Source organism: Kitasatospora sp. NPDC001683 (assembly GCF_053596495.1).
In genome coordinates this window covers 1-53,585 of the sequence record NZ_JBSFGK010000055.1, presented here as the reverse complement: position 1 = coordinate 53,585, position 53,585 = coordinate 1, and the positions used below count along the sequence as shown (strand labels likewise).

Sequence of the window (53,585 nt, the reverse complement as noted above, 5' to 3'; positions counted from 1 at the left end):
TTCCCCACCCGCCGCTCTCCCGAGCGCCCCCCCGGGCGATCGACGCGGCCCGGGCGGACGTCCGCCAGGGCCTGGCCGGTGCCGTCCCACCGCACCTGCGGGACGCCCACTACGGCGGGGCGGGCAAGCTCGGCCACGGCCGGGGCTACCAGTACCCGCACGACCTGCCGGAGGGCATCGCGGCCCAGCAGTACGCGCCGGACTCGGTGCACGGTCGGGAGTACTACCAGCCGAACCGGCGCGGCGGCGAGGTCCGGTACGCGGACACCGTGGAGTGGACGCGTGGGCGGCTGCGGGGGGAGCGCAGGGCGGAGCAGAAGGCCGAGAAGAAGGCCGAGAAGAAGGCCGGGCAGCCCGGGGAAAACGGCGAGTGATCCGCGGGTATACTCGATCGGAGTGCCAAGTCCCGGGACGGCGGCGGGGGAGACCCCACCGACCGGCCGCACCAGCGGGACACCGGCCGTAGGCCTCCCCCGGGAGGCCCGCACCAGGAGCGTCGCGCACCGTTTCGGTGTCGCGGACGGCCCGGTTTCCGGGCCCTTCGTGTGACCAGCACTTCTCGTGCCCGGCTCCGGAGAGCGGCTGATCCCTTCGCGCAGGCGTCGGGGTTTTCTCCGGGTCGCGACATGCGACCTCCGTCAACACCTGGTGAAAGCCGTATTCGTAAGCAAGGAAGGTTTGGTTCATGGCGAACCAGAAGCGTCCCAAGGTCAAGATCGCGCGTGCGCTCGGCGTGCCGCTGACCCCGAAGTCCGTCAAGTACTTCGAGGCCCGCCCGTACCCGCCCGGCCAGCACGGCCGTGGCCGCAAGCAGAACTCGGACTACAAGGTCCGTCTGCTCGAGAAGCAGCGTCTTCGCGCCCAGTACGACCTGAGCGAGAAGCAGCTGTCGCGCGCGTTCGACCGCGCGAAGAAGGCCGAGGGCAAGACCGGTGAGGCGCTCGTCGCCGAGCTGGAGACCCGTCTGGACTCGCTGGTGCTGCGTTCGGGCATCGCCCGCACCATCTACCAGGCCCGCCAGATGGTCGTCCACGGCCACATCGAGGTCAACGGCGGCAAGGTCAACAAGCCGTCGTTCCAGATGAAGCCGGGCTACGTGGTCACCGTCCGCGAGCGCAGCAAGGAGAAGGTCCCCTTCCAGGTCGCCCGTGAGGGTGGCTACGCGGGTGAGGGCCAGACCCCGAAGTACCTCGAGGTCAACCTGAAGGCCCTGGCCTTCCGCCTGGACCGTGCGCCGCAGCGCAAGGAAGTCCCGGTGATCTGTGACGAGCAGCTGGTCGTCGAGTACTACTCGCGCTGACCCGAGCTCGGTTCCGCAGACCGCGAAACCACAGCGAGCCCCCGTCGCCCCTCGAGGCGGCGGGGGCTCGCTGCTTGCCTATCGGAGGTCCGAGCCGGTCATCGCGGCGGCCAGCCGCAGGTGCGGGCGGGCCTCCTCGGCGCGGCCCTGGCGCTCCAGGGTGCGGCCGAGCATCAGCCGGGCGTAGTCCTCGGCCGGGTCGAGGTCGAGGATCCGGCGCAGCTCGGCCTCGGCGCGGCCGAGCTGGGCGGAGTGGAAGTAGCTGCGGGCCAGCAGCAGCCGGACGGAGAGGTTGGCCGGCTCCTCGGCCAGCACGCCCTCGAGCATGCGGGCGGCGTCGGTGTACGCCTTGGACTCGAAGTAGAAGTTCGCGAGGCGGTACTCGTCGTGGATGGCCATGGTGTTCCTTCCGGGCGGATCCTTGCCTCCTCAAACAATCCGCAAGCTTCAGCTGTTCCGGACCGGGGCCGGCGCCGGCGCGGGCGGCACCGGGCAGGGGCCGGGGCCGGCCTCCGGGCCGTCCGAGGAGCCCCCGTCGCCGAGCGCCCGGCCCACCGCCGCGTCCAGGTCCAGCCGGCCGCCCGCCCGGTAGCAGTCCTCGTACTCCTGCTCGGAGAGCCCGGCCCGGGCCCGCTCGGCGCACTCCTGGTGGGTGCCGAAGAAGGAGCGCGAGCCCAGGAACGGATTGCCGACCGTGCGCCAGATCCGGTGCGCCGCGCCCTGCAGCACCCGGGCCTCGCGCAGGTCCGCCGGTTCGCCCGGTCCGGCCGGCTCGGTCTCCAGCAGCGCCAGCAGGTCGATCCCCAGCACGATGCCGAGCAGATCGTGGAAGTGGTGGTTGAGCCGGACGCACTCGCGGGCCAGGGCGCGGGCCGACTGGACGGCGCCGTCCAGGTAGTGCGAGTACGCCGTCGCGTACAGCACGTAGGCGTACGCCCACTGCTCGCCGTGTTCCTCGCACACCTCGCGGGCCTGCCCGAACCAGAGCTCGCCGCTGTCCCGGTCGCCCTGGAAGAGGTAGGCGAGGCCCAGCTCGATCATGGCCATCACCACGTTGCTGTTGAGCTCGCCGATGGTCCGGTAGTGCCAGAGCGCCTCCTCGAACAGCTCGGCGGCGCGCTCCGGGTCGTCGCCGATCAGGGCGGCGCAGCCCTGGCGGTGGACGGCGTAGGCGAGGGCGCGGTCGTCGCCGGTGTCCAGGGCCTGGCGGCGGCACTCCTCCAGCGCGGGCCGGGCGGTGCCGAGGTCGCCCTGCAGGGTGGCCATGTAGCCGGTCACCCACAGGGCCTTGGCCCGGGCCTCGGTGGGTTCGCGGCCCAGGGCGAGCGCGCGGTCCAGCCAGTGCCGGCCCTCGCCGAGGTGTCCGCAGCCGACCCAGTAGAACCAGAGGGTGCCGGCCAGCAGCAGGGCGATCTGCTCCTCGCCGGGCTCGGCCAGGCAGAACTCCAGCGCGGCGCGCAGGTTGGCGTGGTCGAGCCGGGTGCGCTCGGCGGTCTCGGGCTGTCGGGGGCCAAACCACTCGACCTCGCCCCAGGTGGCGACGCCCAGGTACCAGTCCCGGTGGCGGCGCAGCAGCCGCGGCTCCGCGCCGGCGGCGCGCAGCCAGTGGCCGCCGTACTCGCGCAGGGTGTCCAGCAGCCGGAAACGGACGCCGAAGGCGCTCTCCTCGCGCAGCACCACGGACTTGGCGACGAGTTCGTCGAGCAGGTCGAGCACGTCCTCGGGCTCGATGCCCTCGCCGGCGCAGACGTACTCGGCGGCCTCCAGGCCGAAACTGCCGGCGAAGACCGACAGGCGGGCCCAGAGTAAACGTTCCTGCGCCGTGCAGAGCTCATGGCTCCAGCCGATCGTGGTGCGCATCGTCTGGTGTCTCGGCAGGGCCGTCCGGGAGCCGCCGACGAGCAGCCGGAAGCGGTCGTCCAGCCGGGTCGTGATCTGCTCCACGGACAGCGCCCGCAGCCGCCCGGCGGCCAGCTCCACGGCCAGCGGGATGCCGTCCAGCCGGTGGCAGAGCAGCCCGACCGCCGCCGCGTTCGCCTCGGTCACCTCGAAGGACGGCACCACGGCCCGCGCCCGGTCGGCGAACAGCCGCACCGCGTCCGGCAGCACGCCCGGGCCCACCCGCTGGCCCGGCAGCGGGCCGACCGGCAACGGGGCCAGCGTCAGCAGGTGCTCGCCCGAGGCGCGCAGGGCGGCGCGGCTGGTGGCCAGCACCCGCAGTCCGGGCAGCGCGCGCAGCAGCGCGTCGGTCAGCTCGGCGCAGGCCTCCACCAGGTGCTCGCAGCCGTCCAGCACCAGCAGCAGGCGCCGCCCCGCCAGGTGCTCGGCCAGGACGTCCAGCGGCGGCCGGGCGGTGCCGTCGGTCAGCCGCAGGGCCTCCAGCACGGCGTGACCGAGCAGCAGCGGGTCCTGCACCGGAGCCACGTCCACCAGCCAGGTGCCGTCCGGGAAGGCCCCGGCCGCCCGGGCCGCTGCCCGCAGCGCGAGTCGGCTCTTGCCCACCCCGCCCGGCCCGGTCACCGTCACCAGCCGGGCGGCGGCGAGCAGGCCCGCCAGCTCGGCGAGTTCCGGCCGACGCCCGACGAAGCCGGTCACCTCGGCCGGCAGCCGGCCCGGCTCCGGCTCGCCCGGCCACCCCGCGGGCTGTGCTGTCCAGTCGCCGGCCAAGCCCTGCTCCCCGTCGTTCCGTGCCCGGACCGCGGCGGCCCGGACGTGCGTCGGGCCGTACGGCCGACGGCCCGCTTGGCAGAACGAGGTGACCGACCGGTAGGTTACGCGCGCGGTTCGCACACCCGGGCGAGGCCGCGGCCGTGACCCGGTCCGGAAACCGGGCGTGGGCGCGATAGGGTTCCGTCTGTAACCAGCAAGGCGAGGGAGCGCGCAGAAGTGTCCGTGGGAGAGCTGGCCGGATTGCTCGTCGCCGTGTTCTGGGCGGTCCTGGTCACCCTGCTCGCGGTGGTGCTGGTCCGACTCTCCCGGGTGCTGAAGGAGGCCGCCGTCCTGGTCTCCGCGGTCACCGAGCAGGCCGTACCCCTGCTGACCGAGGCGGGCGCCGCAGTGCGCAGCGCCAACGAGCAGCTGGACCGGGTGGACGAGATCACCGCCAACGTGCAGGACGCCGCCGCCAACGCGAAGGCGCTGTCCTCCACCGCCGCCGCCACCCTGGGCGGACCGCTGATGAAGGTCGCCGCCTTCAGCTACGGCGTCCGCAAGGCCGTCGCCAAGCAGCAGGGCGCCCTGCCGAACGTGCCGCTGCAGGCCGGCGAGCGCGACGAGCTGGCGCGGCTGATCCGGGCCGAGGTGCGCGCCGCGACCGCGCCCAGGAACGGCCTGCTCTCCCGGGTCCGGCGAGCGGTGAGGGGCTGACGGCATGGCACGGATCTTCTGGATGGCGGTCGGCGCCGGCGCCGCCGTGTGGGCCATGAACAAGGCCAACGGCGCGGTGCAGCGACTCACCCCGGACAGCCTCTCCGGCACCGCCGCGCGCGGCGCGCTGCACCTGGGCGACCTGGCCAAGCAGTTCGCCCAGGACGTGCGCTCCGGCATGGCCGAGCGCGAGGAGCAGCTGAAGGACGACCTCGGCCTGCACGGCACCGCCGTGGTGGAGCCCCGGAGCACCCGCCGTCCCCACCCGTCGCCCGCCACCACCCTTCTTGGGAAACGCTCCGCGTTGCCCCCCACACGCGAGCCGCAGTACCGAGCTATCTCGGCGGCGCCCGGTCGCCCGGCCGCCGCCCTGCCTCCCGCCCGCGCCCTGCCCGACGGTGGGGGCCGAACCATCCCGCAGACCATTGAAGAAACGCCCCGCCGAGCCCTGCCGCGGAGCGGAACGAACCGGAAGGACCACTAATGGAGTCGGCTGAGATCCGCCGCCGCTGGCTGCGCTTCTTCGAGGAGCGCGGCCACACCGTCGTTCCGTCGGCGTCCCTGGTCGCCGACGACCCCACCCTGCTGCTCGTCAACGCCGGCATGGTGCCGTTCAAGCCCTACTTCCTGGGCGAGGTCAAGCCGCAGTTCTCGCGCGCCACCAGCGTCCAGAAGTGCGTGCGCACCCTGGACATCGAGGAGGTCGGGAAGACCACCCGGCACGGCTCCTTCTTCCAGATGTGCGGCAACTTCTCCTTCGGTGACTACTTCAAGGAAGGAGCCATCAAGTTCGCCTGGGAGCTGCTCACCACTCCCGTCGCGGAGGGTGGCTACGGCCTGGAGAAGGAGAAGCTCTGGATCACCGTCTACAAGGACGACGACGAGGCCGAGCAGATCTGGCGCGACGTCATCGGCGTGCCGGCCGAGCGCATCCAGCGCCTCGGCATGAAGGACAACTTCTGGTCGATGGGCGTGCCCGGCCCGTGCGGCCCGTGCTCGGAGATCAACTACGACCGCGGCCCCGCCTACGGCGAGGAGGGCGGCCCGGCCGTCAACGGCGAGCGCTACCTGGAGATCTGGAACCTGGTCTTCATGCAGTACGAGCGCGGCCACGGCGACGGCAAGGACGGCTTCGAGATCCTCGGCGACCTGCCGAGCAAGAACATCGACACCGGTCTCGGCCTCGAGCGCCTCGCCGCCATCCTGCAGGGCGTCGACAACCTCTTCGAGATCGACACCAGCCGGATGATCCTCGACCGCGCCGCCGAGCTCACCGGCCACACCTACGGCGCCGACCACAAGTCGGACGTCTCGCTGCGCGTGGTCACCGACCACATCCGCACCGCGCTGATGCTGGTCGGCGACGGCGTCACCCCCGGCAACGAGGGCCGCGGCTACGTGCTGCGCCGCATCCTGCGCCGCGCCATCCGCAACATGCGCCTGCTGGGCGCCACCGAGCCGGTGGCCAAGGAGCTCACCGACATCGCCATCAAGGCGATGGCCCCGCAGTACCCGGAGCTGGAGACCGACCGCAAGCGCATCGAGACGGTCATCGTCGCCGAGGAGTCGGCCTTCCTGCAGACCCTGAAGGCGGGCACCAACCTGCTGGACGCCGCGGTCACCGACACCAAGCAGTCCGGCGGCGTGGTGCTCTCCGGCGAGCAGGCGTTCAAGCTGCACGACACCTACGGCTTCCCGATCGACCTCACCCTGGAGATGGCCGAGGAGCAGGGCCTCCAGGTGGACGAGGCCGGCTTCCGCCGCCTGATGCAGGAGCAGCGGGACCGCGCCAAGGCGGACGCCAAGGCCAAGAAGATGGGCCACGCCGACGTCGCCGCGTACCGCGAGGTCGCCGACAAGTCCGGCGCGAGCGTCTTCACCGGTTACACCCTGACCGAGGGCGAGGCCACCGTGGTCGGCCTGCTGGTGGACGGCGTTCCGTCGCCGGCCGCCTCCGAGGGCGACGAGGTCGAGCTCATCCTCGACCGCACCCCGTTCTACGCCGAGGGCGGCGGCCAGCTCGCCGACCACGGCCGGATCCGGCTGGAGTCCGGCGCGGTGGTGGAGATCCGCGACGTGCAGCAGCCCGTCCCGGGCGTCATCGTGCACTCCGGCGGCGTGCTGTTCGGCGAGGTCGTGCTCGGCGCCTCGGCGTACGCCACGATCGACACCGAGCGCCGCCGGGCGATCGCCCGCGCCCACTCGGCCACCCACCTGACCCACCAGGCGCTGCGCGACGCGCTCGGCCCGACGGCCGCCCAGGCCGGCTCCGAGAACGCCCCGGGCCGCTTCCGCTTCGACTTCGGCTCGCCCGCCGCCGTTCCGGGCAGCGTGCTGGTGGACGTCGAGCAGAAGATCAACGACGTGCTGGGCCGCGAGCTCGACGTCACCGCCGAGGTCATGACGATGGACCAGGCCCGCAAGGCCGGCGCCATCGCGATGTTCGGCGAGAAGTACGGCGACGAGGTGCGGGTCGTCACCATCGGCGACTTCTCCAAGGAGCTGTGCGGTGGCACCCACGTCGGCAACACCGCCCAGCTGGGCCTGGTGAAGCTGCTCGGCGAGTCCTCGATCGGCTCCGGCGTGCGCCGGGTGGAGGCGCTGGTCGGCGTCGACGCGTACAAGTTCCTGGCCCGCGAGCACACCGTGGTGGCCCAGCTGACCGAGCTGGTCAAGGGCCGCCCGGAGGAGCTGCCGGAGAAGATCTCGGGCATGCTCACCAAGCTCAAGGACGCCGAGAAGGAGATCGAGCGCTTCCGCGCCGAGAAGGTGCTGGCCGCCGCGGCGGGCCTGGCCGACTCGGCCGAGGACGTGCACGGCATCGCCGTGGTCGCCGCGCAGGTCGCCGACGGCGTGGGTGCGGACGAGCTGCGCAAGCTGGTCCTGGACGTGCGCGGCCGGCTGGGCTCGCGCCCGGCCGTGGTCGCCGCGTTCGCCGTGGCGAACGACCGCCCGCTGACCGTGATCGCCACCAATGAGGACGCCCGCGGCCGCGGCATCAAGGCCGGTGAGCTGGTCCGCACCGCCGCCAAGACCCTCGGCGGCGGCGGTGGCGGCAAGGACGACGTCGCCCAGGGCGGCGGCTCCAACCCGGCCGCGGTCGGCGAGGCCATCGCCGCGGTGCGCGGCCTGGTCGCGGAGCGCGCCTCCTGATGACCGAACCGGAGCCGAAGCCCTTCCGGCGTGGCCGGCGGATCGCCGTCGACGTCGGCGACGCCCGGATCGGGGTCGCGTCCTGCGACCCCGACGGGGTGCTCGCCACGCCGGTGGAGACCGTCCCGGCCGGGGTGAAGTCGCAGGCCCGGATCGCCGCGATCGTCGAGGAGTACGACGCGATCGAGGTGATCGTCGGGCTGCCGCGCTCGCTCAGCGGCAAGGAGGGCCCGGCGGCGGAGAAGGTCCGGGCGTACGCGGCGCGGCTGGCCAACCGGCTCTACCCGGTGCCGGTGCGGCTGGTGGACGAGCGGATGTCGACCGTCACCGCGACCCACGGGCTGCGCGCCTCGGGGGTCAAGGCGAAGAAGGGCCGCTCGGTGGTCGACCAGGCCGCCGCGGTGGTGATCCTGCAGACCGCCCTTGAGTCCGAACGGGTGAGCGGACGCCCACCCGGTGAGAGCGTCGAGGCGGTCGGCTGACCGGCCTGCTCTAACGTCCCGATGAGGGGTCCGTGCGGACGCGTTCGCACGGACCCCTTTTCGCTCGCTCCGGTGTCCGTTTCGGATTGATCTGGGACGATCTGGATCTATCTGTACCGATATGAGTCGTATCGGGGCGATTCGCAGCGATTTCGGGACAGCCGAGGGGGCCGCGAGCCATGATCGACCAGGACTTCCAACCGGGCCTCACGCCGGGCCACCTCGGTGCGCCGGTGCTGGAGCCGGAGGGCCGTCCGCCGGGTGCGCCCCGGCCGCGCTCCGATGCGCCGGATCCGCACCGACGGCGTAACGGACTGGCCTGCGCGCTCACCGCCTTCGCGCTGGTCGCGGTCTTCGGCGGGATCGGGCTCACCGGCTACACCTGGTTGCAGCGGCAGCGCAAAGCCCCGGCGGCCGCCGACTACGCGGGGCAGGGCGACGGCAGGGTGCAGGTCTCGGTGCCCGAGGGCGCGGGCCTGTCCCAGATCGCCTCCGCGCTGGTCCGCAACGGGGTGGTGGCCAGCTCGCTCGCCTTCACCCGGGCAGCGAAGGGCAGCGCGGCCGCCGGGCGGATCCAGCCCGGGACGTACACGCTCAAGCAGAAGATGTCGGCCGCCGCCGCGCTGTCCATCCTGATCGACCCGGCCAACGCCAACGGGCTCACCATCCCCGAGGGCTGGCGCGGCTACCAGATCTACGCGGCGATCGACAAGAAGCTGAACCTCCCCGAGGGCACCACCCAGAAGGCCGCCAAGGAGCAGGGCGCCGAGCTCGGCCTGCCGGACTTCGCCAACGGCAGCCCGGAGGGCTACCTGTTCCCCGCCAGGTACGCCGTCACCGACAGCACCACCCCGCTGGACCTGCTGAAGCAGATGGTCGACCGGGCCGGCAAGGAGTTCAGCCAGGACGACGCGAAAGTCGTCGCACAGAACCTCGGGCAGAGCCTGTACGGGCTGGTCACCGTCGCCAGCATGGTCCAGGGCGAGGCCGACAACACCGAGGACATGGGCAAGGTGGCCCGGGTCATCTACAACCGGCTGGCGAAGGGGATGCCGCTGCAGCTGGACTCCACCATCAACTACGCGCTCGGCCGCTCGACCCTGAACACCACCGTCACCGACACCAACCTGGACTCCCCGTACAACACCTACCTGCACCCGGGCCTGCCGCCGTCGCCGATCTCCAACCCCGGACGGCAGGCGATCATGGCGGCGCTGGACCCGACGCCGGGCGACTGGCTGTACTTCGTGACCGTGAAGCCGGGCGACACGCGCTTCACCGACAGCTTCGAGGTGCACCAGCGCAACGTGGCGGAGTTCAACGCCGCCCGGGCGGCCAAACCGAGGTCCCCGGCCTCCGCCACGCCCTCGACGGCGGGCGCGACGACCCCGTGACGGCCCCGTGCGCCACGGGTGAGGTCGCTCACTGAGAGCGCGTCCGCCCGGGCGGGGGTACGGCTGCGGTACGGTAACGTCTCCTCCCAGGCGCTGCGCTAGCACGCCGGTTCGAGAATCAGCCGGGACGGCGTCGTCCCGGACGGCCGGTCCGATCCTCCGGTCGTCACCGTCGGTTAAGGGGATCAATGACCGATCTGGGTCGGGGCTACGGCCCCCAGGGCGAGCCGTGGCACCCCGGTGATCCCGGGTACGGCGGCCAGCAGCCGGTCCCCGGCCAGCAGGACGGCCAGTGGCAGCAGCAGTACCCGCAGCACGGCCAGCAGCCGTACGGGGACGTGCAGCAGGCCCACCTCCAGCAGATGGGGGGCGTGCATCAGCAGCAGATGCAGGAGGGATACCCGCAGGGGTACCAGCAGCAGGGTTATCCGCAACAGCAGGGTTTTGAGCAGGGGTATCAGCAGCAGGGCATGACCCAGCAGGGCTACCCCCAGCAACAGATGCCGATGCAGCAGGGGATGCCCCAGCAGGGCTATCCCCAGCAGCAGATGCCGATGCAGCACCAGGGCATGCCGCAGCAGCAGGTCCAGCCGCAGCCCGTTCCGCAGCAGGTCGCCCCGCAGGCGTCCGCGCCCGAGCCCGCCGCCGGTCCCGGCCCGGACGGGATCGACTGGGAGGCCGAGGCCGCCGCGCTGGAGTCCGGCGCCGACCCGGTCGCCGGGGCGCACGAGCGCGAGGCCGAGGAGTGGGACGGCCGGCACGAGGGCGAGCTCCAGGGCGAGGACGGCTACCTCGAGGAGCACGCCGAGGCCGAGGAGGTCGGCTTCCTCGGCGAGCAGGACGAATCCCGCGAGGCGCAGAAGAAGCGCAAGGAGAAGGGCAAGAAGGCGGGCCGCCGCAACGGCGGCGCCTGCCTGGTGGTCGCGCTGGTGCTGGTCGGCCTGCTCGGCGGCGCCGGCTGGTGGGGCTACGGCTTCTACCAGAAGCACTTCGGCCCGCCGCCGGATTTCACCGGGGAGGGCACCGGCTCCGTCCAGGTCGAGGTCAAGCCGGGCGCGGTCGGCGGCCAGATCGGTCTCGCCCTGAAGAACGCCGACGTGGTCAAGAGCGTCGACGCGTTCACCAAGGCCTGCGACGCGGTCGAGCCCAAGTGCGGCACCATCCAGCCGGGCTTCTACACGCTGAAGAAGGAGCTGCCGGCCGCGGCCGCGCTCAAGGAACTGCTCGACCAGGCCGGCGGCGCGGCGATCGTGTTCCCGGAGGGCAAGAACTCCTCCGAGATCTACGCCATGATCGACGCCAAGCTGAAGCTCCAGAAGGGCACCACGGCGAACGTCGCCAAGGCCCAGGTCAACGACCTCGGCCTGCCCGCGTACGCGACCGGCAACATCGAGGGATTCCTCTGGCCGACCCGCTACAACATCTCCGACGGCATGAAGCCCGAGGACCTGCTCAAGCAGATGGTGAAGAACGCCGTCGACAAGTACGCGAACCTGGACGGCCAGGCCGCCTCGGTGGGCCTCAAGAACGGCTACGAGGTGATCACCGAGGCGAGCATCCTGCAGCGCGAGGGTAACAACCCGTCGGACTTCGCCAAGATGGCCAGGACGATCCAGAACCGATTGGCGAGCAACGAGACGCAGCACCGTCTCGGAATGGACACCACGCTGCAGTACTCGCTGGGCCGCAAGGACCTCAACAGAAGCGACATGGACAACGCGTCCAACAAGTACAACACCTACCTGAACCCGGGCCTGCCGCCGACGCCCATCTCCAACCCCGGCGACGAGGCGATCAACGCGGTGCTGCACCCGGCGGACGGCAAGTGGCTGTACTTCATCGCGATGTCCCCGACCGAGACCCGGTTCGCCGAGACGTACGCGGAGCACAAGGCCAACGTCAAGGAGTACTGCACCGCCGCCGGTCAGGGCTTCGACGACGCCCGCGGTCACTGCACCACCCAGAAGTAGCCAGAGCCGGAAGGCAATTGACGGAGAGGCAGCGTTGACCAGCAAGTACCGGGCGGCCGTCCTCGGCTCGCCGATCGCCCACTCGCTCTCGCCGGACCTGCACCGGGCCGCCTTCGCGGCGCTCGGGCTGGACGGCTGGCGCTACGACTGCTTCGAGGTCGACGAGGCCGGCCTGCCCGGCTTCCTCGCCGGGCTGGACGAGGCCGAGTGGGCGGGGCTGTCGCTGACCATGCCGCTGAAGCGGGCGATCATCCCGCTGCTGGACGAGGTCAGTGCGACGGCCCGCTCGGTGGACGCGGTGAACACCGTGGTGTTCACCGCCGACGGGCGGCGCACCGGGGACAACACCGACGTCCCCGGGCTGGTCAACGCGCTGCGCGAGCGCGGCATCACCGAGGTGCCGGCCGCCGCCGTGCTGGGCGCCGGAGCCACCGCCTCCTCGGCGCTGGCGGCGCTCGCCCAGGTCTGCACCGGCGAGGTGACGGTCTACGTGCGCAGCGCCGAGCGGGCCCGGGAGATGGCCGAGCTGGGCGAGCGGCTCGGCGTCGCGGTGCGCACCGCCGACTGGGAGCGCGGCGCCGAGGCGCTGGAGCGGCCGCTGACCGTCTCCACCACGCCGGTCGGCGCGACCGACGTCTTCGCCGGCTCGCTGCCGACGGCCCCCGGCGCGCTGTTCGACGTGCTGTACCACCCCTGGCCGACGGCGCTGGCGGCGGCCTGTGCCGAGCGCGGGTCGACCGTCCTGGGGGGTCTGGACCTGTTGGTGCACCAGGCGGTGCTGCAGAGCGAGGCCTTCACCGGGCGCGCGCCCGGACCGCTGGCGGCGATGCGCGAGGCGGGGGAGAAGGCGCTCGCCGGGCGGTAGGGACTTTTCGGACCTAGATCGTTTCGTTGGGTGACCGGGTGCCGTCCGTCACCCGGACTCTGCCCCCGGGGGCCGCCTGGTCATGAAAGGATTCGGGCAGAAGGCACGCTCGGGCGGGTCGCGGCGGTGCCGTGGACCGGTCCGCTGATGAAGGAGCTCCGTTGGGTACGTTGCGCTGGCTGACGGCGGGGGAGTCGCACGGCCCCGCACTCGTCGCGACGCTGGAAGGCCTTCCCGCCGGTGTACCGGTCACCACCGACGTGGTGGCCGACGCGCTGGCGCGGCGCCGGCTCGGTTACGGCCGCGGGGCGCGGATGAAGTTCGAACAGGACGAGGTGACCTTCCTCGGTGGCGTCCGGCACGGCCTGACCATGGGCAGCCCGGTCGCGATCATGGTCGGCAACACCGAGTGGCCGAAGTGGGAGCAGGTCATGTCGGCCGACCCGGTCGACCCCGAGGTGCTGGCCGGCCTGGCCCGCAACGAGGCGCTGACCCGCCCCCGGCCCGGCCACGCCGACCTGGCCGGCATGCAGAAGTACTCGATCGACGAGGCCCGGCCGATCCTGGAGCGCGCCAGCGCCCGGGAGACGGCCGCCCGGGTCGCGCTGGGCGCCGTCGCCCGCGCGTACCTGCGCGAGGTGGCGGGGATCGAGATCGTCAGCCACGTGGTCGAGCTGGCCGCCGCCAAGGCGCCGGCCGGTGTGGTGCCGCTGCCCTCGGACGAGGCCCGGCTGGACGCCGACCCGGTGCGCTGCCTGGACGCGGACGCCTCGAAGGCGATGGTCGCCGAGATCGACCAGGCCCACAAGGACGGCGACACCCTCGGTGGCGTGGTCGAGGTGCTGGCGTACGGCGTGCCGGTGGGCCTCGGCTCGCACGTGCACTGGGACCGCCGGCTGGACGCCCGGCTGGCCGCCGCCCTGATGGGCATCCAGGCGATCAAGGGCGTCGAGGTCGGCGACGGCTTCGAGCTGGCCCGGGTGCCGGGCTCGAAGGCGCACGACGAGATCGTCCCGACGCCCGAGGGCGTCAAGCGCACCTCCGGCCGCTCCGGCGGCACCGAGGGCGGCCTGACCACCGGTGAGGTGCTGCGGGTGCGCGCCGCGATGAAGCCGATCGCGACCGTGCCGCGGGCGCTGCAGACGCTGGACGTGCGCACCGGCGAGCCGGCCAAGGCGCACCACCAGCGCTCGGACGTCTGCGCGGTGCCGGCCGCCGGCATCGTCGCCGAGGCGATGGTCGCGCTGGTGCTGGCCGACGCGGTCAGCGAGAAGTTCGGTGGCGACAACGTCTCCGAGACCCGTCGCAACGTGCAGGGCTACCTCGACAACCTGATCGTCCGATGACTCAGCCCGTCGTGGTGCTGGTCGGCCCGCCCGGCAGTGGCAAGTCCACCGTCGGGCGGGCCCTGGCCGAGCGCCTGGGCGTCGGCTTCCGGGACACCGACGCCGACATCGAGGCGCTGGCCGGCAAGCCCATCCCGGAGATCTTCATCGACGAGGGCGAGCCGCACTTCCGCGAGCTGGAGGTCCGGGCGGTGCGCGCGGCGGCGGAGGGACACGGCGGAGTGCTGGCGCTCGGCGGCGGCGCGGTGATGGCCGAGGCCACCCGCGAGCTGCTGCGCGAGCTGCCGGTGGTCTTCCTGGAGGTCCCGCTGGGCGACGCGGTCAAGCGGGTCGGCCTGGACGCCCCGCGCCCGCTGCTGGCCGTCAACCCGCGGGCCCGCTGGCGCGAGCTGATGGAGGCCCGCCGCCCCCTCTACCTGGAGGTGGCCACCGCCGTCGTCGACACCGCCGACCGCACCCCGGAGCAGGTCGCGGACGCCGTACTGGAAGCACTGGAGCTGAAGACCCCCCATGACTGACACCACCGTCAGGATCCACGTCGGCGGCAGCGCCGGCCACGACCCGTACGACGTGCTGATCGGGCACCAGTTGCTCGGCGAGCTGGCGCCGCTGGTCGGGCCGCGCGCCAAGCGGGTCGCGATCATCCACCCGGAGGCGCTGGCCGCCACCGCCGACGCCATCCGCGAGGACCTGGCCGGCGAGGGGTACGAGGCGATCGCGCTGCAGGTGCCCAACGCCGAGGAGGCGAAGAGCGCCGAGGTCGCCGCGTACTGCTGGTCGGTGCTCGGGCAGACCGGGTTCACCCGCAGCGACGTCATCGTCGGCCTCGGCGGCGGGGCCACCACCGACCTGGCCGGCTTCGTCGCGGCCACCTGGCTGCGCGGGGTGCGCTGGATCTCCATGCCCACCACGCTGCTCGGCATGGTCGACGCGGCCGTCGGCGGCAAGACCGGCATCAACATCGCCGAGGGCAAGAACATGGTCGGCGCCTTCCACCCGCCGGTGGGCGTGCTGGCCGACCTCGGCACCCTGGAGACCGTGCCCAAGCACGACTACGTCTCCGGCCTCGCCGAGGTCATCAAGTGCGGCTTCATCGCCGACCCGGTCATCCTCGACCTGGTCGAGGCCGACCCGGAGGGCGCGAAGACCCCGGCCGGCCCGCACACCGTCGAGCTGATCCGCCGGGCCATCCAGGTCAAGGCCGACGTGGTCTCCGGGGACCTCAAGGAGTCCGGCCGGCGCGAGATCCTCAACTACGGCCACACCCTGGGCCACGCCATCGAGCGCAACGAGCGCTACAAGTGGCGGCACGGCGCGGCGATCTCCATCGGCATGGTCTTCGCGGCCGAACTCGGCCGGCTGGCCGGGCGGTTGGACGACGAGACGGCCGACCGGCACCGCACCGTACTGGCTTCGGTCGGCCTCCCGCTGACCTACCGGGCGGACGCCTGGCCGAAGCTGCTGGACGCCATGAAGATCGACAAGAAGTCGCGCGGCGACCTGATCCGCTTCATCGTCCTGGACGGCCTCGGCAAGACCTCCGTGCTGGAGGGCCCCGACCCGTCCCTGCTGGTCGCCGCCTACGCGGAGGTCTCGGCGTGACCCGGGTGATGGTGCTCAACGGCCCCAACCTCGGCCGGCTGGGCAGCCGCGAGCCGGACGTCTACGGCGCCACCTCGTACGCCGGGCTGGTCGAGCGCTGCACCGCGCTGGGCAAGGAGTTCGGCTTCGAGGTCGAGGTGCACGAGACCAACTCCGAGCAGCAGATGGTGGAGTGGCTGCACGAGGCGGCCGACGGGAAGGTGCCCGTGGTGATCAACCCGGGCGCGTTCACCCACTACTCGTACGCGATGCGGGACGCCGCGGCGCAGCGCACCGCGCCGCTGATCGAGGTGCACATCTCCAACCCGTACGCGCGGGAGACCTTCCGGCACACCTCGGTGATCGCGGCGGTGGCCTCCGGGACCATCGCGGGGTTCGGGCTCGGGTCGTACGAACTGGCCCTGCGCGCCCTGGCGGAGCAGCTCACCTCGCGCTGACAGCTGGTCAGCGGCCCGGCGGCGGACTGTGCCCGTTGCCGGGCCGCCGTGTAGTGTCCCGCTGAGAGTTGTCGGGAGGTGCCGTGACGCAGTACGCCGCAGGTGGGCAGGTCCCGCCGCGTCCCGCCGCTCCGCCGGTGCCGCCGGGGGGCGGTGCGGGGGCGTCCCCGTCGGGAGCGACGGTTCCGTCGCCCGCTCCGCCGCCGCCGACCGTTCGGCCGGGGGCGGCTCCTGCTTCCGGTCCGGTGCCGGGGCCGGCACCGGCCGTCGCTCCGGCACCTGCTCAGGCACCCCGGCCCGCGCCGGCGCCCGCACCCGCCGGTGCGCCGCGGCCGGTGCCCCCCGCTGCGCCGCGGCCGGTGCCCACCGCGCCCGTACCGGCCGGCGGCACCGGGCACTTCGTGCTGCCCACCGGCACGCCCGTCCAGCTCCCCGCCCACCCGCCGCAGCGGCACGCGCCCGCCGGGCCGATCGCCGTGCTGCTGATCGGCCCCGCCGGGGCGGGCAAGACCACCGTCGCCCGGTACTGGGCCGAGCGCCGGGCCACCCCGACCGCGCACATCAGCCTGGACGACGTCCGGGAGTGGGTGCAGTCCGGCTTCGCCAACCCGCAGTCCGGCTGGAACAACGCCTCCGAGGCCCAGTACCGGCTGGCCCGCCGCACCTGCGGCTTCGCCTGCCGCAACTACCTGGCCAACGGCATCTCCTGCATCATCGACGACGCCGTCTTCCCGGACCGTCCGGCGATCGGCCTCGGCGGCTGGAAGCGGCACATCGGCCCCGGCATGATCCCGGTCGTGCTGCTGCCCAGCCTGGACTCGGTGCTGCGCCGCAACGCCCGCCGCAGCGGGACCAGGCGGCTCGGTGACGAGGAGGTGGCGCGCATCCACGGCCGGATGGCCGGCTGGTACAACTCCGGGCTGCCGATCATCGACAACTCGTACCTGGACGTCGCCGGTACGGCCGCCGAGCTGGACCGGGTCATCCTCGCCCGGCTGATGGGGATGCCGGTCCGCTGACCCGCTGGTCGTGGAGCTGTCGGTGGGGGCTGCGATGATGGAGCGGACCCGCCAGAACCACCCGGGGAGCTGACGCCCGTGCCGGAAGGCCACATCATCCACCGCCTCGCCGGTCAGAACCGCCAGGCCTTCGCCGGCCGCCCGGTGCGGGTCTCCAGCCCGCAGGGCCGCTTCGCCGACGAGGCCAAGGCGATCGACGGGCAACTGCTCACGGGCGCGGAGGCCACCGGCAAGCACCTGTTCCTGGGCTTCGAGGAGGGCGCCTGGGTGCACATCCACCTCGGCCTCTACGGCGGCTTCACCTTCGGCGACGGGCCCGCGCCCGAGCCCGTCGGCCTGGTCCGGCTGCGGCTGGCCAATGACGGCGGCTACGCCGACCTGCGCGGTCCCAACACCTGTGCGCTGGTCACCGACGCCGAGAAGGCCGCCGTCGCCGCCCGCCTCGGCCCCGACCCGCTGCGCGCCGACGCCGACCCGGAGGCCGCCTGGCGCCGGATATCCGGCAGCCGGACGACCGTCGCCGCGCTGCTGATGGACCAGAAGGTGCTGGCCGGGGTCGGCAACGTCTACCGCGCCGAGGTGCTGTTCCGCCACCGCGTCAACCCGCACCGGGCCGGCCGCGACCTCACCCGTCGCGAGTGGGACGCGATCTGGGCCGACCTGGTCGCCCTGATGCGCGAGGGCGTCGCCGCCGGCCGGATCGACACCGTCCGGCCCGAGCACACCCCCGAGGCGATGGGCCGCCCGCCCCGGGTGGACGACCACGGCGGCGAGGTGTACGTCTACCGCCGCGCCGCGATGCCCTGCCTGGTCTGCGGCACGGAGGTGCGGACGGAGGAGCACGCGGCGCGCAACCTGTTCTGGTGCCCGACCTGCCAGACGGCCTGAGGCGGGTCCTGAGGCGGATCCTGAGGCGGATTCAGCCCCGGGGGCGGGCCCACGCCGTAGGCTGGGGCCCGGTCCGGTCGGAGGGAGCGCACGGGTGGACGGCTACGAGGTGTCCAACAGCGTGTCGGGCACGGTGCACGGGGACGTGATCCAGGGGCAGAACGTCACGGTCCACCTGCCGCCTAAGCGCCGGATCCCGTACCAGGTGCGTCCGCCGCGGGCGAGCTTCGTCAACCGTGAGCGTGAACTCGCGGCGCTCACCGCCGCGTTGGCCAGGTCCGAGCAGGGCGGGCCGGCGGTCGTGGCCTTCAGTGGTCTCGGTGGGGTGGGCAAGACCGAGCTGGTGGCGAAGTTCGCCAAGGAGCGGGCGTCGCACTTCCCGGGCGGGGTGCTGTACGCCGACCTGAAGGCGTACCGGCACCGGTCCGCGGTGGACCTCCCCGGGGTGCTGGAGGGCTTCCTGCGGGCTCTCGGGGTCCGCCCTCCGGACGCGGAGGCCGAGCGGTTCGGGGAGTTCCGTACCGTCACCGCCGATCAGCGGTGCCTGATCTTCCTGGACAACGTCGAGCACGCCGCCGAGGTCCGGGCGCTGCTGCCGTCCGGCGGGCTGGTGGTGGCGGCGGGTCGGCGGCGGCTGGACGCGCTGCGGATGGAGGGGGCCGAGGTGCTCGAGCTGGACCGGTTGAGTGCGGCGGCCGGTGCCGCGCTCGTCCGCGGCTGGCTGAGCGCCGGGCGGGGCACCGAGGTGGAGGTGGCGGCGCTGGTGGAGCGGTGCCAGGGGCTGCCGCTCGCGCTGAACGCCGTCGGGAGCCAGCTGCTGGGCCGGGGCCGGCTGTCCGTCGGCCAGGTGGTGGCGGAACTGTCCCACCAGGAAGGCAGGTTGGCCATCCTGAACAACGAGGAGGGGAACCTCCGGGAGACCTACGACCCGGTGTACCAGCGGCTCTCCTCGCCCGGCCGGTCGCTCTACCGGCTGATCGGCGTGCACCCGGGGCCCTTCGTGTCGGCCGAACTGGCGGACGCGGTGGGCGTCGAGCGGGCGGAGGAGGCCCTGGACGAGCTGTGCGCCGTGCACCTGCTGGACGTGGTCGTCGACCAGGGGCCGGGGGAGCGCTTCCAGGCCCATGACGTGGTGCGGACGCACGCCTACGCCTGCGCCCGGGAACTGCCGGACCGGGGCGAGCTGTTGGCGCGGGTGGTGGCGTACTACCGGGGCAGGGCCTCGCTGGCGGACCGGGCGATGGGTGCGCGGCTGCGGCTGCAGGAGCCGAGCGGCGAGGACCTGCCCGGATTCCGCTGCGGGGCGGACGCGTTGGAGTGGCTCCACGCCGAGCGGGCCAATCTGCGCGCGGTGGTGGAGGCGGCGGCCGAGCGGCGGTGGCACGACGAGGTGTGGCGGCTGTGCGAGTCGCTGTGGCCGCTCTACCACGGCCGCAAGCTGTACGCGGACTGGATCGCCACCCACGAGGTCGGCATCGAGTCGGCCCGGTGGGCCAACAATCCGGACGCGGTGGTGCGGATGCACAACCAGCTGGCCCGGGCCCACTACGAGCGGGAGGAATTCGGGCTCGCCGCCGAACAGTTGGCGCTCGGTGCCGAGCAGGTGCCGCTGGTGGCCGACCGCCGGGTGGTGGGCGTGCTGTACGAGACGGACGGCCTGCTGTGCCTGGCCGACGGCCGTCCGGGGGACGCGGTGGAGAGGTTCACGCTGGCCCGGGAGGCCAACGAGGGCGATGCCCACGGCGAGATCGTGCAGAGCTACAACCTGGCGCAGGCGCTGATCGCCGACGGCCGTGCGGACGAGGCGCTGGCCGCGTTGGCCGGGGCCACCGTGCGGGCCGTGGCCACCGCGGACCACGACATGCTGATGAAGCTGCCGCTGGTGCACGCCCGGGCCCACCGGGCGCTCGGGCAGCTCGATCGCGCCGTCGAGCAGGCCGGAACCTGCGTCGAGCGGGCCAGGGCCCGCAAGCAGTACGCCAAGGAGGCCCAGGCCCACACCCTGCTGGTCGCCCTCGCCGAGCAACTGGACGACGCCGAACTGGCCGAGCGCAGCCGGGCGCGGCTGCGGGAGCTGCAGGAGCTGCCGGGCTAGGTTCCAGCGCTGAACGACACCCGGGTGCGGTGTTCGCCGGTGCGGACGGTGAGTCCGTGCTCGGGCAGGCCGGCCGGGTCGCCGCCGTCGGCGAGCCAGCAGGCGAGCGCCGAGCCGAGCAGCAGGGGGTCGAGGCTGGGGTCGGGGCAGCCGAAGTCCCGTTCGGCGCGGGCCTCGAGGAGCAGACCGCCGTGCAGCCGGAGCAGGTGGCGGGCCGGGCCGAGGGCGGCCACCGCGACGGCGAGGCCGGGCAGTTCGAGGGCGGTGTCGGCGAGCCAGCGGACGGCGGGGCGTTCGGCGTGCGGCTCGGTGCGGGCGAGGACCTCGGCGGTGTAGCGCAGGGCGTCGCCGGGGTGGTCGTCGGTGAGGGCGTGGAAGCCGCGCGGGGTGTGGTCGTCCGGGTGGAACGGGTAGCGCCGCAGGCTGACCTCGGTGCCCTCGCTCTTGCCCTCGACGTCGTACGCGGTGGGTCCGTCACCGGTCGGGCGGGGCGCGGGCTTGGGGTAGGGCGGCAGGACCGGTTCGCCCTCGGGTTCGTCCAGGCCGCCGAGGAAGGAGTAGAGCAGCGGGCGCAGCACCCGGGCGGATTCGCCGCGGTGGGCGAGCGAGCGGTCGGTGAGGTCGCTCAGGTCGGCGGGGTCATGGGCGAGGGCGAGTTCGAGCTGGGCGGCGAGGTCGCCGTCGGGGTCCAGCGCTGGTGCGTGCTGGCCGAAGGCGTAGCTGGGGGAGTGCGGGTCGAGTTCGGCGGCGCCGGTGGCGACGAGCAGGGTGCGGCGTTCCAGGGCGGCGCCGTAGACGGAGACCGAGCCGTGGTCGCCGATCAGGCAGTCGGCGGCGACGAGTGCGGCCTGCCAGCCCTGGTGGGGCGGGATGAGGCGCAGGCCCATCCGGCGGGCGTCGTCGAGCAGGGCTTCGGGGTCGTGCCGGCTCCACACGTTGGGGTGGAGCACGACGGCCACCGTGTACTCGTCGGCGGGCAGCCGGCGGACCAGCCGCTGCGGCAGGTCGGGATGGCGGCCGAATAACGAGTGTTCGCTCCAGGTGGAGTTGACGACGACGAGCCGGCGGCCGTCGACGGCGCCGAGCGCGGCGCGGTAGCCGTCGCGGGAGCGTTCGCTGCGCAGGATCCGGTCGAAGCAGGGGTCGCCGACCACCTGGGCGACGTCCAGTGCCTCGGGGCAGGAGACCCGTAGCCGGTCCAGCTGCTCGGGGTGGGAGAGGCCGAGGACGTCGACGAACACCCGTCCGCGGTGGGTGAGTTCATGGCGGGAGAGGCCGGCGGCGCTGACCGTGTCGCCGGTGGACTCGGTGACCAGGCGGTTGTAGCCGGCGCCGTGCGGCAGGACGACCAGGTGGGCGTCCAGACGGTGCATGGAGGCGTGGACGGCGCAGGCGACGGCCAGGTCGAAGCGGCGCTGGACGGCGTCCTCCCAGTCCAGCACGGTGTAGCCGGGCAGGCCGTGGAGGAAGTCGTCCAGGGCGCGGTCGGCGAAGGCGGAGCCGGGGTTGACGGTGAAGTACCGCTCGATGCCGTCCGGGTGCAGCAGGGTGAGGACGTCCAGGACCCGGGTCGCCGAGGTGAGGGTGCGGGCGACGGCCAGCACGCGGGCCTTGACCGGGCGGGTGTTCCAGCGGTCGGCGGGCCAGACGTGGGGGTGGGACGGCACATCGTGATCGTACTCATCCGGCCGCGTCGCGGCGCCGTTTCGCGGGTACCGGTCGGGTCGTCAGCCCGCGGCCGCGGTCGGCTCCTCGTGGTCGGCGGCGGCGCACTCGTCGAGGAGGGGGCGCATGCCGTCGTCCACGAGCCGGTAGCGCACCACGCGTCCGTCCTTGTCGCCGGTGACCAGGCCCGCGGTGCGGAGCAGGCGCAGCGCCTGGGAGACGGCGGGGTCGCGCATGCCGGTGGCGACCGCCAGGTCGCTGACGGCGAGCGGGCCGGCCCGGTGGAGGGCGAGCAGCAGGGCGAGCCGTCCGGGGTCGGCGAGCAGGGAGAACCGCTCGGCCCAGGAGCGGACGTGCTCGGTGTCACCGATGGCGGCGATGGCTTCGCAGACCCGGTGCCCGTCGATGGTGCGGTGGCCCGCGCGGTCGGCCGGTACGAGATGCATGCGGACATTCTGGCAGCTCACGACCTGTGATCCTGGACACCTGCACAGGTGCGCAACCTTGCGAGGGTGCCGTCCTGCCCCTACGGTGTTCCCCGCCGTGGTGCTCGGGAAGACCGGTGACGGACCCTCAACAGGTCCCACTCCGGAGCGGCCCTCGCCACTGTGATCGGGGGAGAGTTGTCCGGACCCACGTGCCACTGGGCGCCTCGTGCGCCTGGGAAGGCGGGTCCGGAAGCCCCGTAAGCCAGGAGACCGGCCACGGCATCTCACGACGTCATTCCACGAGGTGCTGGAGCGTGATCCGCAGATGACCCTGCCCGAAACCGCCACTCCCGCCGAGGCGGTCCCCTCCGTCCTGCCCACCTTCCGGTGGAAGCGCGAGGACACCATCCGTACCGCCGGGCTGATGGGGGTGATCCTGGCCATGCACGTGGTGGCGTTCGGGACCCTCGTCTTCCTGGTCGCCCCGCAGAACTACGCCGTCGGCACCCAGGTCTTCGGGGTCGGCCTCGGCATCACCGCGTACACCCTGGGCATGCGGCACGCCTTCGACGCCGACCACATCGCGGTGATCGACAACACCACCCGCAAGCTGATGGCGGACGGCAAGCGACCGGTGTCGGTGGGCTTCTGGTTCGCGCTCGGCCACTCCTCGATGGTGGTCGTCATGGCCGCCCTGGTCGCGGGCGGCGCCCAGCTGGCGGGCACGCTGATGGACGACGACTCGGCCACCCACAAGTGGCTCGGGATGATCGGCACCACGGCCTCCGGCGCCTTCCTGTACCTGATCGGCGCGCTCAACCTGGCGGCGCTGTTCGGCATCCTGAAGGTGTTCCGCTCGATGCGGGCCGGGCGGTACGACGAGGCGGAGCTGGAGGAGCACCTCGACTCGCGCGGCCTGATGGCCCGGATCCTGAACCGGGCGACCCGCTCGATCACCCGGCCCGGGCAGATGTTCCCGGTCGGCATGGTGCTGGGCCTGGGCTTCGACACCGCGACCGAGGTGACGCTGATGGTGATGGCCGGTTCGGGTGCGGCGGCGGGGCTGCCCTGGTACGCGATCGCGTGCCTGCCGCTGCTGTTCGCGGCCGGGATGAGCCTGTTCGACACCCTGGACGGGACGTTCATGAACTTCGCGTACCAGTGGGCCTTCTCCAACCCGGTGCGCAAGGTGTACTACAACCTGACCATCACCGGGCTGTCGATCGCGGTGGCCTTCATCATCGGCACCATCGAGCTGGTCGGCGTGCTGCACGAGAAGCTCGACCTGACCGATCCGGTGACCGGGTTCATCGCGGACATCTCGCTGGACAACGTCGGCTACGCGATCGCGGGGCTGTTCGTGGTGGTGTGGGCGATCGCGATCGCCTACTGGAAGCTGGCGGGCGTCGAGAAGCGCTGGACGCCTGTGAAGTAGCCCGTCGGTGCAGCCACGTCGGTGTGGCCCCGTCGGTCACGCCGTCGCGAGCAGCAGCGTGCCCGCGACGGCGAGCCCGGCGCCGACCAGCTGGACCGGGCGCAGCCGTTCCTTCAGCACCCCGCGCGCCAGCAGCGCCGTCACCACCGGGTAGAGCGAGGCGAGCACGGCGGCCACCGCCGCCGAGCCGCCGTGCGAGGCCAGGGCGTACGTGGCGTTGCCGGCGACGTCGACCAGCCCGACGCCGGTGAGCAGGGGCAGCCGGGAGCGCAGCTCCGGCAGCAGCCCGGAGGTGTCGGTGCCGCGCAGGCCGATCAGCAGCGCGGCACCGCCGACGAGGACGTTGACGACCCGCTGGACGCACAGCACGAGCAGCAGCCCGCCACCGGCCGAGGCCTGCGAGAGCAGGGACATGTTGGCGCCGAAGCCGAAGGCGGCGGCCAGGCTGAGCAGCAGGGCGGTGCGGGCGGCGGACGGCCCGCCGCGCTCGGGCCCGCCGGCCAGCACCACGCCGGCCACCGCGACCGCGATCCCGGCCAGCTGGCCGAGGCCGGGCCGCTCGCCGAGCGCGAGCCCGACGCCGACCGGCACCGCGACGCCGACGGTGGCCAGCGGGGACACCACGCCCATCGGGCCGAGTGCCAGCGCCCGGTAGAAGGCGAGCATCGCGAAGGGGCCGATCACCCCGGCGGCGACGGCGTACCAGAGGGCGGGGGAGGCGTCGGCCCAGCCGCCGGTGGCCAGCAGGGCGAGGAGCAGGACGACGGTGGCCGCGGTCTGGGAGACGACCACCACGGCGAGCGCGGGCAGCCGGCGGGTGAGGATGCCGCCGCCGAAGTCGCCCAGGCCGGTGAGCAGGCTGGCGGAGAGGGCGAGCAGGACGGTCACTTGAGGGTCCTGGAGTTGTTTGAGGACAGCACAATGCACTCCGAAGTACAGTCGGATGGACTTGTTGCCGGAACGGCAGCGTAGTGCACTGAACTGAACTCGACCGAACAATATTCTGTACGTCTCGTACGGTGGACACCGGAGGACTGCCCGCGTGCCGGACCCCGACCTCGTCTCCCGGGCCCTCGCCCGGAACGTCAAGCGGCTGCGCACCGAGCGCGGCCACACCCTGGACGCCCTCGCCGCCCGCTCCGGAGTGAGCCGCGGCATGATCGTCCAGATCGAGCAGGGCCGCACCAACCCGAGCGTGGCCACCGTGGTCCGGATCGGCGACGCGCTCGGCGTCTCGATCGCCACGCTGCTCGACTACGAGGAGGGCCCGGACGTCCGGATCGTGCCCGGCGACCAGGCCGTCCCGCTCTGGACCGGCCCGGAGGGCGGCACCGGCACCCTGCTGCACGGGATCGAGGCGCCCGGGCCGCTGGAGCTGTGGGACTGGCGGATGGCGCCGGGTGAGGAGTACTCCGCCGAGCCGCACCCGGCCGGGACGGTGGAGATCCTGCGGGTCGACGAGGGCGAGCTGACCCTGGTGCACGGCGAGCGGCTGCACGCGGTGCCGGCCGGCAGCACGGTCTCCTTCGACGCCTCCCACGCGCACGTCTACCGCAACGCGGGGGAGCGGGAGCTGCGGCTGACCATGGTGGTGTCGGTCCCGCCGCCGCGCTGAGCTGTTCTTCGGATGCCGAAGCGGCGCCTCCCCGGCGTGGGGGGCGCCGCTTTCGCGTGCCGTCGCTCCTGCGGGGTGTTCCTCCTGTCGGTCGGCGCTCTTCGCGGAAGTCGACGCGCCCGCCCACGACCGGGTCGTACTTGCGCAGGACCATCCGGTCCCGCAGAACCTCGTCCCGGCCTACCGCCGCGGCCCGATCGACCCGGAGGGGAGGCGACGGCGCGAAGGAGGTGAGGGGATGCCGGGGGGGCTCGCTCGTCGGGGGACGGGACGCGGCGCGAGCCGGTTGTGCTCGGCCGAGCGACTCGGGGTGCGGAGTGCGCCGCGCGGGGCGCCGTCGGCGGGCCGTCGCGAGGGGCGCAGTGGGGCGGTGGGGCATCGGGCGGGGGTGCTCGGCGGGCGGTTCGGGCCGGGGGTTCGTAGGCTCGACGCATGGTGGATGCGTACGCGGGTCGGCGGGAGCGGGTGAGGGAGCACTGCAGTGCGGCCGGGGTCGATGCGGCGCTGATCACCCGGGCGGCGAACGTGCGGTATCTGACGGGCTGCGCGCCGTGTGGGGCGACGCTGTTGCTGACCCGGGAGCGGGCGCTGCTGTCGCTGCCGGACGACCTGCCGCCGGATGACTCGGGGGAGCACCTGATCGCCCCGGACGTCACCCAGGTGCCGGTGTCGGCCGGGGCGGACACCGCGCTGGCGGCGGCGGCCGCGGCCGGGCGGCTGGGGGTGCGGGACCTGGCGGTGGAGGAGCACGACCTGACCGTCACCCGGCACCGGGCGGTGGCCGGCCTGGTGGAGGGGGCCCGGCTGGCGGACCTCGGCCAGGTGGTGGAGCGGCTGCGGGTGGTGAAGGACGAGCACGAGATCGCCGATCTGCGGATCGCCGCCGAGATCGCCGACCAGGCGCTCGGTGAGCTGCTGGAGTCGATCCTGGTCGGCCGGACCGAGCGGCACCTGGCGATGGAGCTGGAGCGCCGGATGATCGACCACGGCGCCGACCGGGCGGCCTTCCCGGTCTCGGTCGGCACCGGCGGCCACTCCGGCCAGCCCGCCCACCAGCCGACCGACCGCCGGGTGGAGGAGGGTGACTTCCTCACCGTGGTGATGGGCGCCCAGTACCGCGGCTACCGCGTCTCGACCGCCCGGACCTTCGTGATCGGCGCCACTCCCGCGCCCTGGCAGGTCGAGCTGCACCGGCTGGTCTTCCGCGCCCAGCGGGCCGGTCGGGAGGCGCTCGGGCCGGGCGTCGAGCAGTGCGTACCCGACCGGGTCGCCCGGCAGGTCCTGGAGGCGGCGGGCCACACCGAGGCCTCGCCGCACCCGGTGGGCCACGGCATCGGGCTGGAGATCAGGGAGGCGCCGCGCCTCGGTCCGTCGGACATGGGTAAACTGGACAGCCGCGTGCCGGTCACCGTCGGCCCAGGGGTCCACCTCCCGGGCAAGGGCGGGGTCCGGATCGAGGACACGCTCGTCGTGCGCCCCCTCGAAGAGGGCGGGCCCGAGCTGCTCACCATCACCACCAAGGAGCTCCTCGCCCTGTGACGGCGGCCCCCGAGGGCCGTCGGCGGCAGGACGCGAACCCTTGGTTCCTTGACAGCTATATCCAGGAGTAAGTGCGCCCGTGGCTTCCACGAACGATCTCAAGAACGGCATGGTCCTCAAGCTGGAGGGCGGCAAGCTCTGGTCCGTCGTCGAGTTCCAGCACGTCAAGCCCGGCAAGGGCCCGGCCTTCGTCCGGACCAAGCTCAAGGAGGTCCTGACGGGCAAGGTCGTCGACAAGACCTTCAACGCCGGCACCAAGGTCGAGACCGCCAACGTCGACAAGCGCGGCATGCAGTTCTCGTACAAGGACGGCGAGAACTTCGTGTTCATGGACATGGACACCTACGACCAGCTGACGGTCGAGCCGGCCGTCGTCGGCGACGCCGCCAAGTACCTGCTGGAGGGCTTCGAGGCCCTGGTCGCCACCAACGAGGGCGCCGTCCTGTACATCGAGCTCCCGGCCGCCGTCGAGCTGACCATCGAGCACACCGAGCCGGGCGTCCAGGGCGACCGCTCCACCGGTGGCACCAAGCCGGCCACCCTGGAGACCGGTGCCGAGATCCAGGTGCCGCTGTTCGTCGTCACCGGCGAGAAGGTCAAGGTCGACACCCGCGACGGCAGCTACCTCGGCCGGGTGAAGTAAGTCCGTGTCGGCCGCACGTAGCAAGGCCCGCACCCGGGCCTTCCAGATCCTCTTCGAGGCCGACCACCGCGGGGTCGACCCGCAGCAGGTCCTCGCCGACTGGGTCGCCCGCGCCCGCGAGCCCAAGCCCGACGAGGGCACCCCGCAGGTCGGCGAGTACACGATGGAGCTGATCGAGGGGTACGTCCAGCACGCCCGTCGCATCGACGACCTCATCGAGCAGTACGCGGTCGGCTGGACGCTCGACCGGATGCCGATCGTGGACCGCAACGTCCTGCGGCTCGGCGCGTACGAGCTGATCTGGGAGGACGGCGTCCCGGACGCGGTCGTCCTGGACGAGGCCGTCGAGATCGCCAAGGAGTTCTCCACGGACGACTCCCCGGCCTTCGTCAACGGCATGCTCGCCCGCTTCCTGGAGCTGAAGCCGAGCATCCGCCGGTAGCGTTGACGCCTTGTGGAACGGCCGTCGGAACCGAGAACCTCGGTTCCGACGGCCGTTCCGCGTTTCCCCCGGCGATCGCAAGGTGCACCCGGCAGGCGTAAGGTGGGGCCCTACTCGTCAGTAACTTGAGCCAGTGACGTGAAGGGCAGGGCACCTCCATGACCACCGCGACCCGCAGCGAGTTCGACCAGGGCATCGCGCTGACCAGACACCCCGAGGAGGCCGGCCGCTACGAGGCCGAGCTCGGCGCCGGCTGGCAGATCGGCGGCGGGGTCAACGGCGGGCTGCTGCTCGCCGTGGCCGGACACGCGCTGTCGCTGGAGCACGGCCAGCACCCGGACCCGGTGTCGATCAGCGGTTACTACCTGTCCGCCTCCACCCCCGGCCCGGCCACCGTCCGCACCGAGGTGCTGCGCACCGGCCGCGGCCTGTCCACCGGCACCGCCTCGCTCAGCCAGGACGGCGTCGAGCGCCTGCGCGTGGTGGCCAGCCACGGCGACCTGGCCACCGTCGAGGGCGAGGTGCGCACCAGTGCCACTGCGCCGCAGCTGCCGCCGCCGGACCAGTGCATCGGCGTCGAGCACGCGCCCAAGCAGCTGATCGAGCAGGCGGCCCTGCTGGAGCGCTTCGACCTGCGGCTCGACCCGGCCACCGTCGGCTGGGCGCTCGGACAGCCCTCCGGCCGGGGCCGGATCCAGGGCTGGTTCCGGCTCGCCGACGGCCGCGAGCCCGACCCGCTGCTGCTCCTGCTGGTCGCCGACGCGCTGCCGCCGGTCACCTTCGACCTCGGCCTGCCCGGCTGGGCCCCGACCATCGAGCTGACCGTCCACCTGCGGGCCAAGCCCGCCCCGGGCTGGCTGCGGGTCGTCCACGCCACCCGCAACCTCGCCGGCGGCTACTTCGAGGAGGACGCCGAGATCTGGGACGAGGCCGGCCGCCTGGTCGCCCAGTCCCGCCAGCTGGCCCGGGCGCCGCGTCCCGCCTGAGGCCAGGCGGTGATCACGGCTCCTATTACCGGTGGTTACATTCCTGTGACACGCCGTACGTGTGTGGCGCGCGGAACTGGGGAGTAACACGGTCAGCGGCGAGCCCCGCCGCTGACCGTCACCGCCCGACGGCCGCCCGCCGACGCCAGGAGCCTCCGATGACCAGCCGCAAGGGCCGCGCCCGCCGCAACTCCGACTGCACCGCCGGCGGCCCGCGCCCCGCGTTGCGGGCGCCGCACCGGCCGCACCGGCCGCGGCGGGTCGAGGGGGCCGAGCAGGCGTTCGTCATCGGGGTGCTCACCAACGCCGCGGACTTCGCGCAGGCCCGTGACTGGGGGGTCAGCGACGCCCCCGACCACGAGCGCTACCTGGCCGACACCGCCGAGCTGCTGGCCGACGCCCTGGAGCGCTTCGAGACCGTCCGGGCCAGGATGTTCCACCCGCGGGACTTCGAGGAGTTCTGCCTGCTGCACGGCCTGGACCCGGCCGAGCCGGCCGCCCGCGACCGCTACCTGGTCAACCCGCCGCTGCAGACCCAGCTGCTGGCCTACCAGGGCGAGGAGCTGGCCGGGGACTTCGTGCCGCGGCTGGTCCGGGCCCGGGAGAACGGGCTGACGCTCTGCCACGCAGACCTGCTGCTGGACGGCGGACTGCTCGGGACCGCGGGCCCGGCGGAGCCGGACGAGGAGCACGCGCGCTGGGTGCGCGCCGCCCACCAGCGCGGGAGCGAGGTGTTCCGCCGGATGCTGGTCGGCGCGGGCGCCGGGGTGTACGAGTTGCGGCTGCGGGTGGACGCGCCGGGCGGGCCGCTGACCGCGGCGGCCCGGGTGCTTCAGTGGGAGGACGGCGTGGTGCGGATCAACGACGAGGAGCTGGAGCTGGTCTGCGCGGTGCTGTGCGCCGGGCTGGCGCTGGAGCTGCCGGCCGTCGCGGTGCTGCACGGCTCCCAGGGCTCGGCGGCCTCCTGCGGCGCCCGCGGCGGAGCCGCTGATGAACACTTCCTGCCGGCCGCCTGGGCCTGGTCGAGCAGTGGCCCGGACTGGGCGCCGGCCGCCCGGCCGGTGCGACTGGACGGGGTGGCGGCACAGCCGGGCTACAGCCTGGGGACGGCCTGCTGAACCCCCTGCCGCCGAGCCGAAGGGCGCGCCGGCGCCGAAAGTGAGGAGCGACAAGCGACCGACGGAGGAGCAAGCGCCGGAGCGACGGCCGTCGGCGCCGGGTCGGAGTGCCCGGAGGCGAGGTGGCGATCGCAGCCGCGGCGCGGCCCCCGGATCCCGGGAACCGCGCCGTGACGTTTCTGCCTGCTACTGCTGGTCTGCGAGCCTCAGCTCGCGTCCTCCTCGCGCACCGCACGGCGCGCGTCGGGGTTGAGCACACCCCAGGAGATCAGCTGCTCGGTGAGGATCGACGGCGACTGGTCGTAGATCACGGCCAGAGTGCGCAGGTCGTCCTGGCGGATCGAGAGGACCTTGCCGTTGTAGTCGCCGCGCTGGCTCTGGATGGTCGCCGCGTAGCGCTGCAGCGGACCGGCCTTCTCGGACGGGACCTGGGTCAGTCTCTCCAGGTCGAGGACCAGGCGCGGCGGCGGCTCGGCCGCGCCGCCCGGGGTACCGCCGGGCAGGAGCTCCTGCACCGGAACGCCGTAGAACTCGGCGAGCTCGGCCAGCCGCTGCACGGTGACCGCACGGTCGCCGCGCTCGTACGAGCCGACGACGACTGCCTTCCAGCGCCCCTGGGACTTCTCCTCGACACCGTGCAGGGAGAGCCCCTGCTGAGTGCGGATCGCTCGGAGCTTGCCTCCGAGCTGCTTCGCGTAGTCGCTGGACATTGATCTCCCCGGACGAGATTGCTTCGCGTTCAGTGGTGGGTCACGGGCGATTGCCGGCGTCGCTACCGGTGGGTTCGACGCCCGTCTCGTAACTCACTGTGAGGTTACGTAGAGTAAGGTAGTTGCGTCAAGCCGAATGGGGCAGTCGTGCGAATGGCTCCCATCGTCGGCGCGTCCGGTGCGTTAACCCGGGGAAGCGGAATGATGGAGGTCCATTTGCCTCTCGGCGCGCTGATAGGATGACCCGAAGCCCGCGCCCGGTCGGCGGGGGCAGATTCCCAGACATCCTTTAAGGCCCGTCCCGTGAGGCGGGGAAGGAGGTCCGCTTCGGCATGACCACACACCAGGAACCCACGCCGCGGCCGCCGCACCAGGTGCTGGACGGCACGGACATCGCCCGGGTCATCACCCGGATAGCGCACGAGATCGTCGAGCGCGCCAAGGGCGCGGAGGACGTCGTGCTGCTCGGCATCCACACCCGGGGAGTGCACCTCGCCCGCCGCCTGCACGGCCGGCTGGCCCAGATCACCGGGAGCGAGATCCCGCTGGGCACCCTGGACATCACCATGTACCGGGACGACCTGCGGCTGAAGCCCGCCCGCGCCCTGGAGCACACCGAGATCCCGCCCGGCGGCATCGACGGCAAGCTCGTCATCCTCGTCGACGACGTGCTCTTCTCCGGCCGCACCATCCGCGCCGCGCTCGACGCGCTGAACGACATCGGCCGTCCGCGCGCCGTGCAGCTCGCCGTCCTGGTCGACCGCGGCCACCGCGAGCTGCCGATCCGGGCCGACTACGTGGGCAAGAACCTCCCCACCTCGCTGCGCGAGGCCGTGCAGGTCCGCCTCGCCGACACCGACGGCGTGGACGCCGTCCTGGTCGGCGACCGCGACTACACCGCCCGCAGCTCGCAGGCCCTGGCCTCCCAGCCCACCGAACCGCACCTCCCGGAGTAACCCGCGTGAAGCGCCACCTCGTCTCCGCCGCCGATCTCAGCCGCGACGACGCGCTGCTGATCCTGGACACCGCCGAGGAGCTGGCCCAGCTCTCCGGCCGGGCCGTCAAGAAGCTGCCCACGCTGCGCGGTCGCACCGTCGTCAACCTCTTCTTCGAGGACTCCACCCGCACCAAGACCTCCTTCGAGGTCGCCGAGAAGCGGCTGTCCGCGGACGTCATCAACTTCTCCGCCAAGGGCTCGTCGGTCTCCAAGGGCGAGAGCCTCAAGGACACCGCGCTGACCCTGCAGGCGATGGGGGCCGACGCGGTCGTCATCCGCCACCACGCCTCGGGCGCGCCGGCCCGGCTGGCCCAGTCCGACTGGCTGCACGGCAGTGTGATCAACGCCGGTGACGGCACCCACGAGCACCCCACCCAGGCGCTGCTCGACGCCTTCACCATGCGCCGCCACCTCAACGCCGGCCTCGGCAACGACCTTTCGGGCCGCCGGGTCACGATCGTCGGTGACGTCCTGCACAGCCGGGTCGCCCGCTCCAACGTGCACCTGCTGACCACCCTCGGCGCCCAGGTGACCTTCGTCGCCCCGCCGACCCTGCTGCCCATCGGCATCGAACCCAACCCCGATACCGGCGCAGCCGGGTGGCCCTGCGAGGTCAGCTACGACCTGGACAGCGTGCTGCCCAAGACCGACGCGCTGATGATGCTGCGGGTCCAGCGCGAGCGGATGAACGCCGCGTTCTTCCCGACCGAGCGCGAGTACAGCCGCCGCTACGGCATGAACGGCAGCCGGATGGCCCAGCTGCCCGAGCACGCCATAGTGATGCACCCCGGCCCGATGGTCCGCGGCATGGAGATCACCGCCGAGGTCGCCGACTCGCCGCGCTGCACCGTGGTCGAGCAGGTCGCCAACGGCGTCTCCGTCCGGATGGCCGTCCTCTACCTGCTGCTCGGCGGAGCCACCCTCGCCGACACCGCCGCCCGCACCGACTCCGTGGAGACCGTCCAGTGAACGAGCGCAGTGAGCGAACCAACGACATGGTCAGCTACCTGATCCGCAACGCCAGGATCCTGGGCGGCGCCCCGCAGGACCTCCACCTCGCCGACGGTGTCATCCAGGCGATCGGCACCGGCCTGGCGGTCGACGCGGACATCGAGATCGACGCCACCGGCATGATCGTCCTGCCCGGCCTGGTCGACCTGCACACCCACCTGCGCGAGCCCGGCCGCGAGGACGCCGAGACCGTGCTCACCGGCACCCAGGCCGCCGCGATGGGCGGCTTCACCGCCGTGCACGCGATGGCCAACACCACCCCGGTGGCCGACACCGCCGGTGTCGTCGAGCAGGTCTGGCGGCTCGGCCAGGAGGCCGGCTACTGCGACGTGCAGCCGGTCGGCGCCGTCACCGTCGGCCTGGAGGGCAAGAAGCTCGCCGAGCTCGGCGCGATGCACGAGTCCGCCGCGAACGTCCGGGTCTTCTCCGACGACGGCAAGTGCGTGGACGACGCGGTGCTGATGCGTCGCGCCCTGGAGTACGTCAAGGCCTTCGACGGCGTCGTCGCCCAGCACGCCCAGGAGCCGCGGCTGACCGAGGGCGCCCAGATGAACGAGGGCCAGGTCTCCGGCGAGCTCGGGCTCGGCGGCTGGCCGGCCGTCGCCGAGGAGTCGATCATCGCCCGCGACGTGCTGCTCGCCGCGCACGTCGGCTCCCGCCTGCACGTCTGCCACCTCTCCACGGCCGGCTCGGTGGAGATCGTCCGCTGGGCCAAGTCCAAGGGCTGGGACGTCACCGCCGAGGTCACCCCGCACCACCTGCTGCTCACCGACGAGCTGGTCCGCTCCTACGACCCGGTGTACAAGGTGAACCCGCCGCTGCGCACCGCCGAGGACGTCCAGGCGCTGCGCAAGGCGCTCGCCGACGGCACCATCGACGCCGTCGCCACCGACCACGCGCCGCACCCGGCCGAGGACAAGGACTGCGAGTGGGCCGTGGCCGCGATGGGCATGGTCGGTCTGGAGACCGCGCTGTCGGTCGTGCAGCAGACCATGGTCGACACCGGCCTGCTGAACTGGGAGGGCGTCGCGGACCGGATGTCCCACCGCCCGGCCCGGATCGGCCGTCTCACCGGCCACGGCCGGCCGATCTCGGTGGGTGAGCCCGCCAACCTGGTGCTCTTCGATCCCGCGTACCGTGGTGCCGTGAACCCCGAGAGCTTCGCCACCCGCAGCCGCAACACCCCCTACAAGGGCATGGACCTGCCCGGACGGGTGCACGCCACCTTCCTGCGCGGGCGCGCCACCGTGCTGGCCGGCGAGCTGGCCGAGCAGGGTGGCCTGGAGTGATGGACTACGCCACGCTCGCCAGGGAGCAGGCGAAGGTCACCAACTGGCCGGGGTACATCGGCTGGTCGATCGGGCTGCTGATCATCATCGCCCTGGTCTACTGGCTGATGCGCCAGGGCTGGAACTGGCGGCGCACCCTGCAGTCCGGGATCCCGCCGCTGCCTGCCGTGCCGGCCCGCGCCGGGCGGACCATCCTGGAGACCAGCGGCCGGTACCACGGCACCACCACCGCCGGGAACTGGCTGGACCGGGTCGTCGCGCACGGCCTGGGCACCCGCAGCCGGGCCGACCTCACCCTCGGCGAGGACGGCCTGCTGGTCCAGCGCCCCGGCGACGTCGACCTCTGGATCCCGGCCGAGCACCTGACCGGTGCCCGTACGGACTCCGGGATCGCCGGCAAGGTCGTCCCCTCCGGGCTGCTCGTCGTCAGCTGGACGCACGAGGGCACCGAGCTGGACTCCGGCTTCCGGGCCGACCACCCCGACGAGCACGCCGCCTGGGTCGAGGCGATCGCTCAACTCGCAACACGTACGAAGACGAAGAAGACGGAAGAGGCCGCGTCATGACCGCACCTGCCCCCACCACCACGCGCCAACGGCGGGAGCGCATCCCCGCCGTGCTCGTCCTGGAGGACGGCCGGACCTTCCGCGGCCAGGCGTACGGCGCGACCGGCGAGACCTTCGGCGAGGCGGTCTTCAACACCGGCATGTCCGGCTACCAGGAGACCCTGACCGACCCGTCGTACCACCGCCAGGTGGTCGTGATGACCGCCCCGCAGATCGGCAACACCGGCTGGAACGACGAGGACGACGAGTCCAAGCAGATCTGGGTCGCCGGCTACGTCGTGCGCGACCCCGCCCGGGTGGCGTCCAACTGGCGCTCCCGCCGTTCGCTGGACGAGGAGCTCGCCCGCCAGGGCGTCGTCGGCATCAGCGGCATCGACACCCGCGCGCTGACCCGCCACCTGCGCGAGCGCGGCGCGATGCGCTGCGGCATCTTCTCCGGCGAGGCGCTGGCCGACCAGGCCGCCCTGCTCGCCCGGGTGCAGCAGTCGCCCGAGATGAAGGGCGCCGACCTGTGCGCGGAGGTCGCCACCACCGAGCCGTACATCGTCCCCGCCGTCGGTGAGAAGAGGTTCACCGTCGCCGCGCTGGACCTCGGCATCAAGGCGATGACCCCGCAGCGGATGGCCGAGCGCGGCATCGAGGTGCACGTGCTGCCGGCGAACTCCACCCTCGAGGACGTCTACGCGGTCAACCCGGACGGCGTCTTCTTCTCCAACGGCCCGGGCGACCCGGCCACCGCCGACCACCAGGTCGCCGTGGCGCAGGGCGTGCTGGAGCGCAAGACGCCGTTCTTCGGGATCTGCTTCGGCAACCAGATCCTCGGCCGTGCCCTGGGCTTCGGCACCTACAAGCTCAAGTACGGCCACCGCGGCATCAACCAGCCCGTGCAGGACCGCACCACCGGCAAGGTCGAGGTGACCGCCCACAACCACGGCTTCGCCGTGAACGCGCCGCTGGACAAGGTGAGCGACACCCCCTACGGGCGGGTCGAGGTCTCCCACGTCTGCCTCAACGACGACGTGGTCGAGGGCCTGCAGGCGCTCGACGTGCCCGCCTTCAGCGTGCAGTACCACCCCGAAGCGGCCGCCGGCCCGCACGACGCCGCCTACCTGTTCGACCGCTTCGTGAAGCTCATGGAGGGCCAGCGTGCCTAAGCGCACTGACATCAAGTCCGTCCTGGTGATCGGGTCCGGCCCGATCGTCATCGGCCAGGCCGCCGAGTTCGACTACTCGGGCACCCAGGCCTGCCGCGTCCTCAAGGCCGAAGGCCTGCGGGTCGTGCTGGTCAACTCCAACCCGGCCACCATCATGACCGACCCGGAGATCGCCGACGCCACCTACGTCGAGCCGATCACCCCGGAGTTCGTCGAGAAGATCATCGCCAAGGAGCGCCCCGACGCGCTGCTGCCGACCCTCGGCGGCCAGACCGCGCTCAACACCGCGATCTCGCTGCACGAGGCGGGCACGCTGGAGAAGTACGGCGTCGAGCTGATCGGCGCCGACGTCGTGGCGATCAACAAGGGCGAGGACCGCGACCTGTTCAAGGGCGTCGTCGAGGCCGTCAAGGCCAAGATCGGGTACGGCGAGTCCGCCCGCTCGGTCATCTGCCACACCATGGACGAGGTGCTGGCCGGCGTCGACCAGCTCGGCGGCTACCCGGTCGTGGTGCGCCCCTCCTTCACCATGGGCGGCGCCGGCTCCGGCTTCGCCCACAACGAGGAGGACCTGCGCCGCATCGCCGGCCAGGGCCTGGCCCTCTCGCCGACCACCGAGGTGCTCCTGGAGGAGTCCATCCTCGGCTGGAAGGAGTACGAGCTGGAGCTGATGCGCGACAAGAACGACAACGTCGTGGTCGTCTGCTCCATCGAGAACTTCGACCCGATGGGCGTGCACACCGGTGACTCGATCACCGTCGCCCCGGCGATGACGCTCACCGACCGCGAGTACCAGATCCTGCGCGACATCGGCATCGCCGTCATCCGCGAGGTCGGCGTCGACACCGGCGGCTGCAACATCCAGTTCGCCGTCAACCCCGACGACGGCCGGGTCATCGTCATCGAGATGAACCCGCGCGTCTCCCGCTCCTCGGCGCTCGCCTCCAAGGCCACCGGCTTCCCGATCGCCAAGATCGCCGCCAAGCTGGCCGTCGGCTACACCCTGGACGAGATCCCCAACGACATCACCGAGGAGACCCCGGCCTCCTTCGAGCCGACCCTCGACTACGTCGTGGTCAAGGTGCCGCGGTTCGCGTTCGAGAAGTTCCCGAGCGCCGACGCGACGCTGACCACCACCATGAAGTCCGTCGGCGAGGCCATGGCGCTCGGCCGCAACTTCCCCGAGGCGCTGCAGAAGGCGCTGCGCTCGCTGGAGAAGAAGGGCTCCCAGTTCAGCTGGACCGGCCCGCTGGGTGACAAGTCCGCGCTGCTGGCCAAGGCCACCGTGCCGACCGACGGCCGGATCAACACCGTGATGGACGCGATCCGGGCCGGCGCCACCCCGGAGGAGGTGTTCGAGGCCACCAAGATCGACCCGTGGTTCGTCGACCAGCTCTTCCTGCTGGACGAGATCGCCGGCGAGCTGGCCGAGGCCGCCGAGCTCACCCCCGAGCTGCTGCGCCACGCCAAGCGGCACGGCTTCTCCGACCAGCAGATCGGCGAGATCCGCGGCCTGAAGCCGGACGTCGTCCGCGAGGTGCGCCACGCGCTCGGCATCCGCCCGGTGTTCAAGACCGTCGACACCTGCGCCGCCGAGTTCGCCGCCAAGACCCCGTACTTCTACTCCTCGTACGACGAGGAGAGCGAGGTCGCCCCGCGCACCAAGCCGGCCGTGATCATCCTCGGCTCGGGCCCGAACCGCATCGGCCAGGGCATCGAGTTCGACTACTCCTGCGTGCACGCCTCCTTCGCGCTGGCCGACGCCGGGTACGAGACCGTCATGGTCAACTGCAACCCGGAGACCGTCTCCACCGACTACGACACCTCCGACCGGCTCTACTTCGAGCCGCTCACCCTGGAGGACGTGCTGGAGATCGTCCACGCCGAGCAGCAGGCCGGCCCGCTGGCCGGTGTGATCGTCCAGCTCGGCGGCCAGACCCCGCTCGGCCTGGCCCAGGCGCTCAAGGACAACGGCGTGCCGATCGTCGGCACCCAGCCCGAGGCGATCGACCTCGCCGAGGAGCGCGGCGCCTTCGGCCGGGTGCTGCGCGACGCGGGCCTGCCCGCGCCCAAGCACGGCACCGCCTTCTCCTTCGAGGAGGCCAAGGCGATCGCCGACGAGATCGGCTACCCGGTGCTCGCCCGCCCGTCCTACGTGCTCGGCGGCCGCGGCATGGAGATCGTCTACGACGAGGCCTCGCTCGCCTCCTACCTGGAGCGGCACGCCGGTCTGATCTCCGAGCACCCGGTGCTGATCGACCGCTTCCTGGACGACGCGGTGGAGATCGACGTCGACGCGCTCTACGACGGCACCGAGCTCTACCTCGGCGGCGTCATGGAGCACATCGAGGAGGCCGGCATCCACTCCGGTGACTCCGCCTGCGCGCTGCCCCCGATCACCCTCGGCGGCTACGACATCAAGCGCCTGCGCACCTCCACGGAGGCCATCGCGCGCGGTGTCGGCGTCCGCGGTCTGATCAACATCCAGTTCGCGATGGCCGGGGACATCCTCTACGTGCTCGAGGCCAACCCGCGCGCCTCCCGCACCGTCCCGTTCACCTCCAAGGCGACCGCGGTGCCGCTGGCCAAGGCCGCCGCCCGGATCTCGCTCGGCGCCACCATCGCCGAGCTGCGCGCCGAGGGCCTGCTCCCGGCCGAGGGCGACGGCGGCACCCTGCCGGCCGACGCGCCGATCGCGGTCAAGGAGGCCGTGATGCCGTGGAGCCGCTTCCGCGACATCCACGGCCGCGGCGTGGACACCGTGCTCGGCCCGGAGATGCGCTCGACCGGTGAGGTCATGGGCATCGACAAGGTCTTCGGCACCGCGTACGCCAAGGCCCAGGCCGGCGCGTACGGCGCGCTGCCGACCCGGGGCAAGGTCTTCGTCTCGGTCGCCAACCGGGACAAGCGCAACCTGGTCTTCCCGGCCCGGGCGCTGGTCGGCCTCGGCTTCGAGGTGCTCGCCACCGCCGGCACCGCCGAGGTGCTGCACCGCGGCGGCATCCCGTCCACGCTGGTGCGCAAGCACAGCGAGGGCGAGGGCCCGAACGGCGAGCGGACCATCGTCCAGCTGATCCACGACGGCGAGGTCGACCTGATCATCAACACGCCGTACGGCACCGGCGGTCGCCTCGACGGCTACGAGATCCGCACCGCGGCGGTCTCCCGCGGGGTGCCGTGCCTGACCACCGTCCAGGCGATGGGCGCGGCGGTCCAGGGCATGGACGCGCTGCTGCGCGACGAGGTCGGAGTGATGTCGCTCCAGGAGCACGCCGAGCTGATCAACGCCGGCCGCAAGTAGCACCACCGCAGTGGGGGGCACCGGAGCCAGTCGGGTGCCCCCCATTCTCATGTCCCGCCCGTCGCCCGCCGCCACCCCTCTTTCGACGGGCTGCGCCCGCGCCTTGAATTCCTGCCCGCGTTCCGGGAGTTGACCCCCTTGTACAAGCTTCTGTTCGACCTCGTCTTCAAGAAGATGGACCCCGAGAAGGCCCACCACCTCGCCTTCTTCTGGATCCGGCTCGCCTCCTCCGTCCCCGGCCTGCGCACCCTGGTGCGGCTGGTCCTCGCCCCGCGCGACCGGGCGCTGCGGACCCGGGCCCTCGGCCTGGACCTGCCCGGCCCGTTCGGGCTCGCGGCCGGCTTCGACAAGAACGGCGTCGGCATCGACGGCCTGGCCATGCTCGGCTTCGACTACGTCGAGATCGGCACCATCACCGGCGAGCCCCAGCCCGGCAACCCCACGCCCCGGCTGTTCCGCCTGGTCGAGGACCGCGCGCTGATCAACCGGATGGGCTTCAACAACCAGGGCTCGGCCCGGGTCGCCGCCCGGCTGGCCGCCCGCCCGCACACCAGCTCCACCCCGGTGATCGGCGTCAACATCGGCAAGACCAAGGTGGTCGAGGAGGCCGACGCCGTCGCCGACTACGTCAAGTCGACCGAGCGGCTGGCCAAGTACGCCGACTACCTGGTGGTCAACGTCAGCTCGCCGAACACCCCCGGACTGCGCAACCTCCAGGCCGTCGACCACCTGCGCCCGCTGCTCGCGGCCGTGCGCGAGGCCGCCGACCGCACCACCGCGCACCACGTGCCGCTGCTGGTCAAGATCGCCCCCGACCTGGCCGACGAGGACGTCGACGCGGTCGCCGACCTCGCCCTGGAGCTGCGGCTGGACGGCATCATCGCCACCAACACCACGATCGGCCGCGAGGGCCTGCGGGCCGACGCGAAGCGGGTCGAGGAGATCGGCATGGGCGGCCTGTCCGGCGCCCCGCTCAAGGCCCGTGCCCTGGAGGTGCTGCAGCGGCTGCGCGCCCGCACCGAGGGCCGGCTGACGCTGGTCTCGGTCGGCGGTGTGGAGACCGCCGAGGACGCCTGGCAGCGGATCATCCACGGCGCCGACCTGGTGCAGGGCTACAGCGCCTTCATCTACGAGGGTCCGTTCTGGTGCCGCCGGATCCACCGGGGCCTGTCCGCCCGGGTCCGCGCGGGGGGCTTCCGCGACCTCGCGGCGGCCGTCGGCAGCGCCGTCCGCGGTTCCTGAACCGCCCGCACCACCCCCGGAACGCCCGCACGACCCGGGAACGCCTTGCATGACCCCCGGGAACGCCCGCACGGCCCCGGGAACCCCCCGCGTGCCCCCCGGGAACGCCCGCACGACCCTCGGAAAGGACGACATGACCCTCGCCCCGTTCGGCGCCCGGCTGCGCCAGGCCCTCGACACCCGCGGCCAGCTCTGCGTCGGCATCGACCCGCACGCCTCCCTGCTCTCCGCCTGGGGGCTCGGCGACGACCTCGCCGGACTGGAGACCTTCAGCCGCACCGTGGTGGAGGCCCTGGCCGACCGGGTGGCCGTGCTCAAGCCGCAGGCCGCCTTCTTCGAGCGCTTCGGCAGCAAGGGCGTCGCGGTGCTGGAGAAGACCGTCGAGGAGGCCCGGGCGGCTGGCGCGCTGGTCCTGATGGACGCCAAGCGCGGCGACATCGGCTCCACCATGGCCGCCTACGCGGAGGCCTTCCTGGCGCCCACCAGCCCGCTGTTCTCGGACGCCGTCACGGTCAGCCCGTACCTGGGCTTCGGCTCGCTGCGCCCGGCCCTGGACCTGGCCCGCGAGCAGGGCTGCGGGGTGTTCGCGCTGGCGCTCACCTCCAACCCGGAGGGCGCCGAGGTGCAGCGCGCGGTCGGTGCGGACGGCGAGCCGGTCGCGGCGGCGGTGCTGCGGCAGCTGGCGGCCGAGAACGCGGACGCCGCGCCGCTGGGCTCCTTCGGCGCGGTGGTCGGCGCGACGCTGGCCGACGCGGGCGTGGACCTGGCCATCAACGGCCCGCTGCTGGCCCCCGGGATCGGCGCTCAGGGCGCGACCATGGCGGACCTGCCGCGGGTGTTCGGCGCCTCGGTGATCAACGTGGTGCCGAGCGTCAGCCGGGACGTGCTCAAGCACGGGCCGTCGGTGCCGGCGCTGAGGGAGGCCGCGGAGCGCTTCGTCGGGGAGTTCGCCGACGCCGTCAAGTAGCGGAGGGCGTCCGGCCGGTAGCCGTTCGGTGAGCGCGCGGTGACCGTGCGCAGTGTCCGCAGGACGGCGGCGCGGCACGGGAGTTGACGTGAGCGCCGTCACATCGGGCCCGTCAAAGTTTCGCAATCGCGGTCATTTTGCCCTGGAAAGTCCTGGTCGGCCTTGGCTGACCAGGACTTTTCGTGTTCTTTTCCTGACGTGGCGCCGCAATGCGGGTAGTGTCCGGCGATAGGTCATCGGAGAGCCGCGAATCCCGTAGCTCCCGCAGGTCAGGGCCCTGTGGTTCCCCATTGGGCTCCCCTTGCGGACGGTGTCCTCGGTACCAAACCAGTCATAGCTCAATCCCTTCCTTCCACACCCTGAGGTGAACGGCGTGGCTCTTCCGCCCCTTACCCCTGAACAGCGCACCGCCGCGCTCGCCAAGGCCGCCGAGGCTCGCCGGGAGCGCGCCGAGGTCAAGAACCGGCTCAAGCACTCCGGCGCCTCCCTGCACGAGGTGATCAAGGCCGGCAAGAACGACAACGACGTCATCGGCAAGATGAAGGTGTCGGCCCTGCTGGAGTCCCTTCCGGGCGTCGGCAAGGTCCGTGCCAAGCAGATCATGGAGCGCCTCGGCATCAGCGAGAGCCGCCGTGTCCGCGGTCTCGGCACGAACCAGATCGCCTCCCTGGAGCGGGAGTTCGGCGGTGGCGCCGCCTGACCGTGCCCCCGTGGTCCCGGGATCGTCCGCGATCCGGGATAATCGGTGCATGAGTGAGCGTCCGCGGCTGACCGTGCTCTCCGGCCCCTCGGGGGTCGGCAAGAGCACGGTCGTCGCTCATATGAGGAAGATGTACCCCGAGGTCTGGCTCTCGGTGTCGGCCACCACCCGGCACCCGAGGCCCGGCGAGAAGAACGGGGTCCAGTACCACTTCGTCGACAACGACGAGTTCGACAAGCTGGTCGCCAACGGCGAGCTGCTGGAGTGGGCCGAGTTCGCCGGGAACCGTTACGGCACCCCGCGCGCGGCCGTGCTGGAGAAGCTGGAGCGTGGCGAGCCCGTCCTGCTGGAGATCGATCTGCAGGGCGCCCGCCAGGTGCGCGAGTCGATGCCGGACGCCCAGCTGGTCTTCCTGGCCCCGCCGAGCTGGGACGAGCTGGTCCGTCGGCTGACCGGCCGGGGCACCGAACCGCAGGACGTGATCGAACGGCGGCTGGAGGCGGCCAAGGTCGAGCTCGCGGCCGAGCCCGAGTTCGACACCACCCTTGTCAACACCTCCGTCGAGCAGGTGGCGGCCGAACTGCTAGCCTTGCTCGGTGTAGCCTGACCTGTCAGTCTTTTCCACCCTTTCGGAAGGTTTTCGCGTGTCCTCTTCCATGACCGCGCCCGAGGGCATCATCAACCCGCCGATCGACGAGCTGCTTGAGGCCACCGACTCGAAGTACAGCCTCGTGATCTACGCCGCCAAGCGCGCGCGCCAGATCAACGCGTACTACTCCCAGCTGGGCGAGGGCCTGCTGGAGTACGTCGGCCCGCTGGTCGACACCCACGTGCACGAGAAGCCGCTGTCGATCGCGCTGCGCGAGATCAACGCGGGCATGCTGACCGCCGAGGCGGTCGAGGCTGCCTGAGGCAGTCCCGTACCTTCACCGGAGGGCCCGGCGGAATCTTTCCGCCGGGCCCTCCGGCGTTCTGGGTCGGGGCCGCCGGGCCCTCCGGCGTCTGCTGTGGGTGCTTGCTGCGGGTGTTCGCTGTGAGGTGGGGCACCGTGCGGGTGGCAACTGAGGGGTCGTAGGGTGGGCGGGTCCCAGCTGCGGAGAAAGGTCGGTCCATGAGCGCGAACGCGGACGCTCCTCGCGTGGTCCTCGGCGTCAGCGGCGGGATCGCCGCCTACAAGGCGTGCGAGCTGCTGCGCCGGTTCACCGAATCCGGCCACCAGGTCACCGTGGTGCCCACCGCGGCGGCACTGCACTTCGTCGGCGAGGCCACCTGGGCCGCACTGTCCGGCCGCCCGGCCGCCACCGAGACCTGGGAGCGCGTGCACGAGGTGCCGCACGTGCGGATCGGGCAGCAGGCCGACCTGGTGGTGGTCGCCCCCGCCACCGCCGACCTGATCGCCAAGGCCGCCCACGGGCTCGCCGACGACCTGCTGACCAACACCCTGCTCACCGCCCGCTGCCCGGTCGTCGTGGCGCCCGCGATGCACACCGAGATGTGGGAGCACCCGGCCACCCGGGAGAACGTCGCCACGCTGCGCCGCCGCGGCGTGATCGTGCTGGAACCCGCCGTCGGACGGCTCACCGGCAAGGACACCGGCAAGGGGCGGCTGCCCGAGCCGACCGCGATCTTCGACGCCTGCCGGGCCGTGCTGCGCCGCGGCGGGCCGGTGCCGACCGACCTGGCCGGGCGGCACGTGGTGGTCTCGGCCGGCGGCACCCGGGAGCCGCTGGACCCGGTGCGCTTCCTCGGCAACCGCTCCTCCGGCAAGCAGGGCTACGCGCTCGCCGTGACCGCGGCGGCGCGCGGCGCGCGGGTGACCCTGATCTCGGCCAACGCCGAGCTGCCCGACCCGGCCGGGGTGGACGTGGTGCACGTCTCGACCGCGCTGGAGCTGCGCGAGGCGGCGCTGAAGGCGGCCGAGGACGCGGACGCCGTGGTGATGGCCGCGGCGGTGGCGGACTTCCGGCCCGCCGAGTACGCGACCGGCAAGATCAAGAAGGTGGAGGGGGTCGAGCCGGCGCCGGTCGCGCTGGTCCGCAACCCCGACGTGCTGGCCGAGCTGTCGGCGCACCGTCCCCGTTCGGGTCAACTGGTGGTGGGCTTCGCGGCGGAGACCGACGACGTGCTCGCCAACGGCCGCGCCAAGCTCGCCCGCAAGGGCTGCGACCTGCTGGTCGTCAACGAGGTGGGCAACGGCAAGGCCTTCGGCCAGGACGTCAACGAGGCCGTGGTGCTGGGCTCGGACGGCAGCGAGACCCCCGTACCGGTGGGCCCGAAGGAGGCGCTCGCGGACGTCGTCTGGGACCTGGTCGCAAAGCGGTTGGAACCGGGTCGGAACTGATCGGGTTCCGCTCGAGAACGGTCTTGATTTCCGGAAGCGGGTGACGTTCGGCGGAAGCAGACCGTTACACTCCAGGAATCAAGTCTTTCCGGATGTCCCCGGTTCGCCGGGGGCCTTCAGTCAGCAGCCGCTGCAACCCCAGGGAGCGCTGTGTCTCGCCGCCTGTTCACCTCGGAGTCCGTGACCGAGGGACACCCCGACAAGATCGCTGACCAGATCAGCGACACCATCCTTGACGCTCTCCTGCGGGAGGACCCGACGTCCCGGGTCGCCGTGGAGACGCTCATCACCACCGGCCAGGTGCACGTGGCCGGCGAGGTGACCACCAAGGCGTACGCGCCGATCGCCCAGCTCGTCCGGGACAAGATCCTGGAGATCGGCTACGACAGCTCCAAGAAGGGCTTCGACGGCGCCTCCTGCGGCGTGTCGGTGTCCATCGGTGCCCAGTCGCCCGACATCGCGCAGGGTGTCGACACCGCGTACGAGGCCCGGGTCGAAGGCGATGAGGACGATCTGGACAAGCAGGGGGCCGGCGACCAGGGCCTGATGTTCGGCTACGCGTCCGACGAGACGCCCGAGCTGATGCCGCTGCCGATCACCCTGGCGCACCGCCTCTCCCGCCGGCTCACCGAGGTCCGCAAGAACGGGACCATCCCGTACCTGCGCCCCGACGGCAAGACCCAGGTCACCATCGAGTACGACGGCGACAAGGCCGTCCGCCTCGACACCGTGGTCGTCTCCACCCAGCACGCCAGCGACATCGACCTCGAGTCGCTGCTCACCCCGGACATCCGCGAGTTCGTCGTGGAGCCGGAGCTGAAGGCGCTCGCCGACCAGGGCATCAAGCTGACCACCGACGGTTACCGCCTGCTGGTCAACCCGACCGGCCGCTTCGAGATCGGCGGCCCGATGGGCGACGCCGGCCTCACCGGCCGCAAGATCATCATCGACACCTACGGCGGCATGGCCCGCCACGGTGGCGGCGCCTTCTCGGGCAAGGACCCGTCCAAGGTGGACCGCTCGGCCGCGTACGCGATGCGCTGGGTGGCGAAGAACATCGTCGCCGCCGGCCTCGCCGCCCGCGCCGAGGTGCAGGTCGCGTACGCGATCGGCAAGGCCGAGCCGGTCGGCCTGTTCGTGGAGACCTTCGGCACCGAGACCGTGCCGGTCCTCACCATCCAGAAGGCCGTCTCCGAGGTCTTCGACCTGCGTCCGGCCGCGATCATCCGCGACCTGGACCTGCTGCGCCCGATCTACTCCCAGACCGCCGCGTACGGCCACTTCGGCCGTGAGCTGCCGGACTTCACCTGGGAGCGCACGGACCGGGTGGAGCAGCTGAAGGCTGCCGTCCAGGACTGACCCGTGGTGTGAAGCGGCGCCCGCCCTCGTTCGGGGGTGGGCGCCGTTTTCGCTGTGTGTGGTTTGTCGGTGTGACCTGGTAGTACTGAGAGCGATGAGCAACACAGGGGAGCCGGAGCAGCTGGCGTTCATCCGGGAGACGGTGAAGCGGGCCAAGCCCCGGACGTGGAAGGGGGCCAAGCGGGCCGAGCACCTGCCGGTGGCCCGGGTCGTGGTGGACAAGGGCGTGCTCACCATCGACAAGTTCTTCGACTACGAGGTGCCGGCCGCCATGGCCGAGGAGGCCCAACCGGGGGCCCGGGTGCGGGTGCGCTTCGGGGCGCGGGTGGTCAAGGGCCAGCGCGAGGGCGGGGAACTGCACGACGGGTTCATCGTCGCCCGGCTGGAGAAGAGCGACTTCGCCGGCCCGCTCGCCCCGCTCGCCCAGGTGCTCTCACCCGAGCCGGTGCTCTCGCCGCAGCTGCTGCGACTGTGCCGCACCGTCGCCGACCGGTACGCCGGAACCCTGGCCGACGTGCTGCAACTGGCCGTACCGCCCAGGCACGCCAAGGCCGAGGCCGAGCCCTCGCCACCGCCGCTGCCGCGCCCCCAGCCCCCGGCGCCGGGCGGCTGGCAGCGCTACCCGGCCGGACCGGACTTCCTCGCCACGCTGGCCGGCGGCGGCTCGCCGCGCGCGGTGTGGGCGGCGCTGCCCGGGCCCGGCTGGCCGTACGAGATCGCCCGGGCCGTCGCGGCGACGCTGGCGGGCGGGCGCGGCGCACTGGTCGTGCTGCCGGACCGGCGCTCGGTGGCCCGGGTCGACCAGGCGCTGACCGAACTGCTCGGACCGGGGATGCACATGGCGCTGGAGGCCGAGCTCGGCCCGCGCGAGCGCTACCGGCGCTGGCTCGCGGTCAGCCGCGGCTCGGTACACGCCGCGATCGGGACCAGGGCCACCATGTTCGCGCCGGTGCGCGACCTCGGGCTGGTCGTGGTCTGGTCCGACGGCGACAGCAGCCACAGCGACCCGCGCGCCCCGCACCCGCACGTGCGCGAGGTCGCGCTGCTGCGCGCCGCCGAGGAGGGCGCGGCGGTGCTGCTCGGCGGGCACGCGGTGACGGTGGAGGGCGCGCAGCTGGTCAGCACCGGCTGGGCGCGGCCGCTGGTCGCCGACCGCGAGACGGTCCGGCAGGTCGCCCCGAGGGTGCGCACCGTCACCGACCAGGACCAGCACCGGGACGCCGCCGCCCAGGCCGCCCGGCTCCCGTCGGTGGCGTGGGAGGCCGCTCGGGAGTCGCTGGCGGCCGGGCACCCGGTGCTCATCCAGGTGCCCCGGCGCGGCTACGTGCCCCGGCTGGCCTGCGGGCGCTGCCGCACCCCCGCCCGCTGCCGGCGCTGCGAGGGGCCGCTGGAGGCGCCCTCGGCGGACGCCGCGCTGCGGTGCGGGTGGTGCGGGGAGGTGGAGAACGACTGGCACTGCCCCGAGTGCGGCTCCTTCCGGCTACGGGCGCAGGTCGTCGGCGCCCGGCGCACGGCCGAGGAACTCGGCAAGGCCTTCCCGCGGATCCCGGTGCGGACCTCGGGACGGGACGCGGTGCTGGACACCGTGCCGGACGAGCCCTCCCTGGTGATCTCCACCCCGGGCGCCGAGCCGGTGGTCGAGGACGGCGGCGGGTACGGGGCCGTACTGCTGCTGGACGGCTGGGCGTTGCTGAGTCGGCCCGACCTCCGGGCCGGGGAGGAGACGCTGCGGCTCTGGCTGGCGGCGGCCGCGCTCTCCCGGCCGGCCGGAGAGGGCGGGACGGTGGTCGTGGTCGCCGAGCCGTCGGCCCGGCCGGTGCAGGCGCTGGTGCGCTGGGACCCGCTCGGGCACGCCGGGCTGGAACGGGACGAGCGGGCGCAGCTGCACTTCCCGCCGGTCTCCCGGATGGCCTCGGTGAGCGGAAGCCCGGCGGCCGTCGCCGATCTGCTGAACCTGATCCGGCTGCCGGAGGGCGCGGACGTGCTCGGGCCGGTGCCGGTGGCCGCGCTGCGGGGGGAGGAGCAGGAGCGGGCGCTGCTGCGGGTGGCGCCCGGGCAGGGGGCCGCGCTGGCTGCGGCGCTCAAGGCGGCGCAGATCGCGCGGATCGCGCTGCGGACGGCGGAGGCGGTGCGGGTGCGGGTGGATCCGACGGACATCGGGTAGCGGGTGGCGGGTGGCGGGCCTCGGGTGGCGGACACCGGATGGTGGTCGTCGGGTGCGGCCGTCAGGCAGTGGCCCGTCGACCGGGCCGCTGGGGCGGGGTGAGTGGGCCACCCCGCCCCGGGATGGCCCGGTTCTGGCGGGGTCGGTCAGCCGCGGAGGGGGATGCCGGTGCGGTCGGGCTGCGGGCGGTCGATGCTGCCGCTGCGGTCGATGGGGGTGCGCTCGATGGGGGTGCGCTCGATGGGGGTGCGGTCGATGGGGGTGCGCTCGATCGGGGCGCGGTCAAGGGCGGCGCGGTCCAGGCCGCCCTGGCGGGCGGCGGGGACGGTGGTGGCCAGGCCGCTGCGTTCGATGGGGGCGGGGAGCTCCTCGGAGCGGTCCGGGCGGCTGGGGCCCGGGACGGCGCCGCTGGCGGCGAGGAGCTCGCTGGTCGGGCGGCGCATGCCGTAGCGCCGGTGCACGGCCTGCTTGGTGACCCCGAGGGCGGAGCCCACCGAGTCCCAGGAGAAGCCCAGTGCCCGGTCGAACTCGACCGCCGCCGCCACCAGGGTCTCCACGCTCTCCCGCAGCTCCTGCGCCAGGCGCACGGTCGGTGCGGGCGCCCGTCCGTACACCACGAAGCCGGCCGAGGTGCTCGGACGGCGCGGACGGTAGACGTTGCCCAACTGGGCGGTGAGCGTCCGCAGCGCATCGACCTGGCGCCTCACCCGCTCGATGTCCCGCACCAGCAGGTGCAGGCTCGCCCGCGCCCGGGCGTCGTGGTTGATCTGCTCGGCCATGGCCTACGTGCCACCTTCCGTACGGTTCAGCTCGGCCGGGGCGCGGTGTCCCGTGCGCCCGGCCCCGGTCAATCTCTCTTGACCAACGCCGAAGCGGGGGCCGGGGTAACGCCGCTCGGCGACTCGGGATATGCCAGAAGCCGGTGTGGGCGTCGTCGGAGGGCGGTGCGGGCGTCGTCGGAAGCCACTGCCGGCGTCCGGGGACGGCCCGTCGGAGCGCTCGGGCGAGTTGCATAGACTTGCGGTGAACCAGTCGTTGCCCGAAAGCCCGTGCCCTCGCGGACAGGAGCCCGTACCCCGTGGCGATCCAGCCGATCCGTCTCTTCGGAGACCCCGTCCTGCGGGCCACCGCCCAGCCGGTGACCACCTTCGACAAGGAACTGCGCAACCTGGTCAGCGACCTCACCGACACCATGCTCGACGCCCCCGGCGCCGGCCTCGCCGCGCCCCAACTCGGCGTCTCGCTACGGGTGTTCACGTACCACGTGGACGGCGTCACGGGCCACCTGATCAACCCGGACCTGTCGCTCAGCGAGGACGAGCAGGAGGGCCCGGAGGGCTGCCTCTCGCTGCCCGGACTGCGCTACGACACCAAGCGCGCCTACGGCGTGGTGGCCAAGGGCTTCAACATGTACGGCGATCCGGTCACGGTCGAGGGCACCCAGCTGCTCGCCCGGTGCATCCAGCACGAGACCGACCACCTGGACGGCATCATCTTCATCGACCGGCTCGACCGGGAGCAGCGCAAGGCCGCACTGAAGGCCATCCGGGAGAGCGACTGGAGCGCCGGACCGGCACCGGTCGTCAAGATATCCCCGCACAGCACCTTCGGCTCGGCGCGCTGAGTCCGTCCTCTCCTGATCCCCGTTTGCAGAAAGGCACTTGATGCGTCTCGTCTTCGCCGGCACCCCCGAGGTCGCCGTTCCCGCGCTGGACGCGCTGATCGACTCCGACCGGCACGAGGTCGTCGCGGTGGTCACCCGCCCCGACGCCCCCGCCGGGCGCGGGCGCAAGCTGGTCGCCAGCCCCGTCGCCCAGCGCGCCGAGGAGGCCGGGATCGAGGTCCTCAAGCCGGCGAAGCCCAGCGACCCGGACTTCGTCGCCCGGCTCACCGAACTCGCCCCCGACTGCTGCCCGGTGGTCGCCTACGGCGCGCTGCTGCGCCCCGGCACCCTGGAGATCCCCAAGCACGGCTGGGTCAACCTGCACTTCTCGCTGCTGCCCGCCTGGCGCGGCGCGGCCCCCGTGCAGCACGCGGTGCTGGCCGGCGACGAGGTGACCGGCGCGTCCACCTTCCTGATCGAGCAGGGCCTGGACTCCGGCCCGGTCTACGGCGTGATCACCGAGGAGATCCGCCCGAGCGACACCAGCGGCGAACTGCTCACCCGGCTGTCGGTCTCGGGCGCCCGGCTGCTCGCGGCCACCATGGACGGCATCGAGGACGGCTCGCTGCACGCCGTGCCGCAGCCGGCCGAGGGCGTCACCCTCGCGCCGAAGATCACCGTCGAGGACGCGCGGATCGAGTGGAACCACCCGGCGCTGCGGATCGACCGGGTGGTGCGCGGCTGCGCGCCGGCGCCGGGGGCGTGGACGGAGTTCCGGGGCGAGCGGCTGAAGGTCACCGGGCCGGTCAAGCTGCTCCCGGAGTCCGCCGAGCTGGCGCCGGGCGAGGTCGCGATGGTCGGCAAGAACAGCGTGCGGGTCGGCACCGGGTCGCACGATGTTGAGCTGGGGGAGGTGCGGCCGCAGGGCAAGAAGGAGATGCGGGCGGCGGACTGGGCGCGCGGCGCGCGGCTGGAGCCCGGGGAGCGCTTCGGGCTCCCGGCCGGCGGCTCCGAGGGCTGACCGTCAGGTTTGGCGTTACCTTTGGCGTTACTGTTCGTCTGAGATCTTCTGATAACCACCCTTCTGATAACCATCGCAGCACCTTGAGGTATTCGTGAGCACGCCCGCCGGCGCCAAGCGCGCCCCCCGTCCGCACCGTCGGCCGAAGAAGGACCCGGCCCGGATCGTCGCGTTCCGGGCACTGCGCGCCGTCGACGAGCGGGACGCGTACGCCAACCTGATCCTGCCGTCCCTGCTGCGCGAGGCCGAGCAGAAGGGCATGGACCGGCGCGACGCCGCCCTCGCCACCGAGCTCGTCTACGGCACCCTGCGCCTGCAGGGCACCTATGACGCGATCATCGCCGCCTGCATCGACCGGCCGCTGAGCAAGGTCGACCCGCCGGTGCTGGACGTGCTCTCGCTCGGCGCCCACCAGCTGCTCACCACCCGCATCCCCACCCACGCGGCCGTCTCGGCGACCGTCGAGCTGGCCCGGGTGGTGCTCGGCGACGGCAAGGCCAAGTTCGTCAACGCCGTGCTGCGCCGGATCAGCGCCCACGACCTGGACGCCTGGATCGCGCAGGTCGCCCCGCCGTACGACAAGGACGCCGAGGACCACCTGGCGGTCGTGCACTCCCACCCGCGCTGGGTGGTCTCCGCGCTCTGGGACTCGCTCGGCCGCTGGCAGCCGGACGCCTCCGGACGCACCGCGATGGAGGAGCTGCTGCGGGCCGACAACGAGCGGCCCGAGGTCACCCTGGTCGCCCGGCCCGGCCGGGCCACCGTCGGCGAGCTGGCCGACGCGCTCCCCGAGGCCACGCCCGGGCGCTGGTCCCCGTTCGCGCTGCGGCTCGCCGAGGGCGGCGACCCGGGCGCGCTGACCGCCGTGCGGGAGAACCGGGCGGGCGTGCAGGACGAGGGCAGCCAGCTGGTCGCGCTGGCACTGGCCACCGCACCGCTGGAGGGTCCGGACCGGCTCTGGCTGGACGGCTGCGCCGGACCGGGCGGCAAGGCCGCGCTGCTCGGCGCGCTCGCCGCGGAGCGGGGTGCGGGGCTGGTCGCGAGCGAGAAGCAGCCGCACCGGGCCCGGCTGGTGGCGCGGGCGCTGGAGGGCAACCCCGGCCCGTACACGGTGATCGCGGCCGACGGGACGCGCCCGGCCTGGCGCTCCGGCGGCTTCGACCGGGTGCTGGTCGACGTGCCGTGCTCCGGTCTGGGCGCGCTGCGGCGCCGTCCGGAGGCGCGCTGGCGGCGCCGGCCGGCCGATGTCGCGGCCTTCGGGCCGCTCCAGCGGGACCTGCTGCGCTCGGCGATCGAGGCCACCCGGGTCGGTGGCGTGGTCGGCTACGCGACCTGCTCGCCGCACCTCGCGGAGACCCGGGCGGTCGTCGAGGACGTGCTGCGCGGCGAGGGCGGCCGGGTCGAGTGGATCGACGCGCGGCCGCTGCTGCCCGGCGTTCCGGCACTCGGGGACGGGCCGGACGTGCAGCTGTGGCCGCACCTGCACGGGACGGACGCGATGTACCTGGCGCTGCTGCGGCGGACCGCCTGAGCGGCCTGCTCGCGCCTCCGGTAGGGGCTTGAGCCTCCGGTAGGGCTTGCACCTCCCGCAGGGGGAGGCGGCAGGGTGGTGGGCATGAACGACGATGCGCTCCTCACGACCGGCCCGCTTCTCACCATCGGCGAGCTCGCCCGGCGGACCGGGCTGACGGTGAAGACCGTCCGGTTCTACTCGGACCACGGGATCGTGTCGCCGGCCGACCGCAACCCGGCCGGCCACCGGCGGTACGGCGCCGATGCTGTCGCCCGCCTGGATCTGGTGCGCACCCTGCGCGAGCTCGGGCTCGGGCTGCGGGAGGTCCGGCAGGTGCTGGAGCGCGAGCTCGGGCTGTCCGAGGTCGCGGCGGCGCACGCCGCGGCGCTGGACGTCCGGATCCGGGCGCTGAGGCTGCGGCAGGCGGCGTTGCGGACGGTGGCCGTGCGGGGGGCTGCCACCGCAGAGGAGTTGACGCTCGTGTACCAGTTGGCCCGGTTGACGGAGGACGAACGGGGCCGCCTGGTCGAGGAGTTCCTGGCCGAGGTGTTCGGGGAGGGGGCTTCGGGGAGTGGTCCTTCCGGGGACGGTTGTTTCGGCGGGGTCGCTCGGTTCGGCGGGGTCGCTCGGTCGCTGACGCCGGAGTTGCCGGAGGACCCGTCGGTCGAACAGGTCGAGGCGTGGCTGGAGTTGGCGCTGTTGGCCGGGGATGCCGGATTCCGTGAGCTGTTGCGCGGGTTGGCGGAGGGCGAGGCGGCGGAGGCTGGTCCGGGTACTTTCCCTCGGCCCGGACTGGCTGTGCTGGTGCGGGAGTTGGTCGGTCCAGCGGTTGCGGCCGGGGTGGCGCCGGGGTCGGATGAGGGGGCGCGGGTGGGTGCCGTGCTGCTGGAGCGGTATGCCCGGCTGGTGGGTACTGCGGAGGAAGAGGCTGATTCTGTGCGTGCTCGGTTGGTGGGGCGGTTGAGGGCGATGGCGGATCCGCGGCGGGAGCGGTACCTGATGCTGCTGGCGGTGGTCAACGGGTGGGTGGCGCCGGAGAGTTCGGCCGAGGTGCTGGACTGGGCGGTGCGGGCCGTCGGCTGAGGGGGCGGATCGGCTGATTGGGCGGATCGGCTGTCGGGGCCTACGGCCGCAGGGGCGGCGGGCCGGGGCAGTTGGTGAGGAAGGCGTGGGCCTGGGCGCGGAGGTGGTCGACCGGCGGGTCCTCGCAGATCACCTCCAGGCCGAGGGCGGTGGCCTGGCCCAGATGGTGGTAGGACTGGTAGGCGAGGTACGGGCGGTGCTCGTCGGTGGGGTCAAGCCCGACGGCGAAGGTCGCGAAGTGGGTGCGCTCCTTCTCGGTGCGGGCGAACTCCGTTCGGGAGAGCTCCCATTCGAACTCGTACGGCTCCGGATCGGCGGGCAGGTCGAGGAGGGCCTGGGCCAGTCGGCGGACCTCGTCCGGGTCGGCGAAGGGCAGTGACTCCGACCAGAGCGGTGCGGCGGCGAACAGCTCCCAATCGGCGCCATTGTGGCGGACGGTCAGTTCCCACTCGCCGTCCTGATCGCGCCAGCGGCAACTGAGGATCGGGTCCATGGTGGTCAACCTCCCTGCGGGGTCCGGCCGTTACGTTTTCTCCTCATCGTGGCACACCGGGCGGCTGCGGGGAGCAGGGCGTGACCCGTCCTCGGGCGGCTCGCCGGGCTTCCGGCAGCTGGCGGTAGCCCCGCCAGGCCGTACTCGGCGCCGAGGGCGGTGGGGTGGGGGGTCTGTGGGTGTTCGGTGGGCTCTCGGGAGGGTGGGTGGCCGGGGCGGTTCCGGGGGTGGCCGCTCCGGGGGCTGGATGATTTTCCGACTGCCGACTCTGTGGGTGGGGTGT

The 53,585-nt window shown here is 72.8% G+C and carries 49 protein-coding genes, 1 pseudogene and 1 riboswitch; of the genes and pseudogenes, 41 read left to right on the top strand and 9 right to left on the bottom strand.

Features of this window, described 5'->3' with window-relative positions:
* Together ACWCYO_RS26610 and rpsD are read left to right on the top strand one after the other, a co-directional pair.
* Positions 1 to 374: AAA family ATPase (locus ACWCYO_RS26610; RefSeq protein ID WP_449785601.1), on the top strand; the 374-nt coding region annotated here is incomplete at its 5' end.
* Positions 375 to 685: 311 nt separating this feature from the next.
* A complete protein-coding gene (rpsD, locus tag ACWCYO_RS26605; protein ID WP_270148363.1) occupies positions 686 to 1,300 on the top strand; it encodes a 30S ribosomal protein S4 in 615 nt (204 codons plus the stop codon).
* 78 nt (positions 1,301 to 1,378) lie between these two features.
* Here the strand turns inward: rpsD and ACWCYO_RS26600 are convergent, their stop codons facing one another.
* Positions 1,379 to 1,699, bottom strand: a complete 321-nt coding sequence (locus ACWCYO_RS26600) for a tetratricopeptide repeat protein (RefSeq protein WP_449785600.1) — start codon at positions 1,697 to 1,699, stop codon at positions 1,379 to 1,381.
* A gap of 48 nt (positions 1,700 to 1,747) precedes the next feature.
* Positions 1,748 to 3,967 carry an ATP-binding protein gene (locus ACWCYO_RS26595; protein WP_449785599.1) on the bottom strand — a complete coding sequence of 740 codons (2,220 nt, stop codon included), beginning with the start codon at positions 3,965 to 3,967 and terminating at the stop codon, positions 1,748 to 1,750.
* A 219-nt stretch (positions 3,968 to 4,186) separates the two neighbouring features.
* Here ACWCYO_RS26595 and ACWCYO_RS26590 point away from each other — a divergent pair, with 219 nt between their 5' ends.
* From ACWCYO_RS26590 to mltG (ACWCYO_RS26570), 5 genes are all read left to right on the top strand, one after another.
* The gene (locus ACWCYO_RS26590; RefSeq protein WP_270148368.1) at positions 4,187 to 4,666 is read left to right on the top strand and encodes a DUF948 domain-containing protein; all 480 of its coding nucleotides are present in this window, start codon (positions 4,187 to 4,189) and stop codon (positions 4,664 to 4,666) included.
* A gap of 4 nt (positions 4,667 to 4,670) precedes the next feature.
* Entirely contained in the window at positions 4,671 to 5,150 is a 480-nt protein-coding gene (locus tag ACWCYO_RS26585; protein WP_270148369.1) for a DUF6167 family protein, read from the top strand.
* Complete coding sequence (gene alaS / locus ACWCYO_RS26580; RefSeq protein WP_270148370.1) at positions 5,150 to 7,819, top strand: alanine--tRNA ligase; 2,670 nt, start codon at positions 5,150 to 5,152, stop codon at positions 7,817 to 7,819. The genes ACWCYO_RS26585 and alaS overlap by 1 nt, the downstream gene beginning before the upstream one ends.
* Entirely contained in the window at positions 7,819 to 8,301 is a 483-nt protein-coding gene (gene ruvX, locus ACWCYO_RS26575; RefSeq protein WP_270148371.1) for a Holliday junction resolvase RuvX, read from the top strand. Before alaS ends, ruvX begins: the two co-directional genes overlap by 1 nt.
* 179 nt (positions 8,302 to 8,480) lie before the next feature.
* A complete protein-coding gene (gene mltG / locus ACWCYO_RS26570; RefSeq protein WP_270148372.1) occupies positions 8,481 to 9,695 on the top strand; it encodes an endolytic transglycosylase MltG in 1,215 nt (404 codons plus the stop codon).
* A gap of 185 nt (positions 9,696 to 9,880) precedes the next feature.
* On the opposite strand, the gene ACWCYO_RS26565 is transcribed toward mltG (ACWCYO_RS26570), so the two are convergent.
* Positions 9,881 to 10,192: a hypothetical protein gene (locus ACWCYO_RS26565; protein ID WP_449785598.1), complete on the bottom strand. Its 312-nt coding sequence runs from the start codon at positions 10,190 to 10,192 to the stop codon at positions 9,881 to 9,883.
* Between ACWCYO_RS26565 and mltG (ACWCYO_RS26560) the strand changes: the two genes are divergently transcribed.
* The 9 genes from mltG (ACWCYO_RS26560) (at position 10,166) to ACWCYO_RS26520 (ending at position 19,917) form a co-directional block, all read left to right on the top strand.
* Positions 10,166 to 11,665 (top strand): endolytic transglycosylase MltG, encoded by a 1,500-nt coding sequence (mltG, locus tag ACWCYO_RS26560; protein WP_449785597.1) that lies wholly within the window; start codon positions 10,166 to 10,168, stop codon positions 11,663 to 11,665. The two genes, ACWCYO_RS26565 and mltG (ACWCYO_RS26560), sit on opposite strands and share 27 nt — an antisense overlap.
* A gap of 34 nt (positions 11,666 to 11,699) precedes the next feature.
* Complete coding sequence (locus ACWCYO_RS26555) at positions 11,700 to 12,530, top strand: shikimate dehydrogenase (RefSeq protein ID WP_449785596.1); 831 nt, start codon at positions 11,700 to 11,702, stop codon at positions 12,528 to 12,530.
* Between the two features lie 161 nt (positions 12,531 to 12,691).
* Positions 12,692 to 13,876: a chorismate synthase gene (gene aroC, locus ACWCYO_RS26550; protein ID WP_270148377.1), complete on the top strand. Its 1,185-nt coding sequence runs from the start codon at positions 12,692 to 12,694 to the stop codon at positions 13,874 to 13,876.
* Positions 13,873 to 14,394, top strand: a complete 522-nt coding sequence (locus ACWCYO_RS26545) for a shikimate kinase (protein ID WP_270148378.1) — start codon at positions 13,873 to 13,875, stop codon at positions 14,392 to 14,394. The genes aroC and ACWCYO_RS26545 overlap by 4 nt, the downstream gene beginning before the upstream one ends.
* Complete coding sequence (gene aroB / locus ACWCYO_RS26540; RefSeq protein WP_270148380.1) at positions 14,387 to 15,478, top strand: 3-dehydroquinate synthase; 1,092 nt, start codon at positions 14,387 to 14,389, stop codon at positions 15,476 to 15,478. The genes ACWCYO_RS26545 and aroB overlap by 8 nt, the downstream gene beginning before the upstream one ends.
* Before the next feature lie 8 nt (positions 15,479 to 15,486).
* Positions 15,487 to 15,915 carry a type II 3-dehydroquinate dehydratase gene (aroQ, locus tag ACWCYO_RS26535; protein ID WP_270151363.1) on the top strand — a complete coding sequence of 143 codons (429 nt, stop codon included), beginning with the start codon at positions 15,487 to 15,489 and terminating at the stop codon, positions 15,913 to 15,915.
* A 137-nt stretch (positions 15,916 to 16,052) separates the two neighbouring features.
* Entirely contained in the window at positions 16,053 to 16,934 is an 882-nt protein-coding gene (locus ACWCYO_RS26530; protein ID WP_405000840.1) for an AAA family ATPase, read from the top strand.
* A 78-nt stretch (positions 16,935 to 17,012) separates the two neighbouring features.
* Positions 17,013 to 17,822: an Fpg/Nei family DNA glycosylase gene (locus ACWCYO_RS26525; protein WP_449785595.1), complete on the top strand. Its 810-nt coding sequence runs from the start codon at positions 17,013 to 17,015 to the stop codon at positions 17,820 to 17,822.
* Positions 17,823 to 17,916: 94 nt separating this feature from the next.
* Complete coding sequence (locus tag ACWCYO_RS26520; protein WP_449785594.1) at positions 17,917 to 19,917, top strand: AAA family ATPase; 2,001 nt, start codon at positions 17,917 to 17,919, stop codon at positions 19,915 to 19,917.
* Here ACWCYO_RS26520 and ACWCYO_RS26515 read toward each other — a convergent pair.
* Together ACWCYO_RS26515 and ACWCYO_RS26510 are read right to left on the bottom strand one after the other, a co-directional pair.
* Positions 19,914 to 21,584 carry a hypothetical protein gene (locus tag ACWCYO_RS26515; protein ID WP_449785593.1) on the bottom strand — a complete coding sequence of 557 codons (1,671 nt, stop codon included), beginning with the start codon at positions 21,582 to 21,584 and terminating at the stop codon, positions 19,914 to 19,916. The genes ACWCYO_RS26520 and ACWCYO_RS26515 overlap by 4 nt on opposite strands.
* 60 nt (positions 21,585 to 21,644) lie before the next feature.
* Entirely contained in the window at positions 21,645 to 22,028 is a 384-nt protein-coding gene (locus tag ACWCYO_RS26510; protein ID WP_270148386.1) for an ArsR/SmtB family transcription factor, read from the bottom strand.
* Positions 22,029 to 22,109: 81 nt separating this feature from the next.
* Positions 22,110 to 22,303, top strand: a riboswitch (cobalamin riboswitch).
* A gap of 32 nt (positions 22,304 to 22,335) precedes the next feature.
* On the opposite strand from ACWCYO_RS26510, the gene ACWCYO_RS26505 reads away from it, so the two are divergent.
* Positions 22,336 to 23,445 carry a Nickel transporter NicT gene (locus tag ACWCYO_RS26505; protein WP_270148387.1) on the top strand — a complete coding sequence of 370 codons (1,110 nt, stop codon included), beginning with the start codon at positions 22,336 to 22,338 and terminating at the stop codon, positions 23,443 to 23,445.
* A 36-nt stretch (positions 23,446 to 23,481) separates the two neighbouring features.
* Here the strand turns inward: ACWCYO_RS26505 and ACWCYO_RS26500 are convergent, their stop codons facing one another.
* On the bottom strand, positions 23,482 to 24,333 hold the full coding sequence (locus ACWCYO_RS26500) for an EamA family transporter (protein WP_449785592.1): 852 nt from the start codon (positions 24,331 to 24,333) through the stop codon (positions 23,482 to 23,484).
* Positions 24,334 to 24,487: 154 nt separating this feature from the next.
* Between ACWCYO_RS26500 and ACWCYO_RS26495 the strand changes: the two genes are divergently transcribed.
* The 6 genes from ACWCYO_RS26495 to ACWCYO_RS26470 all read left to right on the top strand — a co-directional run bounded on the left by ACWCYO_RS26495 (position 24,488) and on the right by ACWCYO_RS26470 (position 29,788).
* Positions 24,488 to 25,060, top strand: a complete 573-nt coding sequence (locus ACWCYO_RS26495; protein WP_270148390.1) for a helix-turn-helix domain-containing protein — start codon at positions 24,488 to 24,490, stop codon at positions 25,058 to 25,060.
* Between the two features lie 432 nt (positions 25,061 to 25,492).
* Positions 25,493 to 26,599: a M24 family metallopeptidase gene (locus tag ACWCYO_RS26490; protein WP_270148391.1), complete on the top strand. Its 1,107-nt coding sequence runs from the start codon at positions 25,493 to 25,495 to the stop codon at positions 26,597 to 26,599.
* 79 nt (positions 26,600 to 26,678) lie between these two features.
* Positions 26,679 to 27,242: an elongation factor P gene (gene efp, locus ACWCYO_RS26485; protein WP_045692866.1), complete on the top strand. Its 564-nt coding sequence runs from the start codon at positions 26,679 to 26,681 to the stop codon at positions 27,240 to 27,242.
* A gap of 4 nt (positions 27,243 to 27,246) precedes the next feature.
* Positions 27,247 to 27,684: a transcription antitermination factor NusB gene (gene nusB / locus ACWCYO_RS26480; protein ID WP_030290257.1), complete on the top strand. Its 438-nt coding sequence runs from the start codon at positions 27,247 to 27,249 to the stop codon at positions 27,682 to 27,684.
* Between the two features lie 158 nt (positions 27,685 to 27,842).
* Entirely contained in the window at positions 27,843 to 28,670 is an 828-nt protein-coding gene (locus ACWCYO_RS26475) for a thioesterase family protein (protein WP_270148394.1), read from the top strand.
* A 158-nt stretch (positions 28,671 to 28,828) separates the two neighbouring features.
* Positions 28,829 to 29,788, top strand: a complete 960-nt coding sequence (locus ACWCYO_RS26470; RefSeq protein ID WP_449785591.1) for a hypothetical protein — start codon at positions 28,829 to 28,831, stop codon at positions 29,786 to 29,788.
* A gap of 206 nt (positions 29,789 to 29,994) precedes the next feature.
* On the opposite strand, the gene bldD is transcribed toward ACWCYO_RS26470, so the two are convergent.
* Positions 29,995 to 30,498: a transcriptional regulator BldD gene (bldD, locus tag ACWCYO_RS26465; protein WP_030056198.1), complete on the bottom strand. Its 504-nt coding sequence runs from the start codon at positions 30,496 to 30,498 to the stop codon at positions 29,995 to 29,997.
* 332 nt (positions 30,499 to 30,830) lie between these two features.
* Between bldD and pyrR the strand changes: the two genes are divergently transcribed.
* The 14 genes from pyrR (at position 30,831) to ACWCYO_RS26395 (ending at position 47,589) form a co-directional block, all read left to right on the top strand.
* Positions 30,831 to 31,454 carry a bifunctional pyr operon transcriptional regulator/uracil phosphoribosyltransferase PyrR gene (pyrR, locus tag ACWCYO_RS26460; RefSeq protein WP_270148399.1) on the top strand — a complete coding sequence of 208 codons (624 nt, stop codon included), beginning with the start codon at positions 30,831 to 30,833 and terminating at the stop codon, positions 31,452 to 31,454.
* A 5-nt stretch (positions 31,455 to 31,459) separates the two neighbouring features.
* A complete protein-coding gene (locus ACWCYO_RS26455) occupies positions 31,460 to 32,464 on the top strand; it encodes an aspartate carbamoyltransferase catalytic subunit (RefSeq protein WP_270148401.1) in 1,005 nt (334 codons plus the stop codon).
* A gap of 26 nt (positions 32,465 to 32,490) precedes the next feature.
* Positions 32,491 to 33,795 carry a dihydroorotase gene (locus tag ACWCYO_RS26450; protein ID WP_270151365.1) on the top strand — a complete coding sequence of 435 codons (1,305 nt, stop codon included), beginning with the start codon at positions 32,491 to 32,493 and terminating at the stop codon, positions 33,793 to 33,795.
* The gene (locus tag ACWCYO_RS26445) at positions 33,795 to 34,361 is read left to right on the top strand and encodes a PH-like domain-containing protein (RefSeq protein WP_270148403.1); all 567 of its coding nucleotides are present in this window, start codon (positions 33,795 to 33,797) and stop codon (positions 34,359 to 34,361) included. The genes ACWCYO_RS26450 and ACWCYO_RS26445 overlap by 1 nt, the downstream gene beginning before the upstream one ends.
* On the top strand, positions 34,358 to 35,515 hold the full coding sequence (gene carA, locus ACWCYO_RS26440) for a glutamine-hydrolyzing carbamoyl-phosphate synthase small subunit (protein ID WP_449785590.1): 1,158 nt from the start codon (positions 34,358 to 34,360) through the stop codon (positions 35,513 to 35,515). The genes ACWCYO_RS26445 and carA overlap by 4 nt, the downstream gene beginning before the upstream one ends.
* A complete protein-coding gene (carB, locus tag ACWCYO_RS26435; protein WP_449785589.1) occupies positions 35,508 to 38,816 on the top strand; it encodes a carbamoyl-phosphate synthase large subunit in 3,309 nt (1,102 codons plus the stop codon). The genes carA and carB overlap by 8 nt, the downstream gene beginning before the upstream one ends.
* 138 nt (positions 38,817 to 38,954) lie before the next feature.
* On the top strand, positions 38,955 to 40,058 hold the full coding sequence (locus ACWCYO_RS26430; protein ID WP_270148406.1) for a quinone-dependent dihydroorotate dehydrogenase: 1,104 nt from the start codon (positions 38,955 to 38,957) through the stop codon (positions 40,056 to 40,058).
* Positions 40,059 to 40,191: 133 nt separating this feature from the next.
* The gene (pyrF, locus tag ACWCYO_RS26425) at positions 40,192 to 41,025 is read left to right on the top strand and encodes an orotidine-5'-phosphate decarboxylase (RefSeq protein WP_270148407.1); all 834 of its coding nucleotides are present in this window, start codon (positions 40,192 to 40,194) and stop codon (positions 41,023 to 41,025) included.
* A gap of 373 nt (positions 41,026 to 41,398) precedes the next feature.
* Positions 41,399 to 41,725: an integration host factor, actinobacterial type gene (gene mihF, locus ACWCYO_RS26420; RefSeq protein WP_030290269.1), complete on the top strand. Its 327-nt coding sequence runs from the start codon at positions 41,399 to 41,401 to the stop codon at positions 41,723 to 41,725.
* Between the two features lie 49 nt (positions 41,726 to 41,774).
* Positions 41,775 to 42,332, top strand: coding sequence for a guanylate kinase (gene gmk / locus ACWCYO_RS26415; protein WP_270148408.1), 558 nt, complete (start codon positions 41,775 to 41,777; stop codon positions 42,330 to 42,332).
* A gap of 37 nt (positions 42,333 to 42,369) precedes the next feature.
* Positions 42,370 to 42,636, top strand: a complete 267-nt coding sequence (gene rpoZ, locus ACWCYO_RS26410) for a DNA-directed RNA polymerase subunit omega (RefSeq protein WP_030056185.1) — start codon at positions 42,370 to 42,372, stop codon at positions 42,634 to 42,636.
* Between the two features lie 200 nt (positions 42,637 to 42,836).
* Entirely contained in the window at positions 42,837 to 44,066 is a 1,230-nt protein-coding gene (gene coaBC, locus ACWCYO_RS26405) for a bifunctional phosphopantothenoylcysteine decarboxylase/phosphopantothenate--cysteine ligase CoaBC (protein WP_270148410.1), read from the top strand.
* Positions 44,067 to 44,216: 150 nt separating this feature from the next.
* Positions 44,217 to 45,425, top strand: coding sequence for a methionine adenosyltransferase (gene metK, locus ACWCYO_RS26400; protein ID WP_270148412.1), 1,209 nt, complete (start codon positions 44,217 to 44,219; stop codon positions 45,423 to 45,425).
* Positions 45,426 to 45,519: 94 nt separating this feature from the next.
* The gene (locus ACWCYO_RS26395) at positions 45,520 to 47,589 is read left to right on the top strand and encodes a primosomal protein N' (protein ID WP_270148414.1); all 2,070 of its coding nucleotides are present in this window, start codon (positions 45,520 to 45,522) and stop codon (positions 47,587 to 47,589) included.
* Between the two features lie 427 nt (positions 47,590 to 48,016).
* On the opposite strand, the pseudogene ACWCYO_RS26390 reads toward ACWCYO_RS26395, so the two are convergent.
* Positions 48,017 to 48,368 (bottom strand): annotated as a pseudogene (locus ACWCYO_RS26390) (hypothetical protein); the annotation flags it as partial.
* A gap of 299 nt (positions 48,369 to 48,667) precedes the next feature.
* On the opposite strand from ACWCYO_RS26390, the gene def reads away from it, so the two are divergent.
* The 4 genes from def to ACWCYO_RS26370 all read left to right on the top strand — a co-directional run bounded on the left by def (position 48,668) and on the right by ACWCYO_RS26370 (position 52,809).
* Entirely contained in the window at positions 48,668 to 49,213 is a 546-nt protein-coding gene (gene def / locus ACWCYO_RS26385) for a peptide deformylase (protein ID WP_270148415.1), read from the top strand.
* A gap of 40 nt (positions 49,214 to 49,253) precedes the next feature.
* On the top strand, positions 49,254 to 50,213 hold the full coding sequence (gene fmt, locus ACWCYO_RS26380) for a methionyl-tRNA formyltransferase (RefSeq protein ID WP_270148417.1): 960 nt from the start codon (positions 49,254 to 49,256) through the stop codon (positions 50,211 to 50,213).
* Between the two features lie 94 nt (positions 50,214 to 50,307).
* The gene (locus ACWCYO_RS26375; protein ID WP_270148418.1) at positions 50,308 to 51,744 is read left to right on the top strand and encodes an RsmB/NOP family class I SAM-dependent RNA methyltransferase; all 1,437 of its coding nucleotides are present in this window, start codon (positions 50,308 to 50,310) and stop codon (positions 51,742 to 51,744) included.
* 84 nt (positions 51,745 to 51,828) lie between these two features.
* Positions 51,829 to 52,809: a MerR family transcriptional regulator gene (locus ACWCYO_RS26370; protein WP_449785588.1), complete on the top strand. Its 981-nt coding sequence runs from the start codon at positions 51,829 to 51,831 to the stop codon at positions 52,807 to 52,809.
* A 40-nt stretch (positions 52,810 to 52,849) separates the two neighbouring features.
* Here the strand turns inward: ACWCYO_RS26370 and ACWCYO_RS26365 are convergent, their stop codons facing one another.
* The gene (locus tag ACWCYO_RS26365) at positions 52,850 to 53,302 is read right to left on the bottom strand and encodes a hypothetical protein (RefSeq protein WP_449785587.1); all 453 of its coding nucleotides are present in this window, start codon (positions 53,300 to 53,302) and stop codon (positions 52,850 to 52,852) included.
* Positions 53,303 to 53,585 lie beyond the last annotated feature (283 nt).

Coding starts and splice junctions, on each gene's coding strand:
- rpsD (WP_270148363.1), top strand. CDS start 686: ATGGCGAACCAGAAGCGTCCCAAGGTCAAGATCGCGCGTGCGCTCGGC.
- ACWCYO_RS26600 (WP_449785600.1), bottom strand. CDS start 1,699: ATGGCCATCCACGACGAGTACCGCCTCGCGAACTTCTACTTCGAGTCC.
- ACWCYO_RS26585 (WP_270148369.1), top strand. CDS start 4,671: ATGGCACGGATCTTCTGGATGGCGGTCGGCGCCGGCGCCGCCGTGTGG.
- alaS (WP_270148370.1), top strand. CDS start 5,150: ATGGAGTCGGCTGAGATCCGCCGCCGCTGGCTGCGCTTCTTCGAGGAG.
- ruvX (WP_270148371.1), top strand. CDS start 7,819: ATGACCGAACCGGAGCCGAAGCCCTTCCGGCGTGGCCGGCGGATCGCC.
- mltG (WP_270148372.1), top strand. CDS start 8,481: ATGATCGACCAGGACTTCCAACCGGGCCTCACGCCGGGCCACCTCGGT.
- mltG (WP_449785597.1), top strand. CDS start 10,166: ATGACCCAGCAGGGCTACCCCCAGCAACAGATGCCGATGCAGCAGGGG.
- ACWCYO_RS26545 (WP_270148378.1), top strand. CDS start 13,873: ATGACTCAGCCCGTCGTGGTGCTGGTCGGCCCGCCCGGCAGTGGCAAG.
- aroB (WP_270148380.1), top strand. CDS start 14,387: ATGACTGACACCACCGTCAGGATCCACGTCGGCGGCAGCGCCGGCCAC.
- aroQ (WP_270151363.1), top strand. CDS start 15,487: ATGGTGCTCAACGGCCCCAACCTCGGCCGGCTGGGCAGCCGCGAGCCG.
- ACWCYO_RS26510 (WP_270148386.1), bottom strand. CDS start 22,028: ATGCATCTCGTACCGGCCGACCGCGCGGGCCACCGCACCATCGACGGG.
- ACWCYO_RS26505 (WP_270148387.1), top strand. CDS start 22,336: ATGACCCTGCCCGAAACCGCCACTCCCGCCGAGGCGGTCCCCTCCGTC.
- ACWCYO_RS26490 (WP_270148391.1), top strand. CDS start 25,493: ATGGTGGATGCGTACGCGGGTCGGCGGGAGCGGGTGAGGGAGCACTGC.
- ACWCYO_RS26475 (WP_270148394.1), top strand. CDS start 27,843: ATGACCACCGCGACCCGCAGCGAGTTCGACCAGGGCATCGCGCTGACC.
- ACWCYO_RS26470 (WP_449785591.1), top strand. CDS start 28,829: ATGACCAGCCGCAAGGGCCGCGCCCGCCGCAACTCCGACTGCACCGCC.
- bldD (WP_030056198.1), bottom strand. CDS start 30,498: ATGTCCAGCGACTACGCGAAGCAGCTCGGAGGCAAGCTCCGAGCGATC.
- pyrR (WP_270148399.1), top strand. CDS start 30,831: ATGACCACACACCAGGAACCCACGCCGCGGCCGCCGCACCAGGTGCTG.
- ACWCYO_RS26450 (WP_270151365.1), top strand. CDS start 32,491: ATGGTCAGCTACCTGATCCGCAACGCCAGGATCCTGGGCGGCGCCCCG.
- ACWCYO_RS26445 (WP_270148403.1), top strand. CDS start 33,795: ATGGACTACGCCACGCTCGCCAGGGAGCAGGCGAAGGTCACCAACTGG.
- carA (WP_449785590.1), top strand. CDS start 34,358: ATGACCGCACCTGCCCCCACCACCACGCGCCAACGGCGGGAGCGCATC.
- pyrF (WP_270148407.1), top strand. CDS start 40,192: ATGACCCTCGCCCCGTTCGGCGCCCGGCTGCGCCAGGCCCTCGACACC.
- gmk (WP_270148408.1), top strand. CDS start 41,775: ATGAGTGAGCGTCCGCGGCTGACCGTGCTCTCCGGCCCCTCGGGGGTC.
- coaBC (WP_270148410.1), top strand. CDS start 42,837: ATGAGCGCGAACGCGGACGCTCCTCGCGTGGTCCTCGGCGTCAGCGGC.
- ACWCYO_RS26395 (WP_270148414.1), top strand. CDS start 45,520: ATGAGCAACACAGGGGAGCCGGAGCAGCTGGCGTTCATCCGGGAGACG.
- fmt (WP_270148417.1), top strand. CDS start 49,254: ATGCGTCTCGTCTTCGCCGGCACCCCCGAGGTCGCCGTTCCCGCGCTG.
- ACWCYO_RS26370 (WP_449785588.1), top strand. CDS start 51,829: ATGAACGACGATGCGCTCCTCACGACCGGCCCGCTTCTCACCATCGGC.
- ACWCYO_RS26365 (WP_449785587.1), bottom strand. CDS start 53,302: ATGGACCCGATCCTCAGTTGCCGCTGGCGCGATCAGGACGGCGAGTGG.